This window comes from Bowdeniella massiliensis, from assembly GCF_023634005.1.
In the GTDB taxonomy this organism is placed as follows: Bacteria; Actinomycetota; Actinomycetes; order Actinomycetales; family Actinomycetaceae; genus Bowdeniella; species Bowdeniella massiliensis.
Map to the genome: position 1 here is coordinate 1 of NZ_JALIQR010000001.1, position 51,657 is coordinate 51,657.

Sequence of the window (51,657 nt, forward strand, 5' to 3'; positions counted from 1 at the left end):
CCCTCGTGTCGTCGCCTGCCTGCTCTCCCTTCTCCTCCCTCCTGTCGCCCCCCTCCTGCCTCCTCTCTCCTCCTTTTTTTTTCCTCGGCCCGGCCCCCCCCGCCCTCTCCCCCCTGCATATCGTCGGCAGCGTCAGTTGTGTATAAGAGCCAGGGACGCGCCATCCCGCGGCGGGCGGACGAATCCCGTCGTAGCGCAGCCAGCCCTGGGTGCAGGCAAGTCCGCCGTGCCAGAACGTGGGGACTATGGTGTGGCTATCGTCGAGCGTGGTCATCAGCATCGCTGCAGGCAACGCAAATCCGGGGCGCGGGCCGCGTTCTGGCAGGTCGCGGGCGGCGAGGGGCCAGGGCGTGAGGTGAACGCGAGTCATGGTTGTCGTCTCCGTTGAGCTATGTGTATGGCGAGTCTCACTGTGAATTTAGGAAAAAATAGCGTTGGCTGCTCGCGCGGAATGTTGTTAGCTGCGCACGAGCAGGGCGCCGCGTTCGACGCGGGTTTCGATGTGGCGTGAGATGCCGACGAGGTCACCGTCGACCTGGACTGCCTCGGGTTCGGCGGTGCTCACGCGCACCGATTTGCCGCGCCGGAAGGTCATGGACCCGGGCAGCGGCCCGGGCTGATCGCGGCGAATGCCGAGGCCCTGCAGGAGGATCTTGCCGCCGACGGCCGCCCACCCGAGCAGACCGACCGTCGTATCGATGGTGGCGATATCGAGCCAGCCGTCATCCAGCTGGGCGTCGGGCAGCAGGACGACACCGCCGGGAAGGCGCCCACAGTTGGCGAACATGATCGTGCGCGCGCGCTGGTGTTCGGGGGTTTCGGCGCCACCGATCCACATGCGCGCATCGATGCGCCGTCCGGTCATGTGCTTGATGGCGGCGACGGAGTAGGCGAGCCAGCCGATGCGCGCCTTCAGGTCATCGTCGGCGCCCGCGACCATCGCGGCGTCAAAGCCCAGACCCGCGATGACGAGGAAGAGATATTCGTGATCGGGTTTGGGCGCGGGCACCGCGCCTTCGTCGGTAAGGAGGTTCGCGAACCGCTTGGCGGTGGCGGCCTCGAGGGCTTCCTCGTCGCGCAGCGGTTCGGCCTTGAGCCAGCCGACGTCCATGGCGTGCGTGGGGCCGGTGAACGCCGCGGTGATTTGATCGGAGACGGAGCCGAGGGGGATATCGAGGTTGCGGGCCAGCAGGTTGCCGGTGCCCATGGGCACGAGCCCGAGCGGGACGCCGGTTCCGGCGAGCCCGCGTGCCACTTGCCTCACGGTGCCGTCGCCGCCGGCGGCGACGACGACCGAGGCACCCTTGGCGACGGCCTCGCGCGCCTGGGAATGGCCCTGGTTCTCCTTCGAGGTTTCAAAAAACAGCGGCTCGGGCAGGTTGCACTGGCGAGCGATCTGCGTGCAGCGCTCCTTGAAAGCGTCGAGGTCATTGAGCTTCACGGGATTGACGATGATCGTCGGGGGACCGGTCGGGGGCGGTTCGGCGGCTGCCGCCGAATCCGCCTTGGCGGCCGCGTCGGCACCGTCTGTGCCGGAACGGGAGATGCTGGCTGACGCTCGGTAGGCCACGACCGCGACGACGAGCGCACCGGCCGCGAGGAGACAGGCAAGGAGCGCGACAATCAATGACCAGGTGTCCATGGTGCGAGTGTAGGCCGGGGTCTGGGCACCCGCCGGATATCCGATAGGCTTGGAGCCATGATCGATTTGCGAGCTTTGCGTGATAATCCCGAGGTCGCACGCGCATCCCAGCGGGCGCGTGGCGCCGACGAGTCTCTGGTCGATGCGATCCTGGCCGCGGACGAGAAGCGCCGCGCTAGCTTGCAGGCCCACGAAGACAAGCGTGCCGAACAAAAAGCGCTGTCCAAGGCGATTGGGCAGGCGGCTCCCGAGGACCGGCAGGCCGCGCTCGATAACGCGCGCGCCATGGCTGAGGAGGTCAAGCGCCTAGCCGCCGAGGCCGAAGCGGCCGAGGCCGAGCTGACGCGCCTGGTCTACCAGATCGATAACATCATCGAGGACGGCGCCCCGGCCGGCGGCGAAGAGGACTTCGTCGTCCTACGCACCGAAGGCCCGGCGCCGCGCGATTTCGCCGCCGAGGGTTTCACGCCGAAGGACCACCTCGACGTCGGCGAAGCCATCGGCGGGATCGATACCAAGCGCGGCGTGAAGGTCGCCGGCTCGCGGTTCTACTACATGACGGGCATGGGAGCGCGCCTCGAACTCGCGATGCTCAACTGCGCGATGGACCTGGCAATCGCCCACGGCTTCACGCCGATGCTGACTCCGACGCTCGTCAGCCCCGAAATCATGGGCGGCACGGGCTTCCTCGGCGAACACGCCGACGAGGTCTACCACCTGCCGGCCGACGAGCTCTACCTCACCGGCACCTCTGAGGTGGCGCTCGCGGGCTACCACAAGGACGAGATCCTCGACCTGAGCGAGGGCCCCATCCGCTACGCCGGATGGTCCACGTGCTACCGCCGCGAGGCCGGCTCCTACGGCAAGGACACCCGCGGCATCATCCGCGTCCACCAGTTCAACAAGGTCGAAATGTTCTCCTTCTGCCCGCTGGAGCAGGCGCACGAGGAACACCTCAAGCTGCTCGCGCTGGAAGAGGAGATGCTCGCCAAGGTCGAACTGCCCTACCGCATCATCGACATCGCTGCGGGCGACCTCGGCTCCTCGGCGGCACGCAAGTACGACTGCGAGGCCTGGCTGCCTACCCAGCAGCGGTGGATGGAAGTGACCTCGACGTCGAACTGCACGACCTTCCAGGCGCGCCGGCTGCAGGTGCGCGAGCGGCGCGAGAACGGCATCGTGCCCGCCGCGACCCTGAACGGCACCCTCGCCACGACCCGGTGGCTCGTCGCGATCCTCGAAAACCAGCAGCAAGCTGACGGCTCCGTCATCGTGCCGAAGGGGCTGCGGCCATACCTCGGTGGCCTGGAGGTCATCGAGCCCGTCCGCTAGCAGCAGCCATGACGTCCGCTCCCGCCCGCCCGCGCCTTTCGCCCCCAGCGAGCCTCGCGCCCTCTGAGGAACTGCTCGTCGCGCTTGATATCGACGGGACGATCGTGCAGATCGACGGCTATTTGCACCCCGTCGTCGCCAAGGGGATCGCGGCGATGCGGCGACGCGGCGCGGCCGTGGTGCTCGCCACCGGGCGCGGGGTCGACGGCGTGCTGCCGATCGCCCGCCAGCTCGGCATGAGTGATGGCTATGCGGTGTGCGCCAATGGCGCCGTCGTGCTGCAATTCGATGATTCACCCGCGGGCTACCACCTGTCTGACGTCGTCACCTTTGACCCGGCGAGCGCGCTCGACCAACTGCGCGAGCGCATCCCGAGCGCGCTCTTCCTCGTCGAGGACGGCAACGGCGATCACTACACGACGGGTGCCTTCCCCGACGGCGAGCTCGCCACCGCCCCGCCGATCGTGCCCTTCGAGCGGCTGCGCCACATGGCCGCCACCCGCGTCACCGTGCGCGCGCCCGACGTGCCGAGCGCCGAGTTCGCCGAGCTCATCGCCGACACGGGCCTGCACGGCGTCGGCTACTACATCGGCTGGAGCGCATGGCTCGATATCGCGCCTCAGGGCGTATCCAAGGCCTCAGCGCTGGAGATGCTGCGCGGCCGGCTGCAGATAGCGCCGCACGCGACCGTCGCCGTCGGCGATGGCAGCAACGACGTGGAGATGCTCGCCTGGGCGCACTACTCCGTCGCGATGGGCCAAGCGCCACCGCAGGTGCAAGCCCAGGCCAATGAGGTCACCGCCCCCGTGACCGAGGGCGGGCTCGCCTACGTCCTTTCCGCCATCCTCACGCGCTAACACATTTGGCACAATGAAGGGCGTGGAGCCATCGATCAATGACGTCGCGCGCGCCGCAGGAGTGTCCACGGCGACGGTCTCCCGAGCGCTTCGGGGCCTGCCGAACGTCTCGGCCGCGACGGCCGCCAAGGTCACGCAGGTTGCCGAGCAGCTCGGCTATTCCGCCTCGCCCGCCGCCGTCTCGCTCGCCAGCGGGGCGACGCGCAATATCGCGATCGTCTGCTCCCAGCTCAACATGTGGTTCACCTCCAACGTCTGCGAGGCGATCGTGCGCGCCGCGCAGGACGAAGGCTTCACCGCCTCGCTGCTGTGCCTGGGCAAGGGCTCCCTGCACGAGGCCGGCGCCGGCCAGCGCCGCCGCGTTCAGGCCGCAAAACTCCGCCGCCGCGCCGACGCCGTCATCGTCGTCGCCCTGCCGCTGCTGGCAGGCGAACTCGCCGAACTGCAAGCCCTGAACGTCCCCGTTGTCTTCGTCGGTCCCGCCGTTACCGGCCAAGCCTGCGTCCACATCGACGAATACTCCACCGCGCGAGAGGCCACGAGCTACTTGCTGGGGCGCGGGCACACGACGATCGCGCACCTGACGGGACCGGCCGACGATGACGCCGAGGAAGGCCCGCCCCTGCTGCGGCTGCGCGGCTACGTCGATGCGCTTGCCGCCGCCGGGATCGAGGTCGACTACGAGTTGATCGCGCACTGCGATTACGATCGCGAAGCCGCCCGCAGCGCCGCCCGAGACCTGCTGCGCACCCGGCCCGATACGAGCGCGATCCTCGGGTTTTCCGACGTGCACGCCGCCGGGGCGCTCGCCGCGGCCGCCGATCTCGACCTGCGCGTGCCGGCAGACATCGCCATCGTGGGAATTGACGGTTCGGAGCTGTCCGAGGTCCTCGCGCTCACGAGCCTCGCGCAGGATCCCGTGCTGCAGGGCGAAGCCGCCGTGAGCCTCGCCCTGGATATGCTCACGGGCGCGCCCGTGCCGGAGCAAAACGTGTTCCCGACGACGCTCATCGAGCGCGCGAGCGTCTAGGAGGAAAGATGCGCAATCGCCACGTGCGGATCACGATCGCGATCATCCTCGCGGCCATGCTCGCGATCGGTTTCGTCGCGCCCTTCGCGCTCGCCACCACCGACGACGCGAACCTGGGAGAGATCCCGCCGGCCGTCACCGCCGCGGTCGAGCCGGACGGCGAGGTGGCACGCCACGTGGCGGGACTTGCCACCGAGACATCTTCACCCGCGCCCGCCCGAGGCAAGCTCGCGGGCGCCCAGCTCACCTTTGGGCCCCTTGCCCGCTTCATCCTGCTGGCTGAGGATCCTGCCGGCAGCGGCCTCCGGCTGACGCGCGAGGATCTCGCGGACAGCGCTCCCCAGTTTGTCGCCGTCGTCTCGGCCGACGGCGAGCCCGCCGACCTCGTGGAGATCGCGGCCGATGGCTCCTTTATCGCCCTCGGCGGGCAGAGCGAACAGATCGTGCGTGCCGTCGCCGGCGCGGAGGCCGGCAGCCTGCTGCTGCGGGACCCAGCCAACTCGGCGACGTATCTCGTCGACCCGCAATTGGAGGAGCTGCAGCCCCTTGATGCGGCGGCGAAGGCCGCCGTGGGCGGGGCGATCACAGCGGTTGATTTCCGCCAGCGCGTGCTGCTAAGCGCGACCGAGCAGGTCCCCGACTTCGTGCCAGCGTCGGCCTCGCCGACGCCTGACGCCGCCTCGCCGATCGGCTCGCCGTGGTTGCCGACGATCGTCGTGAGCGTCGCGGTCATCATCGTCATCGCGCTCGCGTGGGCGCTCGCCCGCTCCAATCGACATCTCGATTTGTGACGCATTCGCGTCGCGTCCGCCACCTAAATCGGGTCAGTAAACAATTGTTGCCAAACTGTAATGCTGCACGGCGGCAACTCGTAGATATTTCCCTCTGAAAGCGCTTGCATAGAAGTATGCGCATCCGCATTCCGCGGGTGGATGAGTCAGAAGGGAACATACATGCGTACGTTCACAACACGTCGCGGAGCCGCGACCCTCGCCGGGGCCGCAGCGATCGCGCTGACCCTCGCCGCGTGCGGTGGGGCGGATAACCTGGGCGGCGGTGGCGGCGGTAGCACCACCGGCGGTGGCGATACCGACTGCTCGGACTTCGAGGCCTACGGCAAGCACGAGGGCAAGACGGTCTCGATCACGTCCTCCATTCGCGAGGTCGAAGCCGACCAGCTGCAGGACACCTTTGAAAAGTTCACCGAGTGCACGGGCATCACCGTCCAGCACAACGGCATCGGCGAATTCGAAAACCAGATCGTCGTCCAGGCCGAAGGCGGTAACGCCCCCGACCTCGCGATCTTCCCCCAGCCTGGCCTGCTCAAGCGCATGGTGGAAGAAAACTACGTGAAGGAAGCCCCCGAGTCGGTCGAGAAGCTCGTCGATGAGGGCTGGACCGAGGACTGGAAGGCCTACGGCACCGTCAACGACAAGTTCTACGCCGCGCCGCTGATGGCCTCGGTGAAGTCCTTCGTCTGGTACTCCCCGAAGGCGTTCCAGGAGGGCGGCTACGAGATCCCCAAGACGTGGGATGAGCTCATGACGCTGACCGACAAGATCGCCTCCGAGCACTCCGAGGGCTCCACTCGTCCCTGGTGTGCCGGCATCGAATCCGGCGGCGCGACGGGCTGGCCCGCCACCGACTGGATCGAGGACCTCGTCCTGCGTGTCGGCGGCGGCGACGTCTACGACCAGTGGGTCAACCACGAGATTCCGTTCAACGACGCGAAGATCAAGGAATCGGCCGAGTACGTCGGCAAGATCCTGACCGACGACAAGTACGTCAACGGCGGCATCGGCGATGCCCGCTCGATCGCCAACACCTCCTTTAACGACGGCGGCCTACCGATCCTCGACGGGGAGTGCTTCATGCACCGCCAGGCCTCCTTCTACGAGGCGCAGTGGCCGCAGGGCACCAACGTCGGCGAAGACGGCGAAGCGTTCGCCTTCCCGCTGCCTCCGGTCAACGAGGGCGAAGTTCCGCTGCTCGTCGGTGGCGAGTTCGTCGGCGCGTTCAACGACAAGCCGGAAACCGAGGCCGTCCAGGCCTACATGGCCTCCGGCACGTGGGCGAATACCCGCGTCGAGATCGGTGGCGTGACGAGCGCGAACAAGGCCGTGGATGCTTCCAAGGCCTCCTCGCCCGTGCTCAAGCAGGCCATCGAGCTGCTCCAGGATGAAAACTCCGTGGTCCGCTTCGACGGCTCGGACCTCATGCCTTCTGAGGTGGGTGCCGGTTCCTTCTGGAAGGGCATGACCCAGTGGCTGAACAAGGAAAAGGACCTCGATGGCGTGCTGAACGACATCGAAGCGTCCTGGCCGGCTAACTAGCTGACAGACGCCGATTCGGCTTGGGGGCGGTCACCATCAGGGGCCGCCCCCACAGTCGAACCGGCAACCAGGACTGTAGAAGGCTGACACCATGTTGAACTCCAAGATTGGCCAGATGCTTGCGGCCGTCCTGGCGCTGATCGCGGTGGTGGCGATCATTATGGCGCTGGCGAAACTGGCTGACCGGATGCCAGAACGGCTGCGTCGCTGGGCGGCTCCCCTCATCTTTGCAGGTCCCGCCCTAGCCATGCTCGGCGTCGGACTCATTTATCCGGCGATCCGCACGACAGTGATGTCGTTTTATGACCGACGCTCCACCACCTTCGTCGGACTCGACAACTACAAGTGGGTGTTTACGAACACGGACTCCGTTCAGTCGTTCATTAACACCTTCTGGTGGGTATTGCTCGTCCCAACCCTCTCCACCGGAATCGGACTCATTTACGCGATCCTCATCGACAAGTCGCGCTTTGAAAAGGTAGCGAAGACGCTGCTGTTCATGCCGATGGCGATCTCGTTCGTGGGCGCCGGTATCATCTGGAAATTCGTCTACGACTACAAGGGCGCGGCCCAAGAACAGATCGGCCTCGCCAACGCCGTCATCACGGGGCTTGGGGGAGAGCCGCTGCGCTTTTTGCAAGACGCGCCGTGGAACACGTTCTTCCTCATCGTCGTGATGATCTGGATCCAGGCCGGTTTCGCCATGGTCCTGCTCTCCGCGGCGATCAAGGCGGTGCCCGATGACATCGTAGAGGCCGCGCTGCTGGACGGCGTGAACTCCTGGCAGATGTTCAAGTCGATCACCGTGCCCTCGATCCGGCCGACCCTCGTCGTCGTGTTAACCACGATCACGATCGCGACGCTGAAGATCTTCGATATTCCGCGCACCATGACGGGCGCGAAGTACGGCACCCAGGTGCTGGCAAACCAGATGTATGACCAGTCGTTTACCTTCGGAAATAACGGCACCGGCTCGGCGCTGTCGGTCATCATCTTCCTGCTGGTCATCCCGATCGTCGTCTACAACGTTCGTCAGATGCTCATTAACCGGGAGGTGCGTGGGGCATGAGTGAGACCAATCGCGATAAGGAACGGGTCTCGCCCGTGGATGGCGTGCCCGAGGACGTGGCCGCCACTGGAACCCGCGATCTCGCGGGCGCCGGAACGACGGCCGTCAAGACCGACGACGGCGACAAGCCCGCCGATACGCCGGGCAAGCGCGTGCGCGATAAGGATGACCGCCTTGGCTCCAGCGCGAAGCGCATGCTCACCTCGCGCGTCGGTTCGCTCGTGGCGCTGCTCATCGCGGCGCTGTGGACGGTGCCGACGTTTGGCCTGTTCATCTCCTCGATCCGGCCGGAACGCGACATTAAGCGCACGGGCTGGTGGAACTTCTTCACCGACCCGCAGTTCACGATGGATAACTACAACGAGGTGCTGTTTGGTCGAGCCTCCTCCGGCTCGCTGGCAAGCTACTTCATGAACTCGCTCGTCATCACGATTCCCGCGACGCTCATCCCGCTCGCGGTAGCCGTGCTCGCCGCCTACGCATTTTCCGTGCTGCAGTGGCGGGGCCGCGACGTCGTGTTCATTACCGTCTTTGCGCTGCAGATCGTGCCGCTGCAAATGGCGCTGATTCCGCTGCTGCGGATCTTCGCGGGCTCCACGGCGATGGAGATGTTCCCCTATATCGCCGTGTGGGTGGGACACTCGATCTTCGCCCTGCCGCTCGCGATCTTCCTGCTGCACAACTTCATGGCCGAGATCCCGAGGGATCTCATCGAGGCCGCGAAGGTCGATGGCGCGGGGCACGTGACCGTCTTTTTGAAGATCATGCTGCCGCTGCTGGTGCCGGCGATCGCGTCGTTCGCGATCTTCCAGTTCCTGTGGGTATGGAACGACCTGCTCGTTGGTCTGACCTTCACGGGCGGCAACAACGCGATCCAGCCACTGACCGCACGCCTTGCGGAAATGGCCGGCTCGCGCGGCCAGGACTGGCACCTGCTCACGGCCGGCGCCTTCGTCTCGATCATCATCCCGATCGGCGTCTTCCTGGCGTTGCAGCGCTACTTCGTGCGCGGACTGCTCGCTGGCTCCGTGAAGGGCTAGCAGCGCCGATCACGAGTCGACAGGCGGCGAGTAGGAGGTTCCTACTCGCCGCTTTTTGTCCCGGGACGCCGCCCGATACGCTAACGGTATGACCGCATCAATGACGCTGCCCACCGATGAGACGCGAGCCCGTGAGATCGCCGACCTCCTAGCCTGGGGGGCCCGCGCGCGCCATGAGTTTGGCTTTGGCTACCTCGGTGACAACGGCGAGATTCTTGCCGAACGTGGCATCGAACTGTGGATCACCTGCCGCATGACGCACTGTTTCGCCCTCGCATCGATGCTGCCCGACCGCTACCTCGGAGAGCTCAGTCGCGAGGAAGCTAGAGCGCTCACGACCCACGGGATCGCGAGCCTGGCCGACCACTTCCACGACGAAGACTTCGGCGGCTACGTTGCCACGCTCGATGCCGCGACGGGTGAGCCGGCCGCTGACGGGGGCGATCGGAAGCAGGCCTACGCGCACGCCTTCGTCGTGCTGGCGGCAAGTTCGGCCCGCGCCGCCGGTATCGAGGGTGCGCAGGCCGTCTTGGATGATGCGCTCGCGACATCCACCGAGCGCTGGTGGGACGAGGACGCTGGCATGGTCTATGAATCCTATGACCGCCGCTTCAGCGAGGCCGAAGCCTACCGCGGCGTGAACGCTGCGATGCACACCGTCGAAAGCTATCTCGCCGCCGCAACGGTCACCGGCGATGACACGTATCTCATGCGCGCGGTGCGGATTATCGATCGGGTCGTGGGCGATCTCGCGCCGCAGTATAAGTGGCGCTTTCCCGAACACCTGGATACGAACTATGAGCCGATTTTGGACTTCAACCGCGATAAACCCGCCGACCCGTTCCGGCCCTATGGCGCAACCCCTGGTCACTGGTTCGAGTGGGGCCGGCTCGCACTGCAATCGCTCGCCGAATTAGAAGCCCGCGGAATCGAGCGCGCCGGATCGGCGCGCATCAAGGACGGTGCGCTCGCGCTCATTGAGGCCGGCGCCCAAGAGGGCTTCGGCGTCGACGGTGAGCCCGGCTATGTTTACACGACGGACTTCGACGGCACGCCCGTCGTCCATGAGCGGATGCACTGGGTCGCCTGCGAAGCCTTCGCCGCCGGAATTGCTGCGGCGCTCGCGGACCCTGCCCTCGCCGAGCGCTTCACCGCGATCGCGGCCGAGGCCTGGGATTACATCGAGCGCTTCCTCATCGCGCAGCCGGGGCAGTGGATCCACGAGCTCGATCGCCACAATTCGCCCGCGGCTGGGACCTGGGAAGGCAAGCCCGATATCTACCACGCGGTGCAGGCGCTCCTCATGCCCGACCTGCCGCTCGCGCCCGCGTTTGCGCCCGCGGTCGCAGACCTCGGCGAGTAGTTAGTCGAGAGTCAGGATGATCTTGCCGAAGGTCGCGGGATCGTCCATGAGCTGGTGGGCTCGATCCACCTCTTCCAGCGGCAGGCTCGCATGAATCTGTGGCGCGATGAGCCTCGCGGCGTGCCGCATCGCCGCGACAATCTCGCCTTTTCGCGCCACCGGCAGAGCGCGCAGCGTTGAGCCGATGATCTGCAGTCGCTTGGTCAGCACACTGCCGAGATTGATCGACCCCGTCCTGCCCTGCTGCAGGCCGATCATGATGAGGCGGCCATCGCGCGCGAGCAGATCGATATTGGAATCCAGGGCGCCGGCGCCCAAAATATCGAGGATGATCGCGACGCCATCCTCGCCGGCCGACTGCCTTAACTGCTCGGTTGCGTCCTCGTCGTGATAATCAACGGCGACCTCCGCACCGAGCGCCCGGCAGCGCGCGGCCTTTTCCGCGCTCCCCACCGTCGTGAGCACCCGCGCGCCACGCCGGGCGGCAAGTTGGATAGCAACGGAGCCGACACCGCCCGAGCCACCGTGAATCAGCACGGTGTCTCCCTCGGCGATCTCGGCGAGGTCGACGAGGTTGAGCCACGAGGTTGCGAGGGCTTCGGGGAGTCCTGCCCCTTCGACGTGTGACAGTTCCGAGGGCAGTGGCAGGCACTGGACCGCCGGCGCACACACAAACTCGGCGTAACCACCACCGGCGAGCAGCGCAATCACTTCATCACCGACACTCAAGCCCTGAGCGGTATGGGGCGCGGCGACGACGGTGCCCGCAACCTCGAGGCCGGGAATCTCACTGGCACCCGGCGGTGGGGGATAGTGGCCCGCACGCTGCAAGAGGTCTGCTCGGTTCACGCCCGCGGCGTGAACGCGAATCAAGACCTCACCGTCCTTCGGCTTGGGAGTTGGTAGGTCGGAGATAGCGAACGTGGACGGGTCGATGGCACGCATGGCCCCAGTGTTTCAGGATTATTGCCGGTTGTGGCAAGCTCCGCCGCGCGCGATACACTAGCGTTCGGCCCAGGTCGTGAACGCTTCCTGGGACCGGGAGGGTTGACCGAGCGGCCGAAGGTGACGGTCTTGAAAACCGTTGTGCGGGCAACCGTACCAAGGGTTCGAATCCCTTACCCTCCGCGCGCATAACAGCCGACGTGATGCACCTGTGTTTTTCTCTTCGGCGGTGCAACCGATAAGCTAGTTCTGCTTATGGAGACGTGGCCGAGTGGCCGAAGGCGCTCCCCTGCTAAGGGAGTAGCGGGTGATCCCCGCTCGGAGGTTCGAATCCTCTCGTCTCCGCAAACCGAAAGCCCCCGTGAGGGGGTTTTCGCATATCTGCCGGGTTTTCCGCATTATCACGGGGTTTTAGGCGTGACATGTAGGTGCCTACAGACTCCACTAGTGCCCTGCAAACGTCTGCTAGTGTCGCTACGTAGGGGTATAAAATCAGAGATGTACCCCTAGGGCGATGTGGAGGGCCGAGTGATGGCGAGGGCGCGCAGGTCGTTTGGGAGCATCCAGGACATGCCAGGCGGCAGGTTACGGGGCCGCTACCGCGTACGCAGCCGGGACTATTACACGCCGGTTCGGCGTACGCGCCGATCGGTTGAGGCCGACCTGACGTTGGTTGAGGCGACGATTCTGAACGGGACGTGGGTTCCTCCGCGTCGTCGTCGCCGCACCGCCGAGAAACCGGGGCCGGACGCGCCGCTCTATGTCCGGGAGTGGGCTGAGCTGTGGATGATCGAGCTACAGGCCGAGGGGCGATCTCCGAACACGGTGCGCTCCTACCGCTCGAACCTGAGCGCTCACATCGTGCCCGTGCTGGGCGAAAAGCGGGTGCGCGACCTGACTAGCGATGATTTGCAGCTGGTCGTCGATGAGATGACGGGTTCGCGGGTGACGCGGCAGAACGTCGTCAGAACGTTCACGTCGATGATTAATGCCGCCAGTGAGCGCGATAAACCGGTGGCTCCGATTAAACCGCCGACGATTCCTGCGACTAATGCGCCGCGTAAACGACGGCAGGCGCTCACTGCCGAGCAGTTGGACGCGGTCATCGCTGCCGCGTCGTCCCCGGCGTTCGCGGCAGCGTTCGCGCTCGCGGGGTGGTGCTGCCTGCGCTACTCCGAGGTCGCGGCGTTGCAGCGCGCCGATATTGATCTGGAGCGGTGGACGGTCACGGTTGAGCGGGGCGTGAAACGAGGGCCTAAGGGCGCGCCTGTGGTGGGTGCGCCGAAGTCTGCGCGGTCGTATCGCACGGTCTCGATTCCGCCTCGCGCGCGTGACGTGATCGAGGCGCACATGCGCGATGTTGAGCCGGGGCGCGACGCGCTGGTTTTCACGGGGGGTTGGGGTGGGTACATGTCTGATCGCGTGATGCGTGGCGAGCTGCACCGATCGTGTGCGCGTGCTGGCGTGCCTCGAATCGGGGTGCACGAGCTACGGCATACGGGCCTGACATTGTTCGGCCTGGCGGGTGCGACGGCGGCAGAGCTTATGGCACGCGCGGGACACTCGGATATTCAGACGGCGATGATTTATCAGCACGCGTCGGCGCAGCGTGATCGGGAGTTAGCGGAACGTCTCGGCTAGGTGTGTCTAACGCCACACATGTTTTACCCTCCTGCTGTACCACAATGGTGCAGCGCCGTGGTACTATTGAGGTACAAGGTCAAGGAAAGGAAAGAACAAATGACCACCATCACCCGCAACGACGCAATGATCGCCCTCACCGCAGCCATCGAGGCCAGCGGGGTCGCCACGATCGAAGAGTTCGACACCGACGCAATCCTGGATGCCTGCTACGACGAGGTTGGCTCCTGGGATATCGAGCAGGTTGAGCCCGATACGTTCTGGGGCATCGTCGCCGAGAACGCCAACTAACCACCGCTGGCCGGGGCGATAGCGCCCCGGCCGCCACGACTTTTTAGGAGAGATCATGAGCACCTACGACTGGACCGAGACCACCTGGCGCGAGCGCACATCGACGGGCGCGGTGCTGGAAACCGAAACCGACAACGCTGTTATTCGTTTTCACCTGGAGGACCGCGACGGCGAGGTGCGCCCCGCGTTCACGGTCGAAACCGGGGGTATCTCCTACAGCACGGACGACCCGGAGGATTGGCCGACGATCGAGCAGTTCGTGCCGCGCGCAGAGTGGCCCGAACCCATGTATGCGGGAAAGCGCGGACCCGCGCAGCGCACCCCTGACCGCGCGATCGTTGACGCGATCGAACAGTATGAGGCGGGCCTGGCCCGCGCGCAGACTGACTCGCTGGACCCGATCGAGGGCGTGCGCGCCTACCTCGGCGACGTTGACGCGAGCGATGAGCAGGTGGAGGCGATCTCGGCAGCGTTCGAGCACGCCCCGAACGAGCAGCCGGAGGATTACTGCACGGGCGTGATCGAGATCGTGCTGGGCGACTCGCAGCTGCGCGAGGTCGTCCTGGCGGAGGCGGCGGCAGCGCGCGCAGCGTTCGCGGCGTTGGAGCGGTTGCAGGGTGCGGTGAACGCGTCAAGCGTGTTGGGTGTGAGCGACGAGGAGCTGTCGCGCGCGACTGGGCGGCACCGCTCAACGATTCGTCGCTGGCGCGGCGCAGGGTCATAGAATAAGCCTGGGGCGTGCGTGGACCTTGTTCTTCCTTTCTCGCGCGCGCCCCACATACGCGAAAAAGCGGCCCCACCCGTCATGGGTGAGGCCGCTTCGCTGCGCGTAGGGTGTGAGTTGAATGTGGCTAGGGCTCCTCGCCCTCGTCAGTGGCCTGCCACGCGTCGGGTAGGACCGAGGGGCCCCAGCGCGTCCAATCCACGGTGCACGTATAGACCTGACCGTCCTGGCTGATGGTCTCTCCCGCCATATAGGCATCCATCGAGCTGGTCGGGGGTACGAACTCTGCGCCCGGCTCATGCCGCTCTGTTCCGCGCAGCCGGTCGGCGACCTGATCGATCTGGCCCGGTAGCGCGGCGAGTTCGTTTCGTCGCACGTGTTCGGCGGACCAGATATCGCGCATCGCCTCCCAGTCCTGGCTGCTCATCTCGCGCAGGTCAGCAGCGAGTGTTTCGAGGTTAATCGCCACGGTCTACCGCCTCGGTCGTGGCGATCGCCTCGATACCGTCCGTGGGCGGCTCAACGATCGCGGTCTCGGTGGGCATACCAGTCACGACGGCTGTCCCATAGTCGGCGGGGATTGGCCCAACCTCGGCGTCAACGGGCGGCACCGTGGTCGTGTCGCCGTTGAGCAGCTTGAGCGCGGGCTTCAGGGCCGTATAGACGACTTGGGCGACACCAGCGACGGCAGCGATCTGGACCGCGATGACCTCCCACGATTCGGGGCGGTAGGTGATCCACACGCCGATCGCCGTGGTGGCGACTGCGACGGCGAGCGCGAGCCAGGGCCGCCAACGCGGCGCGAGGGTCGTCCAGCGCGTCAACAGTGCGGTGAGGAACGCGGACGCGATACCGGCGATGCCGGGAACAGTCATGAGTGCGGTGGTTGAAATGTCGATGGTCTCCATGGTCACTCCTTATTGGTTCCGTCAGAGGGCTCCTGGGCGCGGACCAGTCCAGCGCGAACCAGGGCGCACGCCTCCTCGATGACATCCATGTGGGACTGCGTGACGAATGGCCAGGAGCCGGTGTCGAACGCGGCAGCGAGCGGGTTCACATACGTGCCCGCCAGTGTTTTGCCGGTCCCGCCGGTGAATTTGTGGAAAAACCCGCTGGCCGGATTGAGGATCGCGTAGACGCGGGTCCCGTCCGCGCGGTTCGTGTAGATGCCGACGTTTTTCATGGTGTCTCCTATCAGGATGCCTGCCTCGGCGAGCGCGTCGGCAGGAGATGGGTTCGGTTTCGGTTTGTCGAGGCCCGCGATAATGCGGGCACGCGAGACAATGCTGGGAATCTGGGCGATGCACGCACTGCCGGGGCAGTTGCCGGTCACGGTCACTTGCCCGCGTTGGCGGATGATTAACGTGCCGTTGACGGTCGTCAGGCACGCGACTTCGGTCTCGCGAGTGGGCGGCCTCACCTCGTAGCGGTGGCGGCTCTTGCGAATTGCGAGCCACCAGAGGCCGGATGTGTGCCACATGCGAGTTGAGACCCCGTTCAGCGTCGAGGCCGCCTGTAGGACGTTGAGCGACTCTTTATCGCGGGAGAAACAGATGTGGCCGGGCACCGTGGATGCGCCGTCAGCCAGGCGCAGCTCTTCCCACATCGCGTCGATCTGTTCACGGGAAACCGCCAGCCAGTCCGGCGTAAACCGCTTGGTAGGCAGCAGGTCGATCAGGAAGCGACCCTCGTCGCCCCACACGCGAATTGCGCTGGTGCCGTCACTGCGTGCACCGAGGCTGTATGCAACCCCTAGGCGGTCCAGTAGTGCGGTCACGCGCTCGGTCTTGCGGTCCTTCTTGAAGTGCCACTCCACGCCGTAGTAGCCGGATCCGTTCTCGCTCATGTAGTGCCCGTCGGCGAACAGCCAGACAGCCATGCGCACTTCATCGAGGGTGAGGGGCAGCCCTTCGTCGCGGGGCGCAACTTCTAGGGCCGTGTCCGCGCGACGGAGCTTGGCGGCAGGAACCTTCACCCACTGATCGGTTCTCTTGAGGTTGTGGCCGGTGTGTTGGCGGTGCACACCTACAGCTCGGCGCTTGCCGGAGAAATCGCAGTCCAGGCAGTTTGATGGGCCGGGGCGGCTCACTACCCAGTCATGATCGGGGGTTGACTCGAACTTGCCGACCGTGATGACCTGCGCCACATATGGCTCGATCTTCTCGGCGGTGTCGAACGAGACTCGGCCTGCACCGTCAACCGACGCAACGAGGTCGGTGTCTGCAACCTCGAGTAGGGGCACCCAGCCGCGCTTGGTGAGCACTTCGGTGACATCGGTCGGCAAGCAGGTTTTCCCGACGGCGCGGGACCATAGTTCGCCGCCCGTGTACGAGACGCCGCGGCTGAGTTGGGCGCGGGTCATGGGTATGCCGAGGCGGTGCCAGCCGGTGCCGCGAGCTCTGGGCGCGGACGAGTCCATGAGGGCGAGCGGCACGCCGTAGGTTTTGTGCGCCCACGCGAGGACGCGGGCGATGGTCTCGCGCTGCGCTGCCGTCCACGGTTCGATGCCCATGCCCTCGGTCTCGATGCCGATGGACCGGTAGGAGCCAGCGCCCGAGGTCCACGCGGATTGCTCGTGCGACACGTATTGCTCCATCGACCCGTCCTTACGGACGTACAGGTGCGAGCTGGCCTTGGCGGCGGGGTTGTTGAACCAGCCGTGCAGTGAACGCGCCTTGCTCACGGCGACGTGGAGGATTACCGCGTCCGTGCGCGCACGGCGACGCGGCGTGTAGTTTCGGGAGATTGGGCGCGCGATAGCGCCCGGGATCAGTTTCATGCGGCCTCCGTGGGTGTGAAAAAACCCGCCACACTGGGCGGGCCTTATCGGGCTACCTAACCGGCGGTTAGGTCGGGCAGGTTAGGTTGAGAGTTTCTGGTCGCGGTTCGCGCGGATCACCCTCAGGAGGATGAGGAGCCGCTGGGTCGTCGCGGCCATGAGCACAACACAACCCACGATGATCGCGCCGTTTCCGGGCGCGGGTGACCCCATGAGCCGTAGGAGTCCCCACATGCCGGTGAGTGCGCCGACGACGAGCGGCCAACCGACGAGCGAGCGCCCATGGCGCGAGCGCCACCACGGATAATTCGCGGTGTAGATCGTGACGTAGGCGAGGATGGTGAGTGCCGCGACGATGAGCGCGGCGGTCGCGAGCGCGTGCATAGGTTTTAGTGCTCCCTCAGTTGGAATACGGCAGAAAACGCCTCAGCGAGATGGTTTTCGGCGCGGTGGACCTCGACGATGCGCGCGATTGCCTCCGAGTGTGGGCGGCGGCGGCGCGCCTGCTCGACCGCTTCGGCTGCGCGTTGTTTGGCTAGGCGTGCCTCGCGCGAGATTTGGGGTTCGCGGCGTGGCCACGGCCAGCGCAGGACACAGGTCACTGGTCGTCACCCCCTCCCTGGATTTGGGCGGCGGTTTTCAGTTTGGTGAGTGCGTCGGCGCTGGTTTCGGCGGCGACCGTGAGCCGCAGGTTCAGCTCCATGAGGTCGCGGTTAGCGTCCGTGAGCGACTGGTTGGCTTCGCGCATGGCCTGGATATCGGCGCGCAGGTCCTCGACCGTTGAGCGTGGCACGAGGCGGCCTGTCACGACCATGAAAAATACGATCGCGAGGATCGCGGTCGCGCCCAGGTCCGGCCACGATAGGCCTGCGAGAATGTCTGCCACAGCAGCCTCCTAGAGTTTGATGAGCCGCCAGCCCACCCGGGAGAGCGCGGACTCGTTCGGGTTGCCGACCTGGAGCACATTCAGCCCGATCGAAGTCGCGGACTGGTTATACACCGAGACCCACGTGTAGCCCGTCGTGGTGAGCGTGTAGACGTCGAATCCGTACCCGGCGGGCGGGATATAGGGGGTCGGGATCGACCCACGCGCCACATACACCGGCGCATGCTTTTGCTCGTACAAGATCGGGGGCGGACCCGACACACCCGACGCCACATACGGCACCCCACCAATCACGACCGTGTTGTCGGGCGGTGCGGGGGGTGTCGTGCCACCATATTTCCCGACGATCGTCAGCGACTGGCCGAGGATCATGCACATCACCATGTCCCCAACGGCCAGGCCTGCGACGAGGGGCGGTTTCGTGAGCGGCGTCGAATCGGTGTCGGTGAAAAACCGGACCTCAACAATCGGGCCGATCTTGGTGACGAGGGCTTCACGGTAGGTCGCTGCCTGCGCGACGGGCCGGATGTATTCGTCCTCGATGAGGGGCAACAGGGGGTTAGGCATTGACGATCTCCCTCAACTCGGTGGAGACATCCTCACCAGGCTTGAGCGTGATGTCGTGTTTCTGGATCACGCACGGCACGTCGATGCCCCACCGGGTGGCACGGAACGTGACCACGTCGTTGAACCACGTGTCCACGTGGGCATGTTTGATCTGGAATTTCGAGAGCACTTGCTGTTCCTCCCACAGCAGCCGGTTCACGTAGGCTTGGAGGACGGCTTGGGACGTGGCTTCGACGGATTCCTCGAACCGCGTGATGACACGTCCACGCCGCACGGTCGAGAACGGCGAATCGGGGTTGTCGTTCCTAGCCGAGGCGCGCAACGGTGGTTTCTCGCCATCAGTCTCCGACAGGGCCACGACGTGGTTAGCGACCCGGTAGGAGTCGTAATCATGTGTGAACGCCGGGTCGTACAGCGCGTTGTCTTCGGTGTCCTCCAGGATGACCTCGACGGCGCGCTGTTGCGGGGGTTTACGCGGCCCGGACCGGTAGACGCCCCACCCGTCGCACCAGAGCGCGAAATACTCAATCGAATCCAGCAGCTTGTTCACGATCTGCAGTTTCGTGAACTGGTGATCAAACACTTGCGCGGTGCGCAGGGTTTCGTCTGAGTCGTCGATCGCGATCGCGGTCTCACCCGTTGACGCGATGATAGAGCGCACCCATTGGACGACGTTCGCGCCCGCCGGAACCGTGAACGTCTGCTCGTATTTCTCGCTATTGAGAATGTCGGTCTTGTCATACAGCTCAATCGTTTGCGCGCGGGCAGTGTCGTAGCTGGTGCCGGGTGCCGTCGGCAAATAGATACCGAGGGGCCGTTTGATTTCTTCGCCCGTGGTCTCGTCGATGGCGTGGAACCAGGGCTGTAACCGGTAGTCGTGCCATTCGATTTCGGGGCCCGTATAGTCCAGGGAGCCGCCACCACGGATGGTGGCGTTCACGTTCAGGGAGATGCTGCCGGACTCGAACCCGTCCAACACGCCGATGGGCACGTCGTGCCGGTTCAGAATATTGACCCAGTATTTCTCGGACCGGTGGCCCGCGAGCACCGGCTTATTCGACATGATGCACCTGCTCAAACGCAACGCTCATGGTTTGTTTGATGCGTTTAAACGACGTGGCGACGGGATCTACCGAGACAAACAGCTTGCGGAACGGGTCCCGATAGCACAGGGGTGCGGGCCGGAATGTCAGGTCTTCCCATTCCTCGTAGGTGGAGGAGCCGCCACCGATCTGCGCCGACAGCGAGACCTTCCCGGTACGGCGTTCCCCCATGATCTCCGTCGGATACGTACGCCCGAGCCGTTCTTTACGGACCTTTTCCTGGCCGGGGGTGAACTCGATGGTCGCGTTGTCACGCACCTTGGTGACGTTCGTGAATCCTTGGCCGTGGTTGACGTACACCCAGCCACGTGACCGGGTGTGAACGGTGGCGATGGTGTCGCGTTCGGAGCCGATGCTGGAGGTCGCTGTCACGCGGTACTCGACGTCCTGGTCCAGGGGCGGGATTGGGTCAGTGATCGCGACCTCGGTCGGCAGGTTATCGGCGAGGACTTTCCACGTGCCGTCGGGCTGTTTCCGCGCGATGGTGAGCTTCTCGGTCGCGACCTGCGCAGCAGTCGCCGCAGCCGACACCATGACCGCACCCGATTCGAGATCCCAATACAGATCAACAGTCGGTGCGCCAGGCTGCGCGTACTCGACCGAGAACACACGCTGGTATTCAGCGGACCAGACACCCTCCCCGTCACGGACCGCGACAAACAGCACATAGGAGGATTTGTCGGCCAGGACGGTGGGGATCGCATGCGAGGACGCCGACGACGTGCGCGTCACCGAATATAACTCGATACCGTCACTGGTTTCGAGGCGGACGCGGTAGCCGGACTGGGCGGTGCCTTCCGGATCATAGTAGGTCCAGGCCGCAGTCGTCCTGGCCGAGATCACGGTCTGTCCGGGCGTGGTGACGGTGACCGAGGGCGCGGCAGATGTGCGGTACACGGCGGCAGCTGACCAGGGCGAGGCATTCGCGTGATCACCCCACGTCCTCACTGACCACTCGTAGGTGCGTCCGTTAGCGAACGTGTTCGCCGCGAATGTGCGCGCTTGGGTGCGGGAGGTGGTTTTGCCGCTGGAGGTCCATGAGGTAGCGCCCACGAGCCGGTACCTCAGCTCGTACGCGCTCTGCGCGGTCGTGTCGATCGCGTTGTGTCGCCACGTGAACGTGGCTGTTTTGGTGGCGTCGAATGCGCCCGCCGAGGGTACGAGTTGGGAGGGCGCAGCCGGGGCCGTCAACAGCTGCACAGTGTTCGAGGAGGCGGACATGACGCCCGGAATAGTCCCTGCGACAGCCTGCACCCGGTAGGTGTGCGTCACCGACGGGTCCGGGTTTGTATGCGTGAACTCGGTGGCGGAGCCCGCCACCGTCCCAACCTTGACGAACTCGCCGCCATCCGGGGAATCAAAAATGTTATAGGCGGTGCCGTAGGCATCGTTCTGCCGGAACGTGACGGTGATGTCGCCACTGGTTTTCTCGGCAGAGACGCTCGTCGGCGCGGACGGAGTCGTATACGTCCACCCTTCAGAGAACACGCGCGCCGAATCCCCGGCACCGTTACGGGCACGCACACCATACCGGTAGCGTTCGTTCGGGACGGTGCCCTGGTCCGCATACGACGAATATTCCGGGTAGACGGTCGCGATATCCCGCCAGCTGCCGCGATTCGAGTCATACCGCTCAATAACGAGGCTATCGGTCGGATTCGCGGGGTGTCCCGGGTTCGTCGCCGAATACCAGACGATATGGCGCGTGTCGGATTCACGCGACACGGTCAGCGGGCCGGGAGTACGCGGCAGGTCCACGGGACGACGGCCCACAGTGTGGGACGCCGACACCGTGATCGGCGTGGACAGGCCAACAACCTCGATACCCGTCAACGTGGCCGAGATCGAACGCCGCGTCGTAGACGTGTACGAGACCGGCACGCTGATCGTGCCCGAATACACGCGCGTCGTCGTACCCGACGAATGCGAAATCGAAGCAGTCCCCGTCCAGGACCACGACCCGCCGACCCTCAACGAGTTCGTCGTATCCGTCAGCGAATAACGCGTCTGAACATACACCCGGGCATTCAACGACACCGACGACGTAGCGGCAGCGACTGTTCCCGGAGTCTGAATAAACTCCACACCCAGCCGCACACGCCCACCAGCCCACGCGCCCCACGAAATCGCCATTGCCTATACTCCCGTCAATTGCCGCTTCGACTGCCGCAAATCCGCCACATGCTCAGTGAGGCGCTCATCCGTCTTGCGTCGCAGGTAGGCAGGGAATTCCTCATCCCCGACCTGGAGCGTGACCTCGTCCGGGAAAGCAGCAACCTGCTGAGCACGAGCCGCGAGCGCCCGCATTTGGTTGTCGTTAAGAATCCATTCATCACGTCCGGTGTTATTCAGAACCATGGAGAGGCCTGGGGGCAGGTTTCCGCCTCGGTCCCGGAAAAGGTAGCCGGGATTGACGGCGCGTCCGATGCCGCCACGATGTTCCTCGAAATGCAGGTGGACGCCGGTGACGTTGCCGGTCGCGCCTTGCGCGCCGATACGTTGCCCGGCCTTAACCTCCTGGCCGGGTTTGACGACGACTCCGCCGACGGGGTTATGCCCGTAATAAGTCCATTTGGAGCCACCGTGGGACAGGAGAATGCCGATACCAGTTCGTCCGGGAACAATGTTCCATCCGGTTTTGGCGACTTTGCCGTTCCAGGCGGCGTAGGTGGGTCCGCCTCCGGCGATGTCAACGCCTGCGTGGAATGCGCCCCAGCGGGGGCCGTACCAGGAGGTGATGGGGCCGCGGGAGGGGCGGGCGAAACCGCCGGTGGTGCCAACGAATTCTGCGCCGCCATCGGCGATGGCCTGCTCGTCGTGGCCGCGGATCCATTTCACGAGGGCGTCGATGGAGCGTTGGGACATGCCGGAGACGACCGACCCCATGTGTCCCCACTGTCCAACGGTGCGGGAGATGAGGGCTTGCAGGGGACGCAAGATGAAGTCGGCGGCTTTCGCGAGACCACCACGCACCCACTTGATGGCGCGTCCACCCGTGTTGTCCCACGCCCATTTCGCACCAGACTTGATAGCTCCCCACGTGCTGGATGCCCAGTCGGAGATCCCGCCGGCAGCGACCATGGACTCGCGTGGAGTGCGTCCCACGGCTTGGCGGGCCAGACGCGGGTCGAGGTCACGGCCTGCCGCGAGCGCCTTCGCGGTTTCGGCTGCGGTGTAGACGCGGTTGGGTTGCGTGAAGTTGACGAGTTCGGGGCCTTCTTCACCTACGAGGGTCCAGCCGGGGTGGGTGTAGCCGCCGCGTGCCCTGCGGGCGTAGGAGGGGAGTCCGTAGGAGGAGGCTTTGGTGCCGCCGATGCGGCCCGCTGCGGGGAGGCGTGCGCCGGAGCCGACGGCTTTAGCGACGTTGTCGAACGCTTTTTTGATGCCCTTGTCCCACACGTTTTCCAGGACCCAGTTGATGGGGACGGCGAAGAAGTTCTTGACACCGTTCCAGGCGTCGCCGATGAGTTCTGCGCCGCGTTGTACCCATCCCGGAAGGGTTTTGGTGAAGAAGTCACCAAAGGCTTGCAGGACGGGTTTGATTCCTTTGGTCCAGATCGAGGAGATCGTGTCCTTGATGCCGTTCCAGACGGGGGCGACGATGGTGTCCCGGAACCACGTGAAGGCGGGGCCGAGGGTGCGTTGGAGGAAGTCCCCAATGGCCGAGAATACGGGCTTGATGTAGTTGTTCCATGCGCTGGAGATCAGGTTAGAGATCCAGTCCCAGACCGGTTTAATAACGTTGTTGTACAGCCAGGAAAAGAACGAGCCAACGTTTTTGATCGCGAAGACAATGAGGTCGAAGACGAGGCGCAGGACGTTCCACTGGACCTGAATCCACCACGAGATCAGTCCCCAAATCGGTTGGATGATGTTAATCCACAACCACTGGAAGACGGACCCGATTCCTTGGATGACGGAACCAATCGTGTTGAACACGGGCTGGAGGTAGCTCCACGCAGTCGCGACCGCGTTCTTGATGCCTTCCCAGGCTTGTTTCGCGACATCCCGAATGCGTTGGAAGATAGGGACGAGCGTGTTGGTGACGAACCCTGACATGGCGTCCCATGCGGGTTTGATGTAGTCATTCCACGCGGTGGAGATCGTGTCCTTAATCCAGTTCCAGGCACTATCGATCGCGTTTTTGACGTCCTCGTTCGTGTTGTACAGGTAGATGAGGGAACCGACGAGCGCGCCGATCACGGTAACGATGCGCATGATCGGGTTCGCAGCCAAGACCGCGTTCCACATGGCTTGCGCGGCGGTCACGGCCTTGAGGATATTGGAGACACCACCGACGGAGACCTTGTACAGGCCCCAGGCGGTGGCAGCGCCCGCGAGCGCGGAGGCCACGAGCTTGATGGAGTTTTCGTTCTCCTTCAGCCACTTGACGGCGTCCTTGCCCTTGGCGATCGCGTCATCCAGGAGTTCCGCGATCTTCTCGCCGGCACGTTTGGCGAGGTCCTCGATCGGTTCCATCCAGTCGATGACTTTGGAGAAAAATTCCTGGAACTTCGGGTACACGCCCGATAGGAGGTTTGCTCCCGCGCGTCCGAGGGCCGCGAGGGCGTTATTGAACGAGCCGGACAGGGTTTTACCGGATTCCAGGGCCGCGCCGCCGACACCCTTTTCCATGGCGGCTTGGAACGTCGCGAAATCGATTTCGCCCTTGGACGCCATCTTCGCGGTCTCTTCGCTGGTTTTACCGATGTGCTTCGCGATGAGGGACAGGGCAGGGACGCCCGCGTCATGCAGCTGGTTAATGACGTCCATCTGCACCTTGTTGGACGCGGCGACCTTGTTGAAGATCGCGCCCATTTCGCCCATGTCACGGCCCGCGATCGTGGACGTGTCAGCCACGAGCTTCAGAGTGCGTTCTAGCTCCTTGCCGGGTTTCACGCCTGCGGCGACAGCGTTAGCCGCAACAGTCGCCGCCTCACCAAGACCGAACGCGGTGCCCTTCACGGAGGCAAGCGCGTTCCCCATGATGGTCTCGACCGACTTCGCGGAGTGTCCGAGGCCCACGAGCTTCGCTTTGGCTTGCTCGATGGCTTGGAGGCGATCGAAGCCCTTTTTCAGGCCGGTCGCGATGATGCCACCGACAGCGGCACCCGTTGCGACCGCGCCCGCTTTCATGGCCTTCTTCGCCGCGGTCGCGACCTTCCCACCGAACACGCTGCCGGTTTTCGTGGCGGCCGGATTCTTAGCTAGATCATCGAATTCCTTTCCGATGTCTTGCTGCATGCCCTTGAACGTGGGGCGGATGAGAACTTCGGCGATACCGACAACCGGCATGGGGTGACCTCCGTTCTCGGTAGGGGGTTAAAAGAAATCGGCCTCGTCGAATCCGAACAGGGCCATGGTCGTGTTCGCGAACTCGATATCGCGGGCTTCGCGCGCCTTTTCGAGCGCGGTGCGGGGCCGTGGGAATGGGCCGGGTTTGGTGGGTTTACCCCCATGGATGGAGGCCAGGATGTAGGTCTGTTTTTCGACCGCGTCGATGAGGTCCGCGATCATTTGCTCGTTTAGGCCCCATTCGGCTACTCGTGGCGACCATGCCTCTTTCGCGGTTTCAGATGGGGGCTGGGTTTCTTCGAGGTTGAGTCGCTCTGCGGCGACTTCGGGGTCTTGGGCTTGCGCCTCCCACAGGCGAGCGGTGCGTGGCAGCTGCTCGATGAGGTCGAGGAGCGCGATGATGCGCCCGTCAGCGAGCCACTGGGCGAGGTCCACGCCGTAGAACTGTTGCAGGTCGGCGCGGACCTCGGCCCGGTAACGCTCGATTAGCTGTCGGAGGCGTCCTCTTCCCCCTGCGTGCCCCAGATGCCCTCGTAGTAGGTTTGGGCGGACTGGACGACGGCGAGGAGCTCGCGCAGCGTCAATCGTTCCTTACGGAGCGCGGCAGCGTCCTTTTCGGACAGCCACTGGTCCAGGAACTGCCAGTGCGTGAGTTGCCCGGTCTGCCATTGGGCCATGAGGGTTTCGGCGGCTTCGGAGTCCTGGTCGAAGATGTCCGGGAACGTGATGATCTTCGAGTCAGACAGCGCGAGCCGGTACGGTTCCGGCTTCTTCACCTCGCGCTTGATCGCCTTGAGTGATGCGGTGGGCTGGATCTTGTCGGTAGCCATGATCGTGTCTCCTTGTGGGGTTACTTCTTGCTGGCCGTCTTCGCGGTCTCGGGCTTCGAGGTCTTATCCGAGGACTCGGACTTCGAGGCTTCGGTCTCGGTCTTGGTGTCCTTGTCCTCGTCGAGGGTGAATCCCTCGTTCAGGAGGCGGTTCTTCTCAGAGACGAGGCTGGTCGGGATCGTGAGGTCGCCCTTGGTCAGGACGTACAGGTCGGCGGTCTTTCCGCTCATGGGAGGCTCCTTAGCTGCGGGGGTGGTGGCCGTTGATGGTGGTGTGGCGGGCCGGGTGGCCACCGACAAGTGCCCGGCCCGCCACAGACTGGTTACGCGGCGACGAAACCGAGGACGTCCTTATGCTTCAGGGCACCGGTACCACCGAGGTAGTGACGCACGGGAGTGCCGGTCTCGTCATCGGAGGACACGTCGAGCGTGATCTCGGTGGAGGCGGGGCCTTCCTTCTGCCACTGCTCGGATCCACCGCCGGACAGCTTCACGGAATGGAAGCCCTTGCCCATCACCCACAGGGCGTCGGCGGGGCCATCAACCGCGACGATCAGGAGGCGGTATTCCTTATTGATTGGCATATCGGGCTCATCGAACACGATCTCGCCGGTCGTCGGGTCCTGCGTCACGCCGGACAGGTCGGCACCATAGATGAGTTCGAGCATGTGCTTGCGGCCCTTTTCCAGGACAGTGAACGTCACCGATCGGGGCACGCGCGTGACATCGCTACGCACCGGGGATGCGTAGCCGAGAGCATCGATGTCTTCCTTCTCGATGTCTCGCGTGTAGTTGTATCCGTCGGGCGTGACCATCCCGACCGGCAGGTAGCCTGCGGTCTTCAGGTCCGCGAACGTACCGGCGGCTTCCAGGAGCTTTTCCGGGAGTTCCTTCGACATGGGGGCGAGGAACGCGACAGCCTTCTGAGCTTTACGGATCAGCTGACGGTTGTCTGCGTCGACCCGCAATTCGTCAAATGTGGGCATGAGAGGTTTTCCCTTCTGGGTGGTGGGTGTGACAAAGCCCCCGACGGTAGGTCCGTTGGGGGCGGCAGCGGTCAGCTGGTCAGCGATTAGGCGAAGGTCTCCAACGGGCGGGAGACCACCTTCAGCGTCATCGACGCTTTATGGATCCGGTCGTAGAACGAATCCCGATTCGAGGGCATCGAGGTCGTGGAGACCTCGTCAATGAACCCGTAGCTGGTTTCGATCTGTTCGCCGCACACGAAGCGGCGCACATCCTCGGCAGCTGGACGCGCGAGCTCGCCCTGGGTGTACACATCGATCTGAATGTCATCGGTGCGATCGATATAGGATTCGCGTCCGGTGGGCAGGGTAATGATGTGCGCGATGGGGAACGGACCGACAAGCACCCCGTAGTCATCGACTTGCAGGATGAGGGTAGGGTGCGCGGGCGAGCCTTCACGCGACAGAATGTCGTACAGCGCGGCTTCCGCGTCCGGGTAAGCGAGGTCATTCATTTCAGGATGCTTTCGGCGTTCGCGAGCGCCCAGGACAGGATTCGGTCGTGCATCGGGCGCCAGGATTCGAGTTCTTGCACGACGGCGGCTCCGACGCGCTGGTTATGTTTAAAACCGATGTTCACCGTCCGGTTTTCGGTGCGGTACCGTGAGCGTTTCTCGGTTGGGTAGCCTTTGGCTTCTTCGAGGTAGCGGGCGCGGGTCGCGATGGTTTCGGCAGCGGTTTTCGTTGCCGTGGCGACGCCTTCGGAGCGGACGAGTTCCGCGAAGCCGTCGTCGATAGACCGGTAGTGCCGGGAACCTGGGACGGGATGGGATTTCACTACTCGCCACCTCCGTCGGGGCCGGGTGCGGTGATGGGTTTGGCTGGGCCTTCCTGGTGCAGGCTGATGGCCCAGCCGAGGGGCCAGTCACCGGGGCGTCCGTCAATGGACCAGGTTCCGCTCATCCACTGCCCGTCGGGCACGATGATGACATCGCTGGGGTGGAACATGAACTGTCGGCGTCCGTTGATATGCGGCAGGTAGAGGGTGGGGCTGGTGGGGTTCTCGTTCGTTTGGCCGCGCGCATCGGTCGTGGAACCGGGCGCGATGAGGCACTTGGCGGCGACTCGCACTTGGGTGGGTGGAGTGTTCCTGCCGAGCTTGTCGATTCCGCCACCACGTTCGACGACGACATCGACCCAGAAATAGGTCGGGAATACCTTCAGCAGGCGGAGGATGTTCACCGGATGCCACCCATGTAGGTGGAGAACACGCGCCCGGTCTCGACCGTGACCCCCAGGAGGGCTTTGTCCCGCTTAGTGAGGTACACGTCCCCGTTGTCGGGTTTACGGAACGAGACTTGGCCCGTGAATGGTCCGGTCGTGAACGATTGGGACGCGACACCCGGGTCGTCGAACTCGGGTGATTTCAGGGCGCGCCGCACGATGCGTTCGACGACGAACTGGACGGTCTCGAGGTCGAGTTCCCCGTTCGCGAGGCGTTCGCGTACTCCGCGCGTGTTCCCGACTTCCATGTTGGCTTCACGGAGCGTGAACTCGACGTCGGTTTCGTCTTTGTCCGCGACGGCGGGCCACTTGACGCGGAGCTGTTCGAGGGTGAGGAACTCGTCCACGATGGCTACTTCTTCTTCGTGGTGCGGCGGGCGCGGGTGGTCTTCTTAGGCTCAGGATCTGCGCCGGTGAAGTCGAGGTCATCGACGTCGTTGCCGGCGGCGAGCTCTTCCCCGTTGTCCTCAGAGTCATCGGTCTCGTCTTCGACGGTTTCCTCGTCCAGGGTATCGGGTTCGGATTCTTCCGGGGCGGGTGCGTCATCGCCGCTGTAGGTGTGTTCGCCGAGGTGTTCGAATGCCCAGTCGGGCACTGTGTCACCGATGTGGAAATAGTGCATGTCGCCGCCCTTAGGGGCGGAGGTGTTAACGATGAACGTGGCCATGATGTCTCCTTCAGGGGCCGGCGTGGCGCGCACTCCATGTCCGATTGATGCGCGCCACGCCGGGGCTTATTGGGGTTAGGCCGCGACCTTCACAGCGAGGGACAAGTTCGCGTTCTCCAGGACCGGCAGGCCGATCGCGTCGGACACGACTTCGGCGATCATCGGCGGCTTGTCGCCACGGGTGACACCCACAACGATGCCGGACTGTTCATCGTCTGCGAGGTTGTATGCCTCGTGCTGGGAGGTCAGGGTCCGACCCCAGTACGTGGCACCCAGGTCGGTACCGAACTCGTCGTTCGGGTCACCCGGGGCAGGCAGGAACAGGATCGTGTTCTCAGGAATGACCAGGCCGGCGCGGGTGCGACGGTTGTAGGCCAGGATCGGCGGGATACCGTGGTCATCGAGAACACCACCCATCTCGGCGTTGGAGATGACACGCGAGCCGGTGGTGGCCTTGAAGTCATCACCGGCCTTCAGCAGGCGCACGGCCTTACGTCCCGCGAGGATGACCCCGGGCGCGATGCCACCGTTCTTCTCGGTGTACAGGTCCACCATCTGCTCCAGGAACTCCAGCCGCCCGGTGGTTCCGGCATCCCACAGCTGGGATGCGGTGTGCGTCAGCGCCGGGTCGCGACCGAAGTCGTCATCCGACTTGAAGTTCACCTGGTTGATGGTGGACTTACCGGTCAGTAGCGCGATACCGCGCTGCCGTTCCATACGCTCGGCGACAGCCTTCACGGCCCGGATCGCGGCGCGTTCGATGGCGGAGCGGATCGCTTCATCGCCAGCGTTACGGTTCTTCAGCTGCGCGTATTCGGGCACGATGTGTTCGCGACCGATAGCAGGCAGTTCCAGGACGACACGCTTGCCGCCTGCAACGCTCCCGACCGAGGGCGGTGCGTCGTAGGCACGGAATTCCGCTTCCTCGACGAGACCGTTCTCCCCGACGGTGAACGAGACGGTGATGTCGTCGCGGAGGGCGTTCGGCAGGAACCGAGCTAGGGAGTCGTCGCGGCCTTCGAGGTCCTCGAACGCGGCGCGCGCGAACCCGGTCAGTTCCGCCGGATCATAAATATCAGTCCAGAGTGGCATTAGCTAGCCTCCCCCTTCACGAACGTGAAACCGCTGGCATCAGCGGTCGCGGGTACAGTGAACTCTCCGGGAACCTTCTCGGCGTGAACGATGCCGTGCACGAGGACAGCCACATTAATGTTGGTGTCCAGAATCCCGGTAATGGCGTGGTTGTGCAAGATGAAGCCGAGCTTCGCGCCTGCCGCGTCGGTAAAGGGCTTGAGGTCGCCCGGGTCGCTGTAATCGACGGGGGTACCGGACAGCAGTTGGCCGTCCTTAGCCTGGGCCTTGAACGTCTCCACCTTCAGCGAGGCAGTGATGCCATCGCGGAGGGCGTGCCCGTTCACGAGCCAGCTGTGGTCTTCCCCGCCGAACTTCTGTGCGCGCAAATTAGGCATTCGCGTGCTCCTTTCGGTTTTTGCGGGCCAGGAATCGATCGCGGCCCGCAGCGGTGCTTGAGGTGTTGGCGGCTTCGCCGCCGGTGGTGGATGAGGAATGCACGACACCGTGGTTCTGCGTCACAAGGTCTGCGACGAGCTTCGCGGACTCAGCGATCTCTTCTTCGGTCTCGCCCTTGACGAGGGAGACGTAGTCCTGGGGGATGTTGTGCTTGATCACGGCATCGCTGACCATGAGCCGTGTCTCAAGGGCACTAATCCGGGACTTGAGTTCACTGTTTTCCGTGGCCGTCTGTTCCTTGGTTTCCGTGAGCTTCCGGTAAGCGGCCGCGTCCTTTTCGTCGCGCTTCGCGCGCTCTTCCCAGGTGCGTGCCTGCTTCTTCCAGTGCTCGATATCGGAGTCCTGCTCCGTCTTCGCCTCAGGGGTCTTCTGCTTGTTCAGATCGCTGGGCTTGACGGTCGTGGTCTCCGTCGTGGTCTCGGTTTTCTCGGGGAGTTCGACGGGATCGGACGTGGACTTAGCCATGGGTGTGCTTCCTTCCTGCACCCATTCCGGGTACGCGGGTGCCCATTTCGGGCGGAGGTGGTGGTTGTCTTGCCGTGCCCTTTCGGCACGGAAGTCTGAGGGCCGCGGTTATGCCGCGGATTCTAGATCGTCGTGGTGGCCTTCCTCGACGAATTCGGAGGACTGCTGACGCATGACCGCGAGGATCTTCTTCGGATCGGAGGCTTCCTTACCCGACAACGTCTTGCGGGCCTTGAGGTAGATCTCCTCGTACATGAAGTCCGGGTCGTAACCCTCGGGGTAGGCCTGGAACAGGCCGATCGGGATGGCACGGCACCGGCACCCGCCGTGGTATCTCGTCCCGTCCTGGGCTTGCAGCGCTTTATCTTGCGTCGCATAGATCGAGCCGCGGGAGGCGAGCATGATGCAAAACGCGCACGCCTTCCCCGTGGAAAGGGACGGTACCCGCGCCCACCTGACCCGGTCACGGACCGAGTTCCGAGCAATCGTGTCGCGACCAAACTGCCGAATCGACTTGTCCGCCAACTGCGTGACACTCGCGAGCGCCTTCTTCGGGTCCTCGCTGTAGAGATGCCGGGTGGCGTAGTTCGTAGCGCGCCGCAACTGTTGCGGGTTAATGACGGTGGCGAGGTCGGCGGGGTTACCGCCGGCGGCCTCATAGAACTGGGCGGCGAGCTCGGCAGCGACCTTCCCATAATTCGACACCCAGTAGTACATGGCGCGTTGGATGCCTTCACGGCACGCCGCAGGGTTGGTCAGGTCGAGCTGCGCGAAAAACGCCGTGATCTCTTTATCGGCGAGATCCGCGAGCGTGTCCGTCCCTTTCGTGTATTCCGCGATGAGTTCGTCCGCGAGCGCCATGGGTTAGGCCTCGATTTGGGCGGGTTCAGTCGCGGCGGGTGGGGGTTGGGGTGTGTTGCGGTTGATCGCGTTGATGAGGTCGCGGGCGATGTTGGTGGCGGTTTGGCGTTCGCGCGCGTTCCGGAGTTGTTCCTTTTGGGCTTCCTGGATGGGCAGGATGTCGATGAAGGTGTCGGTGTCTTTGGCCCATTCGAGGGCCGCCCCGAGTTTGAGGGCCATGTCCATTTGTTGTGCAACGGAGTTCATGCCGGGGGCTTCGAACGTGGCCCGGACCTTGCGCATCTCGTTGCGTAGGGTCTGGGTGTCTCCGTGGAGGATGGCCATCGTGTGGTAGGCAAGCTCTCGGCGCGCCTGCGAATAGTAGGGCAGCATGTCGGAGACGATGTCGGCCAGCGGCGCGGATTCGAGGTTGATCGCTTCGGCGGAGGCCGGGTTCTCGGTGTGGAGTCCGACGAGGGACTTCGGGAGGTGGGTTTCGGAGGCGTACAGTCCCGAGAGTGCGCGTAGGGCCGCGATGTGGGGTTCCATCGAGCCTTGGGTGAGTTGCTCAAGGCGGGGCTCTCGCCATTCGCCGGTTTCTTCATCAAAGAAGTCGGGGATTCCCCACACGGCGGTGGCGAGAATGGACAGCGGGTCGATGGGTTCACCGTTCTTGTCGGTGAAGGCTGCTTCGTGCGCGCCCATGAGTGCGCGGCGGGGCATCGCGTACGCTTCGCCATGCACTTCCAGACGCAGGATGGTACGTACCGCGAGCTCGGTCAGTCCCAGAACGACGTCGTTGATGCGGGAACGTCCAAATGGCTGCTCTAAGGTCGGGTCCCACCGGTACAGGACGCACGGGTTCGGGCTCTTGGTGCGGGTTTCGCGCGTGACATACAAGGACGTGCCAATGGACTCGATTTCCAGGGCACGATCGCCGAGGTAGAGCACCCAGTGCTTCTTATCAACGACTTCCAGGGACGCGTCCACTCGCATGGTGCGCATGTTCATGGTCGCAGTGGCTTCGAGCGCGGATTTCGCGGAGTAGATGACCTCAGGTTCACCGGCGGCGGTGTCGCCCTTGGTGATGAACATGAATGCGCAGCCGTGCCGGAGGCTGGAGCGAGTGGCCATTTTGTCCAGGATAGGGACACGGTCATCGTTGACAGCGACGCTGATGTCGCTGGCGATAGTGCCGTCACCAACTTGCCGGTATCCAGTCGGTTTAATCCACCGTGCCGGGGTGGCGACAGCTTTCTCGGGCCAACCGATCACGACAGCGAGGTCCATCATCGATTTCGGGATGGACATCATCGTGTTATCGATACGTTTCTTCGCGTCCGCGTACAGGGACAGGTTGAGGTTGCGGCGGCGGTGGGAAGCGATCTGGCGCGTCAGTTTGTGGAAGATCGTAGCTTCAGCTCCGGCGAGTTCTTGCGTCACGTGGTCACCGCCTTCCTAAACGAATGCATGATTGGGTCGAGGTTTCGTGCCGCCAGATTTTGGAGGCGAATTGAACTTGATCGCGCCGAACCTGGCGCAGGCAACGGCGATGATGGGTTGGAGTTCGACATCGAGGTTTTGGCGCGCGAATTTCCAGGCGCCGCCTTTGCCCATGGCGTCCTTGGTGGCTCCGTCTGCCGACAGGTTGAGTGTCGTCTGGTTGAAGTGCGTGACGGTGCCTTCTTTGATGCCGTCGTACAGGCCCATGCAGGCTTGCCCGAACTCGGAGGTCTGCAGGATGAAGAGTTTGGCTTTCTTTCGTTTGAAATAGGGTTCGAACGAGCGCGCTGGGGAGAAGGAGTCAATGACGATTGGGATACGGCGGCGGGCCCTTTTCATGACCCATTCGACGAGTGCTTCGGTGCCTTCATCGTTGAAGGGGGCGTTAGCGGCGAGCTCGACATGTACGCCGGTATCGGAGTAGACGGCCATCGCGATCGTGACCTTGGAGCGTTCCGGGTTCATATCTAGCCCGATCGCGGCGAGCGGCCACTCGCTGGATGGGTTCTTGAGTGCGCGCTTCTTCCACAGTTTCTTGTCGATCGCTTTGGTGGTGTCATCGACGGGTGTAGGCCACATGTTGAGGCGTTCGCGGGCGAAGGAGCGGGGCGACATTCGGTCGAGTTCGCCTTCAATGGTGGTTTCGGAGATCCGGATACCGAGTGCAGGGTTAGCGGACTGCCAGTTCGTGCGGTCGCGTACGAACGCCTCGAGTTCTTGTTCCCGCATTTTGTCGACTTCTCCGGGTGCGGAGTGCTCAAAATATGCGGTCGATTTCGCTTTACCGGTCACGGCTTGGTTACGGACCTTGACGAAGGGCGCGCCCTTCTCACTGATGGCGGCTGGTGGCGTGCCGAGGAAGATCACGACGGGGTCACCCGAGGGGGCGGCAGAGATCGTGGGTTCGAGGGCTTCTTGTTCTTCGGGTTCGTATTCTTGGGCCTCATCAACGACGAGGACATCGAAGGTTTCACCACGGCCTGCACCTGAGGATCGGGTACCGATCACGATCCGGCCCCCGTTGTTGAGCAGGATTTCTTCTTGCCCGTTGGCTTTCCGGAATTCGACGACCATGTCGTTGAGGTCCGGGTTAAGGGCGGCTGGATCGTCTTTCTGTTTCCCGAAGAATCGTTCGAGGCGTTTGAACCCGGCCCGCGAGGTCTTCAGCCGGTGGGAGGTATGCAGGATTTTCAGGCCGAGAACGGCCATCATGTAGGCTTCGACGACCTCGAGGGAACCGTTTTTGCCGTTCTGCCGGGCCGCGGTTCCCACCCATGTTTTGGCTACCCAGCGGCCTTCGGGAGTGACCCTGGTCCACAATAGGACACCTTTTTCCTGCCATGGGTCCAGGAAATAGCGGTGCTCAATACCGAAATCGATGATGGATTCGCCGACTTCTTCGGTCATTCCGGCGATGTGTGGGCCGAGGTAGTAGCGCGCGTCCTGGCTGCCTTTGAGCACGTGCCACCACCTCGCCCTATTGAGTTATGAGACTTCTTCCTGTCGCCGGCGTTTCCGTTCACGGGCCGCGTCCAATGGCGACACGTTCGCGGGCTGCGCGTTCTCGGCTATCTGACGTGACTCTCGTTGTTCCTGCACGGAAGGGCGACTCTTTGCAGCTGACTTTGTGAGTGCCCCCATGGCCTTCGGTGTCACTCCGAATGCTTCGAGACGTTTACCTAGTTCGCCATGACGTGAGAAGTCACCTGACCACACGGCGGCATGCAAAAGGGCTGTATCCATGAGATACAGCCACTGCATTTGGGTGAAGTTCTCGGCATTCGGGAGTGTGCCGAGGGCCTTCCACCACTCAACCGTGATTTCTGGCCAGTCCATGTCTTCCGGGAGGACGGGTTGGTCAACCATGAGGTCCCTTCCTTCCTACGGGTTCCTATGACCCGGATGTCCTTCCTCGGCGGGCCGAGACTGCGTTCCGGATTCGGTTCAAGCCACCGCGGACAGCGCCCGCGATACGGCCTAATGCTCCACGCATCCTTCTCCTCCTTCCTTCTTGTGTGATTCTTAGGCAGATCCGCTGCTGCTGGAGCGCTGGGCGGTGCCAGCAGTCCGGCTTCGGCGAGAACTCAGACCTACCATGTTGACGTAGCCCTCAAGTGCGGCGATTCCGCCATCGACATAGCGCCGCTACGACCTACGCATCACCGCTTCCCTTCTTCTTCAATCGATCCGCTACCTTGTGTCCTTCCATGTACTTGTCACCCAGATCAATTAGCCCAAATTCCTGCAGGAATGCCTCTTTGTCTTCGCGGGTACGGAAACATAGCGCCACCCAAAATTCGGAATCAGTCGCGTCTTTAAATCGCTTTGCTTCCTGCTTGGAACGCTCCCGGTAGGCGACCTCCATAGCGCTGAGTTCAGCGCTAGCATCTGCCTCCAGATCCCCGGTGTACTCCACCTTGGCGAGCGGATCTTCGGCCTGATGGAAGTTCATCTGGTGTCTCTTGCCGCCAAACGACGGCTTTTTCCCAAAGTTCAAGCTCATGCTGATTCCCTCATTTCGTGGCGCATGATTTCTAGTTCAGCGAGGGGAAACCAGTCCAAGACTCGCTGGTAATCTGCGGGGGCATGCTCTTTGAGGGGAGCAAGGAACCGGTAGTCGATGCCATCAAACGAGCGCTTGAACCACTCGTAATCGATCGGCAGATCCACCTGGTGCCGCTCAATGATGCCCATGACTTCCGCTTTGAGCCAGTCGGCAATCGGCGACACTTTCCGGGAATCCACTTTCATCGCGCCATGACGAGAGAACGAGGCCCGCCTTACGATTGAATCCGCGGCGCGCACCCCATCAGCAACCCAGGTTTTGGCCGGTACACCAAGGTCTTTTTTGATGAGCTTCCACATCTGCTGATATGTCGGGGTCGGCATCTGCGCGGCTTCAATAATCGCGAGGCGCTCTGGCGGCTGAAAAACAAAGTTGTTCAACCACCGCCATAGTGACGGGTGCGGGTACTGCTTGATTTCCTTGCCCAGTTGATCTTCGAGACGCTTACGCCCATCTTCAACGAACTGTAGGCCGGGAATTAGATAGAGGAAAACAAGCTGTGTTTCAACCCCAGCTTCACGCAGCGCGAGTTCAGTGGCGATTGCATCCTTGCCGAGGCTGAACGACACCAGGACGGGTTTCTTCTCCGCAGCGAGTTTCGCGCGGATCTCAGTTGAGGGCGGCTGCCCCTTGATGATGGTTGGCATTAGCCCACCTCCTTATGTAAACTCAGTTTACACGAGACGAGGAAGGATGCAAAGTGGACTTACACCCGGCATTAGAGACGCTCCGCCAACTTCGGCAGGCCACCGAACGCTACGAAAAACGCCTAGACGCAATCAAGGCTGAACGCGATAGAAACATCATCGCCGCACGCGACGCAGGCATCACATGGTTCGACATTTCCAACGCCACAGGACTCAGCCGCCAACACCTGACCGCGATCTACCGAAACACAAAACAAGAGGGCGAAGCCTGACAAAAAACGGCGGGGGGATATTTCGCTATACGCCGGAGGGGAGCTATCCAGTCACGGGTAGGGGCCTTCCCCCTCCCTTGCGGGCGGCGGTCCTTGATTTCGAGTCCGCTGGCGCTCGCGGGCTGGCTCACCAGCGCCGCGATGTCACGAGTGGCGCATGGTCTTGCACGACGCGAGGTTTAGGTGCTGATCTTGCGCCTTTTGATTGGTTGCATCGACGGCATATGACCTGGAGGTTATCTAGGGTGTCGCTGCCGCCTAGCGCATAGGGCACTAGGTGGTCTGCCTCGGGACTTGACGGTGTCCGTGACTGTGACCAGTTCAGTTCGACGCCGCAGATTGGGCAGCGAATGAGTCCTTGTGTTCGCGCGAGACGCAGTGCTTGCTTGGAGACCTTGATCCAGGTCGAGGTGCCAGTGCGGGAGGACGCCAATGATCAGCACCTCCCGCTGGCGATTAGTTGAGGGCTAGAGCATAGACGGGTTCCCAGTTGAGGGAGGCTTCGGGGTAGAGGATATGAGTGACCTCGGTGCCCCTGGGCACTTGGATAACCCGGGTGACGTTGAGGGTCTGGCCGGGGTTGAGGCGCTGTTCTCCGGCATGCCGCTCGATGTCGTAGTTGATGTCGGCGTCTTCGGGGGCGGGAGCGAACTCTTTACCATCTGCTGTGAGGGCGTTGCCGGTCTGTCCATACCATGTGGCCGGAGTGTCGCCAATGTTCTCGACGGCGAGGGTGATGAGGCAGAAGGTGTTGCCGCCGTTGGGTTCAACGATCATTGGTCCGCCGATGTTGCCTTCGTCGTCCATGGCTTCGTCGAAGAGTTCGGGCGGGAGTTGTTCGAGTCCGCATTCGGCGTTCTTCACCGTGGTTTTGGTGATGTGCTTGTCTTCGATGTCGTACATGGTGGTGTCCCATTCAGCAGCGTCGCCTTTGGGGATCGCCATGTAGTTGCCGATCATTTCGTATTTTGGTGCGCCAGGTTCAGCCATCTCGGTCGATTCTTCGGTTTCGCTCGGCTCCGCTGTGGCGGTGGTTTCGGCGCTCGCGGTCTGGCTTGGGGGTGTGGTGGTTTCGGCGGGTGCGGTTGCGTCGTTGTTGGTGCACGCGGCGAGGGTGAGGGCGAGGGCTGCGGACATGAATAAAGTGGAGTGCTTCATGCAACTATCGTATGCGATGGACTCCACCTTATCTGATGATAGGTGGACAGTTTAGGTTTTGTCGACTTTAGGCGTGCGCGTGTTCGACTTGTGAAGGTTCGCGGGCGGGTTCTGGATGCGATGCAGGATATCGGCGATGCAGTAGGTCGGTCCTGGCCGGGTGCGCACGATATGGCGCTGCGCCCATTTGGTGAGCGTGTCGGGTTTGATGCGCTGCCCGGTGATGGTGGCTGTGAGGTGGAGTGCTTTTGCGCGCGGTAGCCATAGTTGGGAGGCGCGGACGCGCATGGTTTCTAATCGTTCGGCGCGGTCGAGGGTCTCGCCGCAGTGCCGGCACTTGGGTTCGGGCACGTGCGCCGGTGCATAGACGGCTCGGTTGCAGGCTGGGCAGGGGCCGACGAGCGGGTGCGGTTGTGGGCCGTCGATGAGGCGTTCAGCGCGCCTGCACGCATCAGCGAGTTCGTCGAGCATCGCGGGCGATTCTTCCCACCGCAGCAGGTGTTGGACGCGTTCTCGCACATACTCGGCGACGGCTGTCCAGGATGCCTGGTACCAGTTGATTCGGCGGCCCTCGGTCTGCGCTAACGCGAACAGCCACGCATAGACTGTGTCCCGAATTTCGTCGGCCTCTGTGAGCGCCTGCGGGTCGAGTGGTAGGGGTTGGGTGTTGGTGCGGGTTTTGAGTTCGTCGGGGCGTGCGCGGGTGATGTGTTTGTGGGCGATGGCGGTGAGTTCGGGCATGTAGCGTTCAAGGTCGTCAGCGATGCGGATGAAGAGGTAGGCGTGTGAGGGGTCGATGACGTATCCGACGGTGGTGGTGCGACTGTTCGCCATGGGGGTTCCTCTCCGGGCGGTTCCGGTTGATCAGTTAGTGGTGGCTGATTCCGGTGGTTCAATCATATCCGTCTGATTGGGTTTGGTTCTGTTATCCTGGTTTTGCAGTGGTTCGATATCGAACAGTGGCCGTCAGGTCGCTTTCCCTCGTAACGGATAGGTGTCGGGCTGTTGTAGCCCCGGACTGGGTTGGGCTCACCTCCTCCCCGGTCCGGGGCTTTGGTTTACTCGGACGGCTCACGGTTCTCGCGTCCGTCCAGGGAGTGATGGGTGATGAGCCATCCCATCGAACCGTCATCGCGGGGCACGGGTTCGATGGCGGGCCCACAGATGCAGTCATCGCTGTCGGTGTTGTGGTCGATGACGTCATTTTTGGGGTAGACGTGAACTGTCGTCATAGCTCGTCATCGTCGTCGGTGAGGTTATCGGTCCAGTTGGAGTTCGTCGCCGATAACAGGAGCCCATGGGTGACGTAAAGCGGTTGCATGCGAGCTGCGTAGAGCCACAAGTCGGGTGGGTCGTCGTTGTTGATTTGGGGGCCGCCAACGACAAGTGCCCAGTGTGCGGGCAGGACACTTTGGGTGATGCGCGCATAGGCACGGATCGCGTTCTCTAACGCCTCATAGGCGGCGCCCTCTTCGGGGCTGGGCCGGTAGTCGAGATCACTCATGGCGGTCCATGCCGGGTTCGAGTCCGAGGCGGCGCTGGACGAGGGCGTTCAGGTGGGCGAGATCCCGGAGACTGTCGGGGTCGGGTTTCCAGGTGAGGTAGGTCAGGATGTTCGCGGTACGCAGCTCGTGCGCGATGTCCGCGAGCGCCGCCGATTCGTCGGGTGTGGTCACGTGAGGTCCTTCATGTTCTTGAGTCGGAACTGTGGGGTGGCGGTATTGGGGTTGAGGTCGAGTGCGGTGGCGGCTTTGGTGAGGGCTTCTGTCTTGGTGGCAGCGGTGATGGTGATGGGTGTGGCCATGAGCCAGTCCATGGCTGTGGGTTCGGTGCTTTCGGCGTATAGGAATTCGAAGGTGTATTGGTCGTTCATGATGGGCGCTTTCGTGGATGGAAGAGATTGTGGGCGCGGGTGACCGCGTCCGAGACAGCGTCGCTGGTCAGGAGCGGTGCGGGCTCCATGCTGATCGTCGGGGGATCTGGCTCTAGTCGGGAGGCGTCTCGGAAGGTTTGGAGTATCTCGGGCTCGCGATATCGACGGTGGTCAACTGCCGCGTTTATCGCGTCTGGGAGCACCTCGTATTCGAGTAGGATTCTGATGGTCCGGTTCACAGGATGTCCTTGAGATTGTCGGGCGTGGTGTCGTGGGCGCGGGCGAGGTAGCGGCAAGAGATCTGGTATTTCTCGCCTGCCTTGTCGGCCTCGTCTGATTCGACGACGGTGGTGCGGGCCCACTCGTATGCGGCTTCCGCGGTGATGCCCTCGTCCACGTAGAGGGTGTCGTGGTAGACGCGACTGGCGATGATGTCATCCGTGCAGGCCTGGCACTCTAACCAGTCGTAAATGTCGTCATATTTGAGTGTTTGGCGGTAGTACTCCTCTCCTACCTCGATGCGACCGTGGCACATTGAGCACCGGTGCAGCTTGCGTGCCGTTGGCTTGGTTTCGCGCAGTAGCTGGGGACTCATTCCCGCCCCCTTCGGTTAGGCGACAGTTTGGCTTTGGCATGCAGTCGGCGGACGAACTTGACTGCCCGGAAGATGTACCAAACGGGCCGCAGTAACGCCGCGGCGAAGATGGTCAACAGCCCCGGCTTGGGGAGCGCCGTGCTTCGTGTGGTGATGCCTCGGAGTTCGATAGGGCTGATTGTCGAGCGCGCCATGGCTTGGAGTGTTGAGAGTCCGATGTCGATACCGTGCAACTCTCTAAGCTCTCGCTTCATTTTCTGGAGCTCGTCCAACTCGTCGGCGGTGATCACGATTCCTCCCGCTCTGTTAGCAGCCATTCGAGGTTGCAGAGTTGTTGGTATTTCGCGAGGTCCTCGCTGTTGAGTTGGAAGTTTTCGCCCTGCTGCCGGAATGCGGCTTCGTCGGGGATGGATTGCAGGATCGCGGCGCGGCGGGTCTCTGCCTGCTCGCGTGTCAGGACCTCGATGTTTGAGCCCTGTTCGAGGCCGAGCATTTGCCTACGGAGATACATCTCGCGCAACCGCCGGATTTCGGCGGTGAGGCGCGGCACGTCTGTGCGCGCGTGCGCCGCGAAGGTCGCGTCTGTCGGGTATGCCTGGAGAATGACCGGCCCTTCAAGGCCGCAGTACGGTTCATGCCCGTAGCAGGGGATGTGGCCCGCGCATGTGCACTGGTTGACCTCTTGGGCGACACTGTTGCCTATTGCCACCCACGGGCCGGGTGTCGCTGCGTCGGCGCGGGCTTGGATCTCGTCCAGTTCGTCGTCGGTGATCATGATTCGTCCTCCTGTTGGGTCTCGGTGTGTTGGTTGAGATATGCGGCACGGTGGAACAGGATGCTCTCGGTCTTTCCGGCCCGCCAGCCCTCGTCATGAGCAAGTTCCACGACGACCCCTACCGCTATGAGGATCTTGTTAAGCTGGGCGCAAGTGAGGTCCGTTGGCAGATGGGCTAGGAGTGCGTTCATTTGGCCCACAGAAATTGGGCGTCTCACGATTTGTCATCCACTTCTTCGTAGGTGGCTTCAAAGATGTCGGGCTTGCAGGGGTAGAACTCACCCTTGACCCCGCGAATCACGTAGTCGCCGAGTTCGACGTACATGCCGCCTTCCAGGGTTGCGATGATCATGCGTCCGCTCGCTGGGTCGATGCTGACACCACTCGCGGGCCATGGTTTCTCGCCCTCAATCCGGGAGAGTGCCTCGAACGTGCCGAGCGTGTTTTTCTCAATCCACATGTAGATGCTGTGAAGCTCGGGGTTGGTGCCCTCGAACTTTGCTGCTTCAATCTCGATGGGCTTTTTCCGGTATCGGCGTGGCGTGTTCATGATTCGTCCTTCTCGCTGGTGGGCCTGGATTGGCTGAAAGCCTCCTGGATGCAGTCGCGCACCTCGCCGAGGTTGGCCCGGAGTCTCAAGGAATGTCCCTCAGGGAATCCCGTGACAGGCACCTGGACGTAGCCGAGATCGATCCTGTTTCCAGCGATTTCGATAGACAGTTTGCACTCGATGTGGCCGTAGGTTTCGTGGCTCATGACTCGTCCTCGGTTTCGGGTAGCCAGATGATGCGGGGGCTGTTCAGGATGTCGAGGTTGACGGCACCCGTGGCCCCGGTGATGTAGAACATGTCAGCCTCGTCGTGCGCCGCGATGTACTCCGCGATATCTCCCCCCTCGTCGCGCACGACGGTGCGGTCTGGCAGGTCGCGGGTTTCGTCCACGAGGTCACCGACTGCCCACTGCCTGGGCTCAATGTGGGCGCGGCGCAGGACGCGAAGGTTTGCGGTGTGCTTCCAGCCCCAGTCGGCCACTAGTGCGGTCCACTCTCCAAACCCGCCTTGCCAGGCGAATGTGTCGCCCTTGCGAACCTCGTCCGGTACCGGCAACGCTTCCACGCGCTCGCACCAGTAGTCGTACAGATCAGCCAGGCCCTCGCCGTTGAGCGCTTCCAGGTAGGCGGTGACGATCCGGGAGGCGTGGCACGGCCAGTAGTCCGGGTCTACTGCTTCTCCCCGAAAATGCCCCTGGTGGCCCGAGCCCTTCCAGTCCACTTGCGCGGCGACTTCGAGCGCTGCCTCGTTGAGTTTCATCATGTTTCCTCCTAGAACGGGGGTTCGCTGGGGGTATCCCAGGCGGATTGTTGGGGCTGGTAGTTCTGTTCGCGGGGTGGTTCGACGCCGATCGCGTCAACGGAGCGGACTTCGAGGGTTTCGCCCTCGCTGCCGTCCTGACGTTGGTAGGTGCGGCGCGTGAGTTTGCCGCTGAACGTCACGCGCGAGCCTTTGCGGATCGCGTTCTTTTCTGCGAGCAGTTCGGCCATGGGACCCCAGATCGAGATACCGACGAACATGGGTGCGCCGTCGTCGATCCAGTTGTCGCCGTCCTTCTTGCGGTTGGTGACGCCGATGCGGGCGTTCAGGACGGGTTTCCCGCTCGACGTGAACTTGAGTTCAGCGTCGGCGGCTGCGTGGCCGGTTGCTTGGATGGTGATCATGCTGATTTCCCTTCGGATTGCTGGTAGGTGAATTTCGTTTCGTACATGCGGCGCGTCGCTGCCGGGTCGTCGTCGGACCACGGCCAACGCCCGCCACGTTTGAGGGTGATCGGCCAGGCGCGCTGGTCCCGATCGCCACGCCAACGCACGAGCTGCGCGCGAATCTCGGTGTCGTAGTCGTCACGGGGCGGGATGAGTCGCAGGCCTAGCCCGAACTCGGGCCAGGCCATGAGCGCCGAGGAACCGCGGGGCCGCAGGTCGCGCTCGCCTGCACCGTCCTTGGCGTGGCCGGCGTGCGCTTCCATCACGAGCGCCGGGCCACGAGCTCGCAGCGAGTCGAGCGCGTTAATCAACGGCGCGGTATCATCGTCGGACTGGATCGCGCGCGGCAGCAGCCGGTACAGCGGCCCGATCACGAGGATCTCCGGCTGGTGCTCCTCGATGAGGTTATGCACCGATGCGAGGTCTTTTTCGCTCGTGATGTTCAGTCGCGGCACACATGCGAGGCGCAGTGTGGTGGACGGGTCCACCTGGCCTGCGCGTGTCGCCTGGATAACGAGCGGACGCACCCTGCGACGCCACTGCATTTCGCTGTTCTCCGCGTCGATCACAAGCACTCGCACGGGCGGTACCGGGTCGAACGTCGTGGGGTGGATGCCGGCGGCTGCGCAGATCGCGAGCTGCTGGACGAAAAACGATTTTCCGGCACCTTCGCCGCCCGTGATGACGAGCCGGTCTCGTTTTTCGAGCAGGTTGGGAATGATCCAGTCGTAATCGTCGGGGCCGTCGAGGATGTCTCGCAGGAGGGGCGCGTCGATACGCCCGCCCGATTTGGTGCCTAGCTGCTCCCACAGCGCCCTAACGTCGGTCATAATGCCCGGGAGTGCATCTGAACTGTTTGCGAGCGTCCTGGCGCGTTCTGCGAAGTCCTGGAGGCGTCTCCTGCCCGCAGCCTCCGCCACGATCTGCCCGTAGTGCGCGATATTCGACGCGGCGGGCGTGTTCTGTCGGCAGTCGAACAACAGCACCGGGTCGATGATGAACCGTTGGGCTTTCATCTCTGCCGCGATCGTCAACTCGTCGATGGGGCGGCGCTTGACGCGCGCGTCCTGCATGAGCTCGTAGGCCTTGCCGAGTCGCGGGTCGAGGAAGTCTCCGGGCGCGATCGTATCGGCCACGAGCCGGAGCACGCCGGGGTTGATAAGCCCTGCACCGATAACGGCTTGTTCCGCTGCTGCAATATCGTTCATCGGTACATGTGTGCGTTCATGACCTGTTCGGGAGTCAGGTCGGCGGATACGGTCTTGGGATTATCGCGGTCGCGGAATTCGACGGCTTTGATGAGCCAGTTATTAAACGCGGCGTTCCAATCCTTGAATTTCAGTCCTTTGGCTTTTGCGTTATTGGTGAATCGCTCGGCCTCGGTGCTGAGGTTGAGCTGGTCCCGCTTAGCTCGTTCGAGGTGCTTCTCGGTGGGCTCCCAGTCGTTTGGGATGGTGTGGGCGCGGGTCTCGGGGTTGCGCTTCGGCGCGTCAGCGTCCGCGCGCGCTTGCCCCTGTTCCCCTGTTCCCCTGTTCCCCTGTTCCCCTGTTCCAGGCGCGACACTCTCGCGAGGCTTCGCGACGGTCTCGCGAATAATTGATTCGTTGTACTCGAAAGTGCCGTCAGGCCGCGGCAAACGCCCCTTCGCAGGCTTATCGATGCGTTGGATGTTCTCCCAGTTGGAGATGTAGATGAGGTCGCGGCCTTCGCGGGTGTATCGGTGTATCAAACCGGCCTTCGAAAGGCTTCGTAGAGCTTCGGACACCTTCGCGACGGTCTCGCGAGGGTTCGCGAGCATGTCGCGAGAGAACACATCACCGATGATGAGGGCGACGTCATCGCGGCCCACACCGTTATCGTCCACATAGGATTCGAGGCCTTTGAGAACGAGGCGTGCTTCCCAGTCCACAGATGCGATTGTTTTTGATCGCCAGAATTCTGGTTTAGTAGCTCGGATGCGCATATTCTCTCCTTTCTGCTATTGGTGCGAGGTGCTGTGTTAGCTGAATTCTTCATATAGCCGGTCGCGGAAATTTCGCAGGGTTTCCATTTGGCTGAGATACAGATTGATTAGGGCCGAATTCTCGGTCTGGCGTATGCGGTTGAATATCTCTGCGTCGGCGGCGATCCACTCGCGTTCGATGGTTTCGTTGATCTTGTCGAGGTCCATGTCGTGTCCTTAGTCGAGTTGGGAAATGGTGATGAGTACTCCCGGCTCACCCTCGGCGTACCGCTTGTAGCTATGCCATTCGATGATTCGGGAGTCCTCGGTGAGGATTTTCGGGCCGGTGCGGGGCGCTAAGGCGTCGCCAATGGCGCGCTGGAGTTTGTCGAGGTCGGGTTTGACGCTCGGCCAGGGCCGTTTGACGCTCTTGGGGCGCGGGAGGTGGAAGGTGACGCTGACGGCTACGGGGCCGTCGTACGGGAGTGTCCAGCCGTTTCTGCGTAGTGCGTCGAGGGTGCAGTAACGTACGCGGTCGCGCCAGGCGGCGAGGCCGGGCTGCGTGTGCGCATATTGGCCGCGTCCGTAGATGGTGAGTGAGCCTTGGGGGATGGGGGTTCCGCCAACGAAAATGGTTGTGCTCTTCACGCTGCGTCGCCTCCGCAGTGCCCGCAGTGCGCGTAGTGTTCGATCCAGAATCGGGTTTCGTCGGCGGCGACGGCGCGCGAGTTTTCGGTGTAGGGCGCGCCTCGGGGGATGGGGCCGCCGCAGTAGTCGCAGGTGGTGTCGAGCCATGCGACGCGGGCACGAGGGCGCAGGTAGTCGCTGGTGGTCATGCTGTTTCCGCCAGTCCGGTGATCATGGCCGCGATCTCGCGGATCGCAGCCTCGGCCTGTTGGGGGACGACACCGTTACCGAGGGCGCGCAGTTGCTCCGCGCGGGATAGGCCCGGCACGTCGGTGACGTGCCCTGCGGGTAGGCCCATCATCCATTCCACGAATCGGGGCGCGAGTTGCAGGGTGCCGTTCTTGTTGGGCTCCACGTGGGCGGGTGCTGGCCTGCCGAGGATGGCCTCCCAGCGGGCGAGTGCGGGCCCGTAGATGCCGTAATCCGTGTAGTGCAGGCGTGTCGCGAGGTGGGTGGAGCGTTCTGGTGGGCGTCCGGTCGTGCGCGGTAGACCCATGTCTGCGTCGCCCGCTTTTGGGGTCGGCAGGTGATGGTGCACAGCGGCGGGCAGGGCCAGGTCGCCTCTGGAGCCACGCTGGTTCGGTCCACCCTTGACGGAGTCCGAGGCGCGCGGCGACGGCAGCGTTACAAGTGCTCGATGATGTCCGCGAGGGGCGGCTGATGCCCACCCGCGTGTCGCCTGTCCGGGGGTTGGCTGCCCCGCGGATCCCCGTCCCTGGCTGTCGGAGTCGCGAGCATCGCTAGGTTCTCCGTTGATGAGCCGCCACGCGTTGCTCTCGGTGTGTGCAGGATAGGCGAGGACGAAGATTCGGGCGCGAGAGTGGGGTGCTCCGATACTGGATGCTCGTAGAGTCGTCCAGCCCGCGTCGTACCCGATTTCGGTAAGATCTCCGAGTACGCGACCGAGCGCCCGCAAAGACACGTCGGATTCGCAACCCAGGCCGAGACGGCAGGGTCCCATAGCGCTATCGGCTGTTGCACTTAGTGCTCCTTGGACGTTTTCCCATACGACGAGGCGGGGGCGGATGGTTTCGATTGCGTCACACATCGCGGCCCACAGCCCGGATCGGGTGCCTGCCCGCATTCCGGCACGTCGGCCAGCGTGTGATAGGTCCTGGCAGGGTGAGCCGCCTGTGATGACGTCCACTGGCTCCACGTTGTGCCAGTCGATGCGGGTGACATCGCCCAGGTTTGGGATGTCCGGATGATGGTGTGCGATGATGCGGGCAGGGCCGGGCTCGATATCGCTGGTCCACGCGACGCGGGATGTGTCCGCGAGCGCCGCTTGGACGGCGTGGTCGAGGCCCCCGTATCCCGTGAATAGTGAGCCGATGGTGATCATTGTGCGGTCTCCGCGAGTCCGGTGAGCGTGAGTGCGTGGTCGCGGAATGCGGCGAGGACGAGGCGGTGCGAGCGTGGCATGTCGAGCGTGGTCTCGGCGGCGTGCGAGGTCCACGGGTCGCTCGTGCGGGTGCGTGGCGGAGTGGTCATTTTGATACCTCCAGGTCGGAAAATAGGTCTGGAGTGGACATCTCGGCTTCGAGCTCGCGCAGGTATCGGCACCCAGTGGCCCAGTAGGATTGCTTGAGCTCGATTCCGAGCGCGCGGCGGCCCTGCTGCACCGCTACGTACAGTTCAGATCCGACGCCACCAAACGCCGTAAACACGGTGTCGCCGCGATTGCTCCACAGCCGGATGCATCGCTCAATAAAGTCGAGCTGCAGCGGGGTGAGGTGACGTTCATCCTCATCTTCGCGGGCGATGCGTGCGTTGAGAGTGTTTGATTCGCGAATGTCATACCAGACGGGGTGCGCGTAGAGGATCCATTCCTCGTTCGTCACGTCGGTCTTGACCGGTTCGGGGCGCTCGCCGGGTTTCTTGAATATCAGTAGGTAGTCGGCCATTGCTGGACGGGATTTCGAAGAATCCTTGTTTTTTGTCACAAACATGAGCGCGTGCGCCTTGGTGCGGATTGCCTGCGCTTGTGGGTCTTTGTCCACGGTCACTTCGCCGTGATATATCCATCCGGCGTCGATATATGCGCGAATAACGTCGCCCCGGAAGTCGGTTAGCCCGATCACGCCGTGGGTGGCTTTCGTGGTCGAAGTTTGCTGCACGTGAACACACGCGATACCACCAGGGACAGTGATGCGGAGGTTTTCGCGGATGATGTAGCCGTACTGCTCGAAGAAGTCGCTCCGGTCCAGGCTGTTGCCCATATCGCGGGGCGATGGGCTGTATGTATAAAGAGACTGGAACGGCGGCGAGTATACGGACAGATGAACGGTTTCGGATGGTATTTCGGTCATTCGTTCAGCGGAGTCTCCGAGCCAGAATTCCCAGTTCTCGCCACGGGCCTCGTCGGTCACATAGTCGTCGTCGTTGTGGTTAATCATGGTTTTTCCTCTGGTCGATCATTGATTGGATTAGGCGATTTGCGCGTCGTTCTTTTTCTGCGACATTGAGCGCGATTTCCTGTTCGAGAGCGCTAATGACGATATGCACGTTCACTTCGCGGCGCTGCCCGAATCTGTGGCATCGTCTAATGCACTGATAGAAAGCTTCATAGGAGTCGTTCATTCCGAGGAAGATCATGCGCGCGCAGTGCTGCCAGTTCAGGCCGAAAGCGGCCATGGACGGTTTGGTGACGAGGACGCGAATTTTTCCGTCCGCAAAGTCGAGTAGCCGTTGCGCTTTTTCGTCGGCAGACATTGATCCGTGGACATTTACTGCGCCCTCGATTCGGGCAGCGATTTCGTCGGCTTCGTCATTTAGGCCGCACCAGATCACCCATGGCTCGTCCGGTTCGCTCGCGATGAGTTCGACTGCGCGCTGGACTCGGGCGGGTAGTGTCTCGCGCCGCACTCGGGATCGTCCCGCCACCCCGCCGACGGTCGCTGCGAACAGCTCGCCCTCGGGTGCGGACACTTCCGCGTGCACGATTTGGGGTGTGATTCGGGGCGGAATCAGCTGGTATCCGTCGTCGCTGTCTCCCAGGTCGGACGGGTATCTCACGGCTATCGCCCACGAGTTCATCCACGCGACCATTGGCTGGATGGCGTGGCCCTTGAGTCGCCATCCGTCCTGGTCGTGAACGAAGTACGCTGCGAGCATGTTCGCGCGCGTCATGTGCCCCAAAAACTCGGCGTGGTTTGTGAGCTCTTCTGGGTCGTTTGGGCCGGGTGTGGCCGTGCATGCGAGGCGCGCTGGAACGTCACGGAACATCGTGATGAGCTTGGTGCGGGTCTTGCCGTCGCTGGCCTTCAGGATCGAGGACTCGTCCAGGCAGACTGCGCCAAACGTGGCGGGGTCGAATCCGTCCACGCGCTCGTAGTTTGTGATCCAGAGCCCGGGGCCGGTCACGTCGCTGCCGTGCTTGGCGTAGCGGCAAGTCACGCCGATGTTCGCGGCCTCTCGGATGGTTTGAGCGCAGACCGCTAGTGGCGCGATGATGAGCGATGTTTGGGCGCTCAACCGGCACCATTCGATTTGCATTCGCGTCTTGCCGAGGCCCGTGTCGGCCCATATTGCGCGTCGGCGGCCTTTGACGGCCCATTTCACAATGTCGCGCTGGAATGGTTTTAGGGACTCGTGCAGCATCGAGTCGTCGATATGGATGTCAGTGGCGGCGACTGTGCGGCGGCGTCGCTCAAGTAGCGCAGCGTAACTCATAGTCCTGCCTCCTGTACTAACTCGGGGTTGACGGGGCCGGTGGGTACGAGGGTTACGGGCTGGTAGTCGGTCCAGCGGTCGAGGGGCAGTCCCTCGGCGGTGCCGCCGAACGAGTACACGCGCAGGGGTTCGGTGATGTCGCCGTCGGCGTTCAGCATCGCGATTCCTCCGACCTGTACGAGGGTGGGTTGGCAGTCGTCGCCAGACAGTCGCGGGCGTGCGAGGTAGAGGCCGGGTGTGGGTTCGGGCTTCGGTTTGAGTCCGAAATGTTTGCGCAGCTCGTCGCCGTCGAGTGCGTTGTCCCACGCGTCGATAGCCTTGTCTACGAGGGTGCGCGCACCGAGGCCGTACGCCTCCTGGACGACGGCGAGGAATTCGTCGCGGCTAGTCATGACTGGGGCTCCTGTGAGTTCAGTCCGTCGATCACGAACGCGGCTTCTTCCTTCGTGAGGTCCTTAGAGGACGTGATCTCGCGGTCGAGGGTGGCGGTCAACCACGCGAGCTTCTCGGACCGCTCCTTCAGCCCCATTGAGGTCATTCCGGCGTTGACGGCAGTGATCTGGCGCTGTGTGGCCGGTGTGGGCTCGGGCTCTTCGGCGGGTTCGTCATCGATGATCTCGACGTCTTCGACGACTTCTGCCGGTTGGGGCTCGGGGCGCGGGGTGCGCTGCATGGTGCGCACGGGGGCCTCTGGTTCGACGGGGGTTGCGTCGGCCTCGGTCGCGCCGTCGCGTACCTCTTCGGCGGTGTATGCGATGCCCAGGATTGCGTCGGCGGCGATGAGGCGGCAGATTTCGGAGGTGGCGCGTGCAACGAGCATCGCGGCGGGCTGTTTGCGCCAGTTGTCCTTGCCGGTCAGGCCGAGCTGCTTGGCGCGGTCGATCGTCCACGTGACGGTCTGCCAGCTCGAGCTGCTAGCGCGGCGGCCACGCATCTTGCAGCGAGTCGCATTGGATTCAACAAGCTCAATGTGGTGGCCGGCAGACTGGACGATAGCGCGCAGTGTGACAGCTCGAGGGGCGGCGACACCCTGGATGACATCGAACGAGCGCAGCGCGGCCATGGGCTGTAGCCCCACCTCGAGGCCGGAGAGGATCGCGGCGGTGGCCTCAACGGGTTTGCCCTTGAACGCGGCGGGCACGAAGCTCGATTGCACGAGTTTTTGGGCCACCTCAAAGGCGGCGTCTGCTGATCGCGCCCAGTCGCCTAGGCGTTCGATAGCGCGGTCTTGGATGTGCGCGAGCGCCTGGCCCGCGTCGTCGTTGGTCCATGTGGTTAGTTCGGTCATTAGAAAATCTCCTGCTGTTGGGATACGCCGACGTATCCGCTTCCTGGGGTGCGCCAATCACCGTTGGCGCGTTTGTTGATGTCGTAGACGCGACGGATCGCGGTGAATTCGTTGAACACGTCCTGCCCGAACTTCAGGGGGTAGACGTCATATCCGTCGGGTCGGAGCCATACGCCGTAGGCGGCCTCGATACCGAGCTCGCTCATGGGGTGCTCGTCGCCGTTCTGGCCGTGGAATTCGGCGAAGGCGTAGGCGTTGGTTTGGAATGCGGTTTCTTTGTAGATGCCGCTCTTGGTGGTTTTCCAATCGAAGATCGCGCGCGGCCCGCGGTTGTGGTCGGCGATGAGGTCGAGCTTGCCGGCGTACTGGTGTTCGCGGGAGGCAACCGCGGCTTCGACGAGGACGGGCTGGATGTTGTAGTCCTCGATGAATTGGGCGCAGGACTCGACGTGTCCGGCGATCGCTTCGGGGACTTCGATCTTCTCGCCCTGTAGGTAGCGTTCGGCCAGGTCGTGAACCTCGGTACCGCGTCGCGCCGCTTCGTCACGCTGCGACCAGGGAATCTCTTTGAGTGCGGCGATGACGGCGCGCTCGCCCATTTGTCGCAGACGCTCGATGTCGTCGGGGTTGGCGGCAACGTGCTCGGCGACCGATTTAGCGGCCCATTTGGGGATCGCGGGCTTGTCTAGCACGCCGATGATGGTGGTGACGCCGGGCACCCATTGGCCGTCGAGCTTGTATCGGTGCGATTTTTCGTAGAATTTCAGGCCTTTAGCCATGTGGAGCCCTCCTTGATGAGGTTGTGGTCGGTGGCGGTGATGCCACCGGGTATGTGTATGGGTGCGAGTGTGTGCAGTTCGCGCTGCTTGGGGTGGTGGCTAATGATGGGCGGCGCGGTCAGGGCGAATCCGTGCGAGTGTGCGCGACGAATTAGCTCGGCGCTGGCCTCGGCGCGCAGCTCGGCCAGGGTGAGCGAGTCGTCGATGATGGGGAATCGGACGGCGAAACTGAACGGGCGTGTCATTCGTCATCACCGCTCAGTGACCAGTGCAGCCATGCCGCGCCGAGGATGAGGCCTAGGAGGGTGCCGGGCGCGTAGTCGCGCACGATCCCGTTGATGAGTATGTAGGCGAGGAATAGTCCGGCTAGGAGGGCGGACGTGCCGCGTGCGGTGGTCATTTCGTGGCCTCCGCCGGGTTGTAATGTGCGGGCCAGACGGTGGTCGCGTAGGTAACGGTGTCCGGCGTGGTATTATCAGTCATGAGAACTGCTCTTTCTCCCCCCGCCTCGCGCGGGGGTTTTCTCGTTGGTGGTTAGGCGTCGTGGTATTGGCGGCGGGTGATCCAGTCGCGTAGGTCGGTCGCGGCGATGCGTGTGTTGCGTGGCGAGAGTTTGTAGCCGGGGAGCTCGTTCATGTCGAGCGCGCGGTAGATGATGCGTGTCGAG

The 51,657-nt window shown here is 63.1% G+C and carries 74 protein-coding genes, 2 tRNA genes and 1 pseudogene (1 of these 77 only partly in view); 15 read left to right on the top strand and 62 right to left on the bottom strand.

Annotated features, from left to right (window positions below; all coding sequences use genetic code 11):
* Both MUN85_RS00005 and MUN85_RS00010 read right to left on the bottom strand, forming a co-directional pair.
* A partial coding sequence (locus MUN85_RS00005) for a hypothetical protein (RefSeq protein WP_250504812.1) occupies nucleotides 1–280 on the bottom strand: 280 nt, incomplete at its 3' end.
* Nucleotides 281–457: 177 nt separating this feature from the next.
* Nucleotides 458–1,642, bottom strand: coding sequence for a diacylglycerol/lipid kinase family protein (locus tag MUN85_RS00010; RefSeq protein WP_250504813.1), 1,185 nt, complete (start codon nucleotides 1,640–1,642; stop codon nucleotides 458–460).
* Nucleotides 1,643–1,699: 57 nt separating this feature from the next.
* Here MUN85_RS00010 and serS point away from each other — a divergent pair, with 57 nt between their 5' ends.
* The 8 genes from serS (at nucleotide 1,700) to MUN85_RS00050 (ending at nucleotide 10,666) form a co-directional block, all read left to right on the top strand.
* Nucleotides 1,700–2,974 carry a serine--tRNA ligase gene (serS, locus tag MUN85_RS00015; protein ID WP_250504814.1) on the top strand — a complete coding sequence of 425 codons (1,275 nt, stop codon included), beginning with the start codon at nucleotides 1,700–1,702 and terminating at the stop codon, nucleotides 2,972–2,974.
* 8 nt (nucleotides 2,975–2,982) lie between these two features.
* Nucleotides 2,983–3,831: an HAD family hydrolase gene (locus tag MUN85_RS00020; protein WP_250504815.1), complete on the top strand. Its 849-nt coding sequence runs from the start codon at nucleotides 2,983–2,985 to the stop codon at nucleotides 3,829–3,831.
* Between the two features lie 22 nt (nucleotides 3,832–3,853).
* A complete protein-coding gene (locus MUN85_RS00025) occupies nucleotides 3,854–4,861 on the top strand; it encodes a LacI family DNA-binding transcriptional regulator (protein WP_250504816.1) in 1,008 nt (335 codons plus the stop codon).
* Nucleotides 4,862–4,869: 8 nt separating this feature from the next.
* Entirely contained in the window at nucleotides 4,870–5,652 is a 783-nt protein-coding gene (locus tag MUN85_RS00030) for a hypothetical protein (RefSeq protein WP_250504817.1), read from the top strand.
* 162 nt (nucleotides 5,653–5,814) lie between these two features.
* On the top strand, nucleotides 5,815–7,194 hold the full coding sequence (locus MUN85_RS00035) for an ABC transporter substrate-binding protein (RefSeq protein ID WP_250504818.1): 1,380 nt from the start codon (nucleotides 5,815–5,817) through the stop codon (nucleotides 7,192–7,194).
* A gap of 91 nt (nucleotides 7,195–7,285) precedes the next feature.
* The gene (locus tag MUN85_RS00040; RefSeq protein WP_092563706.1) at nucleotides 7,286–8,263 is read left to right on the top strand and encodes a carbohydrate ABC transporter permease; all 978 of its coding nucleotides are present in this window, start codon (nucleotides 7,286–7,288) and stop codon (nucleotides 8,261–8,263) included.
* Complete coding sequence (locus MUN85_RS00045; RefSeq protein WP_250504819.1) at nucleotides 8,260–9,303, top strand: carbohydrate ABC transporter permease; 1,044 nt, start codon at nucleotides 8,260–8,262, stop codon at nucleotides 9,301–9,303. Before MUN85_RS00040 ends, MUN85_RS00045 begins: the two co-directional genes overlap by 4 nt.
* Nucleotides 9,304–9,391: 88 nt before the next feature.
* Nucleotides 9,392–10,666 carry an AGE family epimerase/isomerase gene (locus MUN85_RS00050; RefSeq protein ID WP_250504820.1) on the top strand — a complete coding sequence of 425 codons (1,275 nt, stop codon included), beginning with the start codon at nucleotides 9,392–9,394 and terminating at the stop codon, nucleotides 10,664–10,666.
* On the opposite strand, the gene MUN85_RS00055 is transcribed toward MUN85_RS00050, so the two are convergent.
* Nucleotides 10,667–11,611 carry an NAD(P)H-quinone oxidoreductase gene (locus tag MUN85_RS00055; protein WP_250504821.1) on the bottom strand — a complete coding sequence of 315 codons (945 nt, stop codon included), beginning with the start codon at nucleotides 11,609–11,611 and terminating at the stop codon, nucleotides 10,667–10,669.
* A 96-nt stretch (nucleotides 11,612–11,707) separates the two neighbouring features.
* Here MUN85_RS00055 and MUN85_RS00060 point away from each other — a divergent pair.
* From MUN85_RS00060 to MUN85_RS00080, 5 genes are all read left to right on the top strand, one after another.
* A tRNA-Ser gene (locus MUN85_RS00060) sits at nucleotides 11,708–11,794 on the top strand.
* A gap of 74 nt (nucleotides 11,795–11,868) precedes the next feature.
* Nucleotides 11,869–11,956 (top strand) — tRNA-Ser (locus tag MUN85_RS00065).
* Between the two features lie 225 nt (nucleotides 11,957–12,181).
* Entirely contained in the window at nucleotides 12,182–13,252 is a 1,071-nt protein-coding gene (locus MUN85_RS00070; RefSeq protein WP_250504822.1) for a tyrosine-type recombinase/integrase, read from the top strand.
* Between the two features lie 99 nt (nucleotides 13,253–13,351).
* Entirely contained in the window at nucleotides 13,352–13,543 is a 192-nt protein-coding gene (locus MUN85_RS00075; RefSeq protein WP_250504823.1) for a hypothetical protein, read from the top strand.
* Between the two features lie 55 nt (nucleotides 13,544–13,598).
* The gene (locus MUN85_RS00080; protein WP_250504824.1) at nucleotides 13,599–14,267 is read left to right on the top strand and encodes a hypothetical protein; all 669 of its coding nucleotides are present in this window, start codon (nucleotides 13,599–13,601) and stop codon (nucleotides 14,265–14,267) included.
* 127 nt (nucleotides 14,268–14,394) lie between these two features.
* Here MUN85_RS00080 and MUN85_RS00085 read toward each other — a convergent pair whose 3' ends face one another.
* The 9 genes from MUN85_RS00085 to MUN85_RS00125 all read right to left on the bottom strand — a co-directional run bounded on the left by MUN85_RS00085 (nucleotide 14,395) and on the right by MUN85_RS00125 (nucleotide 21,360).
* The gene (locus tag MUN85_RS00085) at nucleotides 14,395–14,736 is read right to left on the bottom strand and encodes a hypothetical protein (RefSeq protein WP_250504825.1); all 342 of its coding nucleotides are present in this window, start codon (nucleotides 14,734–14,736) and stop codon (nucleotides 14,395–14,397) included.
* Nucleotides 14,726–15,175, bottom strand: coding sequence for a hypothetical protein (locus tag MUN85_RS00090; RefSeq protein ID WP_250504826.1), 450 nt, complete (start codon nucleotides 15,173–15,175; stop codon nucleotides 14,726–14,728). The genes MUN85_RS00085 and MUN85_RS00090 overlap by 11 nt, the downstream gene beginning before the upstream one ends.
* Nucleotides 15,176–15,177: 2 nt before the next feature.
* Nucleotides 15,178–17,046: an N-acetylmuramoyl-L-alanine amidase gene (locus tag MUN85_RS00095; protein WP_250504827.1), complete on the bottom strand. Its 1,869-nt coding sequence runs from the start codon at nucleotides 17,044–17,046 to the stop codon at nucleotides 15,178–15,180.
* An 81-nt stretch (nucleotides 17,047–17,127) separates the two neighbouring features.
* Nucleotides 17,128–17,430 (bottom strand): putative phage holin, encoded by a 303-nt coding sequence (locus MUN85_RS00100; protein WP_250504828.1) that lies wholly within the window; start codon nucleotides 17,428–17,430, stop codon nucleotides 17,128–17,130.
* A 5-nt stretch (nucleotides 17,431–17,435) separates the two neighbouring features.
* Nucleotides 17,436–17,648 carry a DUF7620 family protein gene (locus MUN85_RS00105; protein ID WP_250504829.1) on the bottom strand — a complete coding sequence of 71 codons (213 nt, stop codon included), beginning with the start codon at nucleotides 17,646–17,648 and terminating at the stop codon, nucleotides 17,436–17,438.
* Nucleotides 17,645–17,932: a hypothetical protein gene (locus tag MUN85_RS00110; protein ID WP_250504830.1), complete on the bottom strand. Its 288-nt coding sequence runs from the start codon at nucleotides 17,930–17,932 to the stop codon at nucleotides 17,645–17,647. The genes MUN85_RS00105 and MUN85_RS00110 overlap by 4 nt, the downstream gene beginning before the upstream one ends.
* Nucleotides 17,933–17,941: 9 nt before the next feature.
* A complete protein-coding gene (locus MUN85_RS00115; protein WP_250504831.1) occupies nucleotides 17,942–18,499 on the bottom strand; it encodes a hypothetical protein in 558 nt (185 codons plus the stop codon).
* Nucleotides 18,492–19,562 (bottom strand): hypothetical protein, encoded by a 1,071-nt coding sequence (locus MUN85_RS00120; RefSeq protein ID WP_250504832.1) that lies wholly within the window; start codon nucleotides 19,560–19,562, stop codon nucleotides 18,492–18,494. Before MUN85_RS00120 ends, MUN85_RS00115 begins: the two co-directional genes overlap by 8 nt.
* Nucleotides 19,552–21,360, bottom strand: a complete 1,809-nt coding sequence (locus MUN85_RS00125) for a fibronectin type III domain-containing protein (protein WP_250504833.1) — start codon at nucleotides 21,358–21,360, stop codon at nucleotides 19,552–19,554. The genes MUN85_RS00120 and MUN85_RS00125 overlap by 11 nt, the downstream gene beginning before the upstream one ends.
* Nucleotides 21,361–21,403: 43 nt before the next feature.
* Between MUN85_RS00125 and MUN85_RS00130 the strand changes: the two genes are divergently transcribed.
* Complete coding sequence (locus MUN85_RS00130; RefSeq protein WP_250504834.1) at nucleotides 21,404–21,604, top strand: hypothetical protein; 201 nt, start codon at nucleotides 21,404–21,406, stop codon at nucleotides 21,602–21,604.
* A gap of 134 nt (nucleotides 21,605–21,738) precedes the next feature.
* Here MUN85_RS00130 and MUN85_RS00135 read toward each other — a convergent pair whose 3' ends face one another.
* The 19 genes from MUN85_RS00135 to MUN85_RS00225 all read right to left on the bottom strand — a co-directional run bounded on the left by MUN85_RS00135 (nucleotide 21,739) and on the right by MUN85_RS00225 (nucleotide 36,193).
* On the bottom strand, nucleotides 21,739–24,897 hold the full coding sequence (locus tag MUN85_RS00135; RefSeq protein ID WP_250504835.1) for a peptidoglycan DD-metalloendopeptidase family protein: 3,159 nt from the start codon (nucleotides 24,895–24,897) through the stop codon (nucleotides 21,739–21,741).
* A gap of 27 nt (nucleotides 24,898–24,924) precedes the next feature.
* Nucleotides 24,925–25,332: a hypothetical protein gene (locus MUN85_RS00140; protein ID WP_250504836.1), complete on the bottom strand. Its 408-nt coding sequence runs from the start codon at nucleotides 25,330–25,332 to the stop codon at nucleotides 24,925–24,927.
* A 50-nt stretch (nucleotides 25,333–25,382) separates the two neighbouring features.
* Nucleotides 25,383–25,727, bottom strand: coding sequence for a hypothetical protein (locus MUN85_RS00145; RefSeq protein ID WP_250504837.1), 345 nt, complete (start codon nucleotides 25,725–25,727; stop codon nucleotides 25,383–25,385).
* A 20-nt stretch (nucleotides 25,728–25,747) separates the two neighbouring features.
* A complete protein-coding gene (locus MUN85_RS00150; protein ID WP_250504838.1) occupies nucleotides 25,748–25,957 on the bottom strand; it encodes a hypothetical protein in 210 nt (69 codons plus the stop codon).
* Between the two features lie 92 nt (nucleotides 25,958–26,049).
* Complete coding sequence (locus MUN85_RS00155; protein WP_250504839.1) at nucleotides 26,050–26,712, bottom strand: hypothetical protein; 663 nt, start codon at nucleotides 26,710–26,712, stop codon at nucleotides 26,050–26,052.
* Between the two features lie 86 nt (nucleotides 26,713–26,798).
* Nucleotides 26,799–27,206 (bottom strand): hypothetical protein, encoded by a 408-nt coding sequence (locus tag MUN85_RS00160; protein WP_250504840.1) that lies wholly within the window; start codon nucleotides 27,204–27,206, stop codon nucleotides 26,799–26,801.
* Nucleotides 27,203–27,529, bottom strand: coding sequence for a hypothetical protein (locus tag MUN85_RS00165; RefSeq protein ID WP_250504841.1), 327 nt, complete (start codon nucleotides 27,527–27,529; stop codon nucleotides 27,203–27,205). Before MUN85_RS00165 ends, MUN85_RS00160 begins: the two co-directional genes overlap by 4 nt.
* A complete protein-coding gene (locus MUN85_RS00170; protein ID WP_250504842.1) occupies nucleotides 27,529–27,933 on the bottom strand; it encodes a hypothetical protein in 405 nt (134 codons plus the stop codon). Before MUN85_RS00170 ends, MUN85_RS00165 begins: the two co-directional genes overlap by 1 nt.
* Nucleotides 27,930–28,322 (bottom strand): hypothetical protein, encoded by a 393-nt coding sequence (locus MUN85_RS00175; protein ID WP_250504843.1) that lies wholly within the window; start codon nucleotides 28,320–28,322, stop codon nucleotides 27,930–27,932. Before MUN85_RS00175 ends, MUN85_RS00170 begins: the two co-directional genes overlap by 4 nt.
* Nucleotides 28,323–28,327: 5 nt before the next feature.
* Entirely contained in the window at nucleotides 28,328–28,642 is a 315-nt protein-coding gene (locus MUN85_RS00180) for a hypothetical protein (protein ID WP_250504844.1), read from the bottom strand.
* A gap of 75 nt (nucleotides 28,643–28,717) precedes the next feature.
* Nucleotides 28,718–29,734: a major capsid protein gene (locus tag MUN85_RS00185; protein ID WP_250504845.1), complete on the bottom strand. Its 1,017-nt coding sequence runs from the start codon at nucleotides 29,732–29,734 to the stop codon at nucleotides 28,718–28,720.
* On the bottom strand, nucleotides 29,734–30,111 hold the full coding sequence (locus MUN85_RS00190) for a hypothetical protein (protein ID WP_250504846.1): 378 nt from the start codon (nucleotides 30,109–30,111) through the stop codon (nucleotides 29,734–29,736). The genes MUN85_RS00185 and MUN85_RS00190 overlap by 1 nt, the downstream gene beginning before the upstream one ends.
* Entirely contained in the window at nucleotides 30,104–30,637 is a 534-nt protein-coding gene (locus tag MUN85_RS00195; protein ID WP_250504847.1) for a hypothetical protein, read from the bottom strand. The genes MUN85_RS00190 and MUN85_RS00195 overlap by 8 nt, the downstream gene beginning before the upstream one ends.
* A 108-nt stretch (nucleotides 30,638–30,745) precedes the next feature.
* Entirely contained in the window at nucleotides 30,746–31,498 is a 753-nt protein-coding gene (locus MUN85_RS00200; RefSeq protein WP_250504848.1) for a VG15 protein, read from the bottom strand.
* A gap of 3 nt (nucleotides 31,499–31,501) precedes the next feature.
* On the bottom strand, nucleotides 31,502–32,920 hold the full coding sequence (locus MUN85_RS00205; protein ID WP_250504849.1) for a hypothetical protein: 1,419 nt from the start codon (nucleotides 32,918–32,920) through the stop codon (nucleotides 31,502–31,504).
* A gap of 15 nt (nucleotides 32,921–32,935) precedes the next feature.
* Nucleotides 32,936–34,441 carry a hypothetical protein gene (locus MUN85_RS00210; protein ID WP_250504850.1) on the bottom strand — a complete coding sequence of 502 codons (1,506 nt, stop codon included), beginning with the start codon at nucleotides 34,439–34,441 and terminating at the stop codon, nucleotides 32,936–32,938.
* Between the two features lie 24 nt (nucleotides 34,442–34,465).
* Nucleotides 34,466–34,846: a phage terminase small subunit gene (locus tag MUN85_RS00215; protein WP_250504851.1), complete on the bottom strand. Its 381-nt coding sequence runs from the start codon at nucleotides 34,844–34,846 to the stop codon at nucleotides 34,466–34,468.
* A 286-nt stretch (nucleotides 34,847–35,132) separates the two neighbouring features.
* Complete coding sequence (locus tag MUN85_RS00220) at nucleotides 35,133–35,483, bottom strand: hypothetical protein (protein WP_250504852.1); 351 nt, start codon at nucleotides 35,481–35,483, stop codon at nucleotides 35,133–35,135.
* The gene (locus MUN85_RS00225; protein WP_250504853.1) at nucleotides 35,480–36,193 is read right to left on the bottom strand and encodes an adenine nucleotide alpha hydrolase family protein; all 714 of its coding nucleotides are present in this window, start codon (nucleotides 36,191–36,193) and stop codon (nucleotides 35,480–35,482) included. Before MUN85_RS00225 ends, MUN85_RS00220 begins: the two co-directional genes overlap by 4 nt.
* Before the next feature lie 53 nt (nucleotides 36,194–36,246).
* On the opposite strand from MUN85_RS00225, the gene MUN85_RS00230 reads away from it, so the two are divergent.
* A complete protein-coding gene (locus MUN85_RS00230) occupies nucleotides 36,247–36,465 on the top strand; it encodes a hypothetical protein (RefSeq protein WP_250504854.1) in 219 nt (72 codons plus the stop codon).
* A gap of 127 nt (nucleotides 36,466–36,592) precedes the next feature.
* Here the strand turns inward: MUN85_RS00230 and MUN85_RS12985 are convergent, their stop codons facing one another.
* The 31 genes and pseudogenes from MUN85_RS12985 to MUN85_RS00380 form a co-directional block, all read right to left on the bottom strand.
* Entirely contained in the window at nucleotides 36,593–36,898 is a 306-nt protein-coding gene (locus MUN85_RS12985) for an HNH endonuclease (protein ID WP_431603527.1), read from the bottom strand.
* A gap of 23 nt (nucleotides 36,899–36,921) precedes the next feature.
* Entirely contained in the window at nucleotides 36,922–37,623 is a 702-nt protein-coding gene (locus MUN85_RS00235) for a DUF4352 domain-containing protein (RefSeq protein WP_250504855.1), read from the bottom strand.
* Between the two features lie 51 nt (nucleotides 37,624–37,674).
* Nucleotides 37,675–38,457, bottom strand: coding sequence for a hypothetical protein (locus MUN85_RS00240; protein ID WP_250504856.1), 783 nt, complete (start codon nucleotides 38,455–38,457; stop codon nucleotides 37,675–37,677).
* 224 nt (nucleotides 38,458–38,681) lie between these two features.
* Nucleotides 38,682–38,855, bottom strand: coding sequence for a hypothetical protein (locus MUN85_RS00245; protein ID WP_250504857.1), 174 nt, complete (start codon nucleotides 38,853–38,855; stop codon nucleotides 38,682–38,684).
* Nucleotides 38,852–39,127 carry a DUF7213 family protein gene (locus MUN85_RS00250; protein ID WP_250504858.1) on the bottom strand — a complete coding sequence of 92 codons (276 nt, stop codon included), beginning with the start codon at nucleotides 39,125–39,127 and terminating at the stop codon, nucleotides 38,852–38,854. Before MUN85_RS00250 ends, MUN85_RS00245 begins: the two co-directional genes overlap by 4 nt.
* The gene (locus MUN85_RS00255; RefSeq protein ID WP_250504859.1) at nucleotides 39,120–39,299 is read right to left on the bottom strand and encodes a hypothetical protein; all 180 of its coding nucleotides are present in this window, start codon (nucleotides 39,297–39,299) and stop codon (nucleotides 39,120–39,122) included. The genes MUN85_RS00250 and MUN85_RS00255 overlap by 8 nt, the downstream gene beginning before the upstream one ends.
* Complete coding sequence (locus tag MUN85_RS00260) at nucleotides 39,296–39,496, bottom strand: hypothetical protein (protein WP_250504860.1); 201 nt, start codon at nucleotides 39,494–39,496, stop codon at nucleotides 39,296–39,298. The genes MUN85_RS00255 and MUN85_RS00260 overlap by 4 nt, the downstream gene beginning before the upstream one ends.
* A gap of 235 nt (nucleotides 39,497–39,731) precedes the next feature.
* Nucleotides 39,732–40,091, bottom strand: a complete 360-nt coding sequence (locus tag MUN85_RS00265) for a hypothetical protein (protein WP_250504861.1) — start codon at nucleotides 40,089–40,091, stop codon at nucleotides 39,732–39,734.
* Nucleotides 40,088–40,381 (bottom strand): hypothetical protein, encoded by a 294-nt coding sequence (locus MUN85_RS00270; protein ID WP_250504862.1) that lies wholly within the window; start codon nucleotides 40,379–40,381, stop codon nucleotides 40,088–40,090. Before MUN85_RS00270 ends, MUN85_RS00265 begins: the two co-directional genes overlap by 4 nt.
* A complete protein-coding gene (locus MUN85_RS00275; RefSeq protein ID WP_250504863.1) occupies nucleotides 40,378–40,866 on the bottom strand; it encodes a hypothetical protein in 489 nt (162 codons plus the stop codon). Before MUN85_RS00275 ends, MUN85_RS00270 begins: the two co-directional genes overlap by 4 nt.
* Nucleotides 40,863–41,057 carry a hypothetical protein gene (locus tag MUN85_RS00280; RefSeq protein ID WP_250504864.1) on the bottom strand — a complete coding sequence of 65 codons (195 nt, stop codon included), beginning with the start codon at nucleotides 41,055–41,057 and terminating at the stop codon, nucleotides 40,863–40,865. The genes MUN85_RS00275 and MUN85_RS00280 overlap by 4 nt, the downstream gene beginning before the upstream one ends.
* Nucleotides 41,058–41,080: 23 nt before the next feature.
* Nucleotides 41,081–41,416, bottom strand: a complete 336-nt coding sequence (locus MUN85_RS00285; RefSeq protein ID WP_250504865.1) for a hypothetical protein — start codon at nucleotides 41,414–41,416, stop codon at nucleotides 41,081–41,083.
* Nucleotides 41,413–41,622, bottom strand: a complete 210-nt coding sequence (locus MUN85_RS00290; protein WP_250504866.1) for a hypothetical protein — start codon at nucleotides 41,620–41,622, stop codon at nucleotides 41,413–41,415. Before MUN85_RS00290 ends, MUN85_RS00285 begins: the two co-directional genes overlap by 4 nt.
* Nucleotides 41,619–42,179 carry a hypothetical protein gene (locus MUN85_RS00295; RefSeq protein WP_250504867.1) on the bottom strand — a complete coding sequence of 187 codons (561 nt, stop codon included), beginning with the start codon at nucleotides 42,177–42,179 and terminating at the stop codon, nucleotides 41,619–41,621. The genes MUN85_RS00290 and MUN85_RS00295 overlap by 4 nt, the downstream gene beginning before the upstream one ends.
* 8 nt (nucleotides 42,180–42,187) lie before the next feature.
* Complete coding sequence (locus MUN85_RS00300) at nucleotides 42,188–42,580, bottom strand: single-stranded DNA-binding protein (protein ID WP_250504868.1); 393 nt, start codon at nucleotides 42,578–42,580, stop codon at nucleotides 42,188–42,190.
* Nucleotides 42,577–43,830 carry an AAA family ATPase gene (locus MUN85_RS00305; RefSeq protein ID WP_250504869.1) on the bottom strand — a complete coding sequence of 418 codons (1,254 nt, stop codon included), beginning with the start codon at nucleotides 43,828–43,830 and terminating at the stop codon, nucleotides 42,577–42,579. Before MUN85_RS00305 ends, MUN85_RS00300 begins: the two co-directional genes overlap by 4 nt.
* The gene (locus MUN85_RS00310) at nucleotides 43,827–44,531 is read right to left on the bottom strand and encodes a hypothetical protein (protein WP_250504870.1); all 705 of its coding nucleotides are present in this window, start codon (nucleotides 44,529–44,531) and stop codon (nucleotides 43,827–43,829) included. The genes MUN85_RS00305 and MUN85_RS00310 overlap by 4 nt, the downstream gene beginning before the upstream one ends.
* A 90-nt stretch (nucleotides 44,532–44,621) precedes the next feature.
* A complete protein-coding gene (locus MUN85_RS00315; RefSeq protein ID WP_250504871.1) occupies nucleotides 44,622–44,792 on the bottom strand; it encodes a hypothetical protein in 171 nt (56 codons plus the stop codon).
* A gap of 9 nt (nucleotides 44,793–44,801) precedes the next feature.
* Nucleotides 44,802–45,212, bottom strand: a complete 411-nt coding sequence (locus MUN85_RS00320; RefSeq protein ID WP_250504872.1) for a RusA family crossover junction endodeoxyribonuclease — start codon at nucleotides 45,210–45,212, stop codon at nucleotides 44,802–44,804.
* Nucleotides 45,209–45,400, bottom strand: coding sequence for a hypothetical protein (locus MUN85_RS00325; RefSeq protein ID WP_250504873.1), 192 nt, complete (start codon nucleotides 45,398–45,400; stop codon nucleotides 45,209–45,211). The genes MUN85_RS00320 and MUN85_RS00325 overlap by 4 nt, the downstream gene beginning before the upstream one ends.
* A complete protein-coding gene (locus MUN85_RS00330) occupies nucleotides 45,397–45,747 on the bottom strand; it encodes a hypothetical protein (protein ID WP_250505021.1) in 351 nt (116 codons plus the stop codon). The genes MUN85_RS00325 and MUN85_RS00330 overlap by 4 nt, the downstream gene beginning before the upstream one ends.
* A 285-nt stretch (nucleotides 45,748–46,032) precedes the next feature.
* Nucleotides 46,033–46,593: pseudogene (locus tag MUN85_RS00335) on the bottom strand (DNA cytosine methyltransferase); the annotation flags it as partial.
* Entirely contained in the window at nucleotides 46,590–46,742 is a 153-nt protein-coding gene (locus MUN85_RS00340; protein WP_250504874.1) for a hypothetical protein, read from the bottom strand. The gene MUN85_RS00340 and the pseudogene MUN85_RS00335, both read right to left, overlap by 4 nt.
* Nucleotides 46,739–47,647, bottom strand: coding sequence for a DNA-methyltransferase (locus tag MUN85_RS00345; protein ID WP_250504875.1), 909 nt, complete (start codon nucleotides 47,645–47,647; stop codon nucleotides 46,739–46,741). The genes MUN85_RS00340 and MUN85_RS00345 overlap by 4 nt, the downstream gene beginning before the upstream one ends.
* The gene (locus tag MUN85_RS00350; protein ID WP_250504876.1) at nucleotides 47,640–48,923 is read right to left on the bottom strand and encodes a helicase-related protein; all 1,284 of its coding nucleotides are present in this window, start codon (nucleotides 48,921–48,923) and stop codon (nucleotides 47,640–47,642) included. Before MUN85_RS00350 ends, MUN85_RS00345 begins: the two co-directional genes overlap by 8 nt.
* Nucleotides 48,920–49,315, bottom strand: a complete 396-nt coding sequence (locus MUN85_RS00355) for a hypothetical protein (RefSeq protein WP_250504877.1) — start codon at nucleotides 49,313–49,315, stop codon at nucleotides 48,920–48,922. The genes MUN85_RS00350 and MUN85_RS00355 overlap by 4 nt, the downstream gene beginning before the upstream one ends.
* Complete coding sequence (locus MUN85_RS00360) at nucleotides 49,312–50,211, bottom strand: hypothetical protein (protein ID WP_250504878.1); 900 nt, start codon at nucleotides 50,209–50,211, stop codon at nucleotides 49,312–49,314. Before MUN85_RS00360 ends, MUN85_RS00355 begins: the two co-directional genes overlap by 4 nt.
* Entirely contained in the window at nucleotides 50,211–50,990 is a 780-nt protein-coding gene (locus MUN85_RS00365; RefSeq protein ID WP_250504879.1) for a PD-(D/E)XK nuclease family protein, read from the bottom strand. Before MUN85_RS00365 ends, MUN85_RS00360 begins: the two co-directional genes overlap by 1 nt.
* On the bottom strand, nucleotides 50,975–51,235 hold the full coding sequence (locus tag MUN85_RS00370; RefSeq protein WP_250504880.1) for a hypothetical protein: 261 nt from the start codon (nucleotides 51,233–51,235) through the stop codon (nucleotides 50,975–50,977). The genes MUN85_RS00365 and MUN85_RS00370 overlap by 16 nt, the downstream gene beginning before the upstream one ends.
* Nucleotides 51,232–51,390 (bottom strand): hypothetical protein, encoded by a 159-nt coding sequence (locus MUN85_RS00375; RefSeq protein WP_250504881.1) that lies wholly within the window; start codon nucleotides 51,388–51,390, stop codon nucleotides 51,232–51,234. The genes MUN85_RS00370 and MUN85_RS00375 overlap by 4 nt, the downstream gene beginning before the upstream one ends.
* Before the next feature lie 134 nt (nucleotides 51,391–51,524).
* A protein-coding gene (locus MUN85_RS00380; RefSeq protein WP_250504882.1) for a helix-turn-helix domain-containing protein crosses the window boundary here: on the bottom strand, nucleotides 51,525–51,657 show its 3' portion. The gene runs 50 nt beyond the window's last position; 133 of the gene's 183 nt are visible here — the last part of the coding sequence; the start codon falls outside the window, past its right edge — the gene reads right to left on this strand; the stop codon is at nucleotides 51,525–51,527.

Bases quoted from the DNA above. Each gene is read 5' to 3' on its own strand.
- MUN85_RS00180 (WP_250504844.1), bottom strand. From the start codon at position 28,642: ATGGCCACGTTCATCGTTAACACCTCCGCCCCTAAGGGCGGCGACATG.
- MUN85_RS00145 (WP_250504837.1), bottom strand. From the start codon at position 25,727: ATGGCTACCGACAAGATCCAGCCCACCGCATCACTCAAGGCGATCAAG.
- MUN85_RS00120 (WP_250504832.1), bottom strand. From the start codon at position 19,562: ATGTCGAATAAGCCGGTGCTCGCGGGCCACCGGTCCGAGAAATACTGG.
- MUN85_RS00360 (WP_250504878.1), bottom strand. From the start codon at position 50,211: ATGACCGAACTAACCACATGGACCAACGACGACGCGGGCCAGGCGCTC.
- MUN85_RS00260 (WP_250504860.1), bottom strand. From the start codon at position 39,496: ATGAACGACCAATACACCTTCGAATTCCTATACGCCGAAAGCACCGAA.
- MUN85_RS00075 (WP_250504823.1), top strand. From the start codon at position 13,352: ATGACCACCATCACCCGCAACGACGCAATGATCGCCCTCACCGCAGCC.
- MUN85_RS00235 (WP_250504855.1), bottom strand. From the start codon at position 37,623: ATGAAGCACTCCACTTTATTCATGTCCGCAGCCCTCGCCCTCACCCTC.
- MUN85_RS00370 (WP_250504880.1), bottom strand. From the start codon at position 51,235: ATGACACGCCCGTTCAGTTTCGCCGTCCGATTCCCCATCATCGACGAC.
- MUN85_RS00285 (WP_250504865.1), bottom strand. From the start codon at position 41,416: ATGAACACGCCACGCCGATACCGGAAAAAGCCCATCGAGATTGAAGCA.
- MUN85_RS00155 (WP_250504839.1), bottom strand. From the start codon at position 26,712: ATGCCCACATTTGACGAATTGCGGGTCGACGCAGACAACCGTCAGCTG.
- MUN85_RS00035 (WP_250504818.1), top strand. From the start codon at position 5,815: ATGCGTACGTTCACAACACGTCGCGGAGCCGCGACCCTCGCCGGGGCC.
- MUN85_RS00225 (WP_250504853.1), bottom strand. From the start codon at position 36,193: ATGCCAACCATCATCAAGGGGCAGCCGCCCTCAACTGAGATCCGCGCG.
- MUN85_RS00295 (WP_250504867.1), bottom strand. From the start codon at position 42,179: ATGATGAAACTCAACGAGGCAGCGCTCGAAGTCGCCGCGCAAGTGGAC.
- MUN85_RS00240 (WP_250504856.1), bottom strand. From the start codon at position 38,457: ATGGCGAACAGTCGCACCACCACCGTCGGATACGTCATCGACCCCTCA.
- MUN85_RS00090 (WP_250504826.1), bottom strand. From the start codon at position 15,175: ATGGAGACCATCGACATTTCAACCACCGCACTCATGACTGTTCCCGGC.
- MUN85_RS00070 (WP_250504822.1), top strand. From the start codon at position 12,182: ATGCCAGGCGGCAGGTTACGGGGCCGCTACCGCGTACGCAGCCGGGAC.
- MUN85_RS00330 (WP_250505021.1), bottom strand. From the start codon at position 45,747: ATGGGTCTACCGCGCACGACCGGACGCCCACCAGAACGCTCCACCCAC.
- MUN85_RS00190 (WP_250504846.1), bottom strand. From the start codon at position 30,111: ATGCCTAATTTGCGCGCACAGAAGTTCGGCGGGGAAGACCACAGCTGG.
- MUN85_RS00355 (WP_250504877.1), bottom strand. From the start codon at position 49,315: ATGACTAGCCGCGACGAATTCCTCGCCGTCGTCCAGGAGGCGTACGGC.
- MUN85_RS00315 (WP_250504871.1), bottom strand. From the start codon at position 44,792: ATGGACCTCGACAAGATCAACGAAACCATCGAACGCGAGTGGATCGCC.
- MUN85_RS00050 (WP_250504820.1), top strand. From the start codon at position 9,392: ATGACCGCATCAATGACGCTGCCCACCGATGAGACGCGAGCCCGTGAG.
- MUN85_RS00375 (WP_250504881.1), bottom strand. From the start codon at position 51,390: ATGACCACCGCACGCGGCACGTCCGCCCTCCTAGCCGGACTATTCCTC.
- serS (WP_250504814.1), top strand. From the start codon at position 1,700: ATGATCGATTTGCGAGCTTTGCGTGATAATCCCGAGGTCGCACGCGCA.
- MUN85_RS00135 (WP_250504835.1), bottom strand. From the start codon at position 24,897: ATGCCGGTTGTCGGTATCGCCGAAGTTCTCATCCGCCCCACGTTCAAG.
- MUN85_RS00290 (WP_250504866.1), bottom strand. From the start codon at position 41,622: ATGAGCCACGAAACCTACGGCCACATCGAGTGCAAACTGTCTATCGAA.
- MUN85_RS00275 (WP_250504863.1), bottom strand. From the start codon at position 40,866: ATGATCACCGACGACGAACTGGACGAGATCCAAGCCCGCGCCGACGCA.
- MUN85_RS00195 (WP_250504847.1), bottom strand. From the start codon at position 30,637: ATGGCTAAGTCCACGTCCGATCCCGTCGAACTCCCCGAGAAAACCGAG.
- MUN85_RS00030 (WP_250504817.1), top strand. From the start codon at position 4,870: ATGCGCAATCGCCACGTGCGGATCACGATCGCGATCATCCTCGCGGCC.
- MUN85_RS00215 (WP_250504851.1), bottom strand. From the start codon at position 34,846: ATGGTTGACCAACCCGTCCTCCCGGAAGACATGGACTGGCCAGAAATC.
- MUN85_RS00350 (WP_250504876.1), bottom strand. From the start codon at position 48,923: ATGAGTTACGCTGCGCTACTTGAGCGACGCCGCCGCACAGTCGCCGCC.
- MUN85_RS00220 (WP_250504852.1), bottom strand. From the start codon at position 35,483: ATGAGCTTGAACTTTGGGAAAAAGCCGTCGTTTGGCGGCAAGAGACAC.
- MUN85_RS00040 (WP_092563706.1), top strand. From the start codon at position 7,286: ATGTTGAACTCCAAGATTGGCCAGATGCTTGCGGCCGTCCTGGCGCTG.
- MUN85_RS00250 (WP_250504858.1), bottom strand. From the start codon at position 39,127: ATGAGTGATCTCGACTACCGGCCCAGCCCCGAAGAGGGCGCCGCCTAT.
- MUN85_RS00305 (WP_250504869.1), bottom strand. From the start codon at position 43,830: ATGAACGATATTGCAGCAGCGGAACAAGCCGTTATCGGTGCAGGGCTT.
- MUN85_RS00325 (WP_250504873.1), bottom strand. From the start codon at position 45,400: ATGACCACCAGCGACTACCTGCGCCCTCGTGCCCGCGTCGCATGGCTC.
- MUN85_RS00100 (WP_250504828.1), bottom strand. From the start codon at position 17,430: ATGCACGCGCTCGCGACCGCCGCGCTCATCGTCGCGGCACTCACCATC.
- MUN85_RS00020 (WP_250504815.1), top strand. From the start codon at position 2,983: ATGACGTCCGCTCCCGCCCGCCCGCGCCTTTCGCCCCCAGCGAGCCTC.
- MUN85_RS00265 (WP_250504861.1), bottom strand. From the start codon at position 40,091: ATGAGTCCCCAGCTACTGCGCGAAACCAAGCCAACGGCACGCAAGCTG.
- MUN85_RS00160 (WP_250504840.1), bottom strand. From the start codon at position 27,206: ATGAATGACCTCGCTTACCCGGACGCGGAAGCCGCGCTGTACGACATT.
- MUN85_RS00245 (WP_250504857.1), bottom strand. From the start codon at position 38,855: ATGACGACAGTTCACGTCTACCCCAAAAATGACGTCATCGACCACAAC.
- MUN85_RS00340 (WP_250504874.1), bottom strand. From the start codon at position 46,742: ATGACCACTCCGCCACGCACCCGCACGAGCGACCCGTGGACCTCGCAC.
- MUN85_RS00200 (WP_250504848.1), bottom strand. From the start codon at position 31,498: ATGGCGCTCGCGGACGAACTCATCGCGGAATACACGAAAGGGACGGAC.
- MUN85_RS00185 (WP_250504845.1), bottom strand. From the start codon at position 29,734: ATGCCACTCTGGACTGATATTTATGATCCGGCGGAACTGACCGGGTTC.
- MUN85_RS00115 (WP_250504831.1), bottom strand. From the start codon at position 18,499: ATGCCTAACCCCCTGTTGCCCCTCATCGAGGACGAATACATCCGGCCC.
- MUN85_RS00055 (WP_250504821.1), bottom strand. From the start codon at position 11,611: ATGCGTGCCATCGACCCGTCCACGTTCGCTATCTCCGACCTACCAACT.
- MUN85_RS00150 (WP_250504838.1), bottom strand. From the start codon at position 25,957: ATGAGCGGAAAGACCGCCGACCTGTACGTCCTGACCAAGGGCGACCTC.
- MUN85_RS00365 (WP_250504879.1), bottom strand. From the start codon at position 50,990: ATGGCTAAAGGCCTGAAATTCTACGAAAAATCGCACCGATACAAGCTC.
- MUN85_RS00300 (WP_250504868.1), bottom strand. From the start codon at position 42,580: ATGATCACCATCCAAGCAACCGGCCACGCAGCCGCCGACGCTGAACTC.
- MUN85_RS00280 (WP_250504864.1), bottom strand. From the start codon at position 41,057: ATGAACGCACTCCTAGCCCATCTGCCAACGGACCTCACTTGCGCCCAG.
- MUN85_RS00095 (WP_250504827.1), bottom strand. From the start codon at position 17,046: ATGAAACTGATCCCGGGCGCTATCGCGCGCCCAATCTCCCGAAACTAC.
- MUN85_RS00080 (WP_250504824.1), top strand. From the start codon at position 13,599: ATGAGCACCTACGACTGGACCGAGACCACCTGGCGCGAGCGCACATCG.
- MUN85_RS00345 (WP_250504875.1), bottom strand. From the start codon at position 47,647: ATGATTAACCACAACGACGACGACTATGTGACCGACGAGGCCCGTGGC.
- MUN85_RS00045 (WP_250504819.1), top strand. From the start codon at position 8,260: ATGAGTGAGACCAATCGCGATAAGGAACGGGTCTCGCCCGTGGATGGC.
- MUN85_RS00010 (WP_250504813.1), bottom strand. From the start codon at position 1,642: ATGGACACCTGGTCATTGATTGTCGCGCTCCTTGCCTGTCTCCTCGCG.